Source organism: Bosea sp. F3-2 (assembly GCF_008253865.1).
Lineage (GTDB): Bacteria > Pseudomonadota > Alphaproteobacteria > Rhizobiales > Beijerinckiaceae > Allobosea.
Map to the genome: position 1 here is coordinate 284,588 of NZ_CP042332.1, position 56,431 is coordinate 341,018.

The window sequence follows — 56,431 nt, forward strand, 5'->3', positions numbered from 1 at the left end:
CGAGCAGATCGCGGAGCATCTCGTCGCCCTCAATCGCGGGGGGCTGACCATCTGCCTGATCGAGCACGACATGGGGCTGATCCGCCGGCTCTGTGCGCCGGTCATCGTGATGGCCGAAGGCCGGACGCTGACGCAAGGCAGCTTCGAGGAGGTTGCCTCCGACACGCGCGTGCAGGAAGCCTATCTCGGGAGGCGGCATTGAACGCGGCGGTCGGCGCGGTTCTTCAGGCTACAGGCATCGTTGCCGGCTATGGCGCGGCGGAGCAGATCCTGAAGGGCACGTCGCTTCATGTCGCGCCGGGCGAGATCGTCTCGATCATCGGCCCGAACGGAGCCGGCAAGTCGACGCTGCTGAAGACGCTTGCCGGTCTCGTCCCGGCGCGGGAAGGCGAGATCCATCTCGGCGGGCGCGACGTGACGCGGGCCGACGCGCTTGGCCGTTCGCGCGCCGGCATCGGCTTCGTGCCGCAGGAGCGCAATGTCTTCGGCGCCATGACGGTCTCCGACAATCTCGAAATCAGCGGCTTTCAGAATCCAGGCGAGGTCGGGCGGCGCAGCGAGGAGATGTATGCGCGCTATCCGATGCTGGCGGAGAAGCGCAAGGCGCTGGCGCGCACGCTCTCAGGCGGTCAGCGGCAGATCCTGGCCATGGCGATGGGGCTGATGAACGTGCCCTCGCTGCTGCTACTCGACGAGCCGACGGCCGGGCTATCGCCGAAGGCGGCCGACGAGCTGTTCGAAGCGATCGTCGCGCTCAATCGCGGCGGCCTTCCGATCCTGATGGTCGAGCAGCATGCGCTGGAAGCCCTCGAGATCTCCACGCGCGGCTATGTGCTCGTCTCCGGTCGCAACAGCCGTGAGGGAGCAGGGCCAGCGCTCGCCAGCGACCCGGATATCCGCAAGCTCTTTCTCGGCGGATAGACCGCCTGACACGACGATCAATAACGACAATGCAGGGGATCACCATGACGCCATTCAGCATCGATCGCCGCCGCCTTCTTGCCGGCAGCGCCGCGGTTGCGGGCATTTCCGTGCTTCCGAGCCGCGCCCGCGCGCAGGCCGGCCCGATCCGGATCGGCACCTTGACGCCGCTCACCGGCTCGGGCGGTCCGTACGGTCCCGTTATGGTCAAGGCCGTGAAAGCCGTGGTCGACGAGGTGAACGCGGCGGGAGGCGTGCTTGGCCGCAAGGTCGAGCTGATCTCGGAAGACGACCAGACCAATCCGGAAGCCGGCGTGCGCGCCGCGCGCAAGCTGATTGATGTCGACAAGGTTTCGGCGATCCTCGGCACCTGGGCCTCTTCGGTCACCACCGCGGTGGCGCCGCTCTGTTGGGAATCGAAGACCTTCCTCGCCACCGTCTCGGGTGCCGACGCCATCACCCAGCTTCCCCATCAGGGCTATCTGATCCGCACCCAGCCGAACACGACGCTGCAGGGCAAGAAGTTCGGCGAGTTCTGCGTGGCCGAGAAGGCGAAGCGCGTCTTCTTCCTCTCGCCGCAGACGCCCTTCGCCAAGAGCCAGTTCGACAACATCACGGCAGCGGTGAAGGCGGCCGGCGGCGAGACCGGCTCGCTGATCTATGACGACAAGAAGCCGTCCTACCGCACCGAGATCGATGAGGCGCTGCGCTTCAAGCCCGACGCGATCATCTTCGGTGGCTATACGCCGGACACCGCGGTGATGTTGAAGGATGTCTATCGGGCGGGCTTCAACGGGCTGAAGGTCGCCTTCGCCTATTCGGTCAACCAGAAGCTGATCGAGAGCGTGCCGGCCGAAGTGGTGGACAAGACCTTCACGATCGCGCCGTCGCCGGCCGAGGGCTCGAAGGCCTATGAAAAGCTGGTGAAGCTGATCGGCGTCGCTTCGCCCGATCCCTACACCACACAGATCTACGACCAGATCAGCCTCGTGCTGATGGCCATCGCCTTCGCCGGCGACAGCTCGGGTGCGGCGATCAAGGAAACGGTCCGAAAGGTCAGCCAGGCGCAGGGCGGCGTGAAGGTCGACAATGCCATCGACGGGCTGAAGGCCATCGCTGCCAAGCAGCCGGTCGATTACGACGGCGCGAGCGGCCCCTGCGACATCGACGCGATCGGCGACATCATCGACTCGAAGTTCCGCTACGAGCAGGTGCAGGGCGGCAAGCTCGTCCTGGTGAAGATCGCGTGACCCTGCTCCTGCAGGCGCTGCTCAACGGAGTGATGACCGGGGCGCTGATCGCCGTCCCAGCCATCGGCTTCTCGGCCATCTTCGCTGTGCTGCGCTATCCGAACTTCGCCATCGCCGCCTATGCGACGATCGGCGCCTTCGCCGCCTGGTGGGCGAATGCCCAGCTCGGCCTGCCGATTGTGGCGGCACTCGTCGTCGCTTTTGCGGTGACGGGTGTGGTCGGCGTCGCGGCGGAGGAGACGGCGCTGAAGCGCCTGCGCGGCAACGGGGCGCTGATCGTCGCCATCGCCTCGATCGCGCTTAATCTCGTGCTGGAAAACATCGTCCGCTTCGTCTTTGGCAACGAGATGCGCGGCTACGACCTGCCGATCGCACGGGACCTGCGCTTCGGCGAGCTGCGCATCGGCCCGCAGCAGCTGCAGAGCCTGCTGCTGTCCGTCATCATCATGGCCGCGATGTTTCTGTTCCTGCGCTACACCCGCTTCGGCAAGGCGATGCGCGCAGTGGCCGACAACCCCGATCTCGCGAGGCTCAAAGGCATCGACCCGGCGCGGATCGCCATCGTCACGCTGTTCCTGGGCGCCGGGCTGACCGGCGTCGGCGGCGTGCTGATCGGGCTCGACACCTCGATCGACCCGCTCACCGGCTACCGCGTCCTGCTCTCGGTCTTCGCCGCGGCGGTCCTGGGCGGTCTCGGGTCCATTCCCGGCGCGGTCGTCGGCGCATTGATGCTCGGCATCGCCGAGGAACTCGCGCTGCTGGCGGTGCCTGCGACCTATCGCACGGCGATCGGCTTCGTCGCGATCCTGCTGATGCTGACCTTCCGGCCGCGCGGCATCCTCGGTGAGAGGGCTGCCTGATGCTGTCCTATGTCATCTTCACGCTGACGCTCTGCGCCATCTACGGCCTGCTGGGCTTAAGTCTCAACCTGATCTGGGGCGGGGCCGGGCTGGTCAATCTCGGCCTTGCCGGCTTCTTCGCGCTCGGCGCCTATGCTTCGGCCCTGGCGACGGGGGCGGGAGCGCCCGTTCTGATCGGATGGGGCGCGGCGCTCGTCGTCGGCGCGGCTGTCGGGCTTCTCGTGACCTTCGCGACGCTGCGGTTGCGCGACGATTACCTCGCCATCGTGACCCTGGGATTTGCCGAAGTGATCCGGCTGGTCGCGCTCAACGAACGCTGGCTCACAAAGGGCTCGGACGGCATTTCCGGCATTCGCGCACCGCTCAAGGCCGAACTCGGCACGCAGAATTTCGCGCTGTTCTATCTCGGGCTCGTCACCTTGGTGCTCCTGGTCGTCTGGGCGCTGCTGCGGCGGCTCGATCTTTCGCCCTATGGGCGCGCCTTGAAGGCGATCCGCGAGGACCAGCAGCTCGCCGCCTTCGCGGGCAAGCCGGTGCTGCGCTTCAAGCTGCAGGCCTTCGCGCTCTCGGCCGCGATCGCGGCGCTGGCCGGCGCGCTCTACGCCCATTTCCAGTCCTACATCTCGCCGGATCACTTCCAGCCGCTGATCACGATCTACATTTTCCTCGCGGTGACGGCGGGTGGCGTCGGCCGGCCGAGCGGGGCGGTGCTTGGCGCCTATGCCGTCGTGATCTTCCTGGAGGCGACGCGCTTCATGACGGAGTGGGTGCCCGGTCTGCAGCCGGTTCAGCTTGCCGCCATGCGCGAGATGCTGATCGGGCTGGCGCTCATCCTAGTGCTGCATCTGAAGCCGCAGGGCATCCTGCCCGAGAAAGTCCCCAAGGCGCCGGCCCCGTCCAGCGCTGCCTGAATCCGGAGAGTGCCCATGTCCGACGATCTCGCCACGCTGACGGCGCTCATCGAGAAGCCCGGTCAACCCGAGACGCTGTTCAAGGCCTTCGAGGAGGCGACGCAGCGCCTCATCGGCCATCAGCTCTTCACGCTGCTCTATGTCGATGGGCAGGAGGTTGCGCGGATCTACTCCAACCGCCCGGGCGAATACCCGCTCTCCGGCCGCAAGACGATGGGGCCGACGCCCTGGGGAAAACATGTGCTCGAAGAGCGCAAGCCCTATCTCGGCAAAGACAAGGCCGGGATCCGATGGGCCTTCTTCGATCATGAGCTGATCGAAAGCATGGGGCTCGGCTCTGTCATCAACATTCCGGCGATCTATGACGGCAAGGTGGTCGGCACCATCAACCTGCTCGCGCCCGAGCACCATTACCGCGAGGAGCATGTCGCCCCGGTCGCGCGGCTGGCGCCGGTGCTGGTGCCTGCCTTCCTCGCCGCTCGCGCCGCCGCTGGCGCGGCCTGATCCCGCTTCGTTGCCTCAAAGCCCATTCGCCCGAAGGAACAGCCCCATGGCCGCAACCCTCTTCACCAATGCCCGTATCGTCGACGGCACTGCACCCGAGCCGGCTGAGCCGGTCAGCGTCCTCGTCGAGGGCGGAACGATCCGCGAGGTCGGCAAGGCGGTGACGTCCGCCAAGGCGAAGACCGTCGATCTCAAGGGCCGCACCCTGATGCCGGGGCTGATCGACGCGCATGTGCATGTCGTCGCCGGCATCGCCGATCTGGGCGCCAATGCGCGCCTGCCGGCCTCGCTCGTGACCGCGCGCTCTTTCGTGATCATGCGCGAGATGCTGCTGCGCGGTTTTACAACGGTTCGCGATGTCGGTGGCGCCGATTTCGGCCTGAAGCAGGCGACGGAGGAGGGGCACTTCCCGACGCCGCGCCTTGTCATCTCCGGCAAGGCGCTGAGTCAGACCGGCGGGCACGCCGATTTTCGCGGCCGCTATGACGACCGGCCGAGCGTGACCGAACGCCATCGCCTGGGTGCGCTCGGGCGCATCTGCGACGGCGTGCCCGATGTTCGCCGTGCGGCGCGCGAGGAGCTGAAGGGCGGCGCCGACTTCATCAAGATCATGGCCAATGGCGGCTGCGCCTCGCCCACCGATCCGATCCATTTCCTCGGCTATTCGGTCAGCGAACTCGAAGCCATCGTCGAAGAGGCCCGGATGGCGGGAACTTATGTCTCCGCCCATGTCTATACCGACGAGGCGATCCGCCGCTGCGTCGAGGCCGGCGTGCACTCGCTGGAGCACTGCAACCTGATCCAGCCCGAGACGGCCAAGCTTGCAGCAACGAAGGGCGCCGTCGCGGTGCCGACGCTTGTGACCTATGACAAGCTGGTCTCCGACGGGCCGAAGCTCGGCTTCCCGTCGGATTCGGTCGCGAAGGTTGACGTCGTGCGCTCGGCCGGCATGGACTCGCTCTGCATCATGCAGGAAGCGGGTCTCGCCATGGCCTATGGCAGCGACCTGCTTGGCGAGATGCATCGCTACCAGTCGGAGGAGTTCGTCATTCGCGGCCGAGCCTTGCCGGCACAGGAGGTGATCGCGTCCGCGACCTTCATTGCGGCCAGGCTTCTGAAGCTCGAAGGCAAGATCGGGACGGTGGCGCCGGGCGCTCATGCCGACCTCGTCGTCGTCGATGGCGATCCGCTGCAGGACCTCTCGCTCCTCACGCGTCAGGGGCGGCACATGCCGCTGATCATGAAGGGCGGCGATTTCATCAAGCGGACGAGCCTGAACTGAGTGGGGTCGACGGCCGGCGTGATTGGAGGCGGAAATGACGGCGCTGCATTTCAAGAACTTCGCCCTGCTCGAACCGGAATTCGGCGAGCTGCGGCGCGGCTACGAGCTCCTTGTCGAGGGCGACACGATCCGCGAACTGTCCGACAAGCCGATCAAATCCGCGAAGGCCGACGTGATCGATTGCGGCGGGCGTACGCTGATGCCCGGCCTCATCGACAGCCACGTCCATGTCTTTCTCTCCGAGGTCTATATCCGCAGCATGGAAAGCATGCCGTTGACGCTGATGACGGCGCGCGCCGTCCGGCTGATGAAGGGCATGCTCGATCGCGGCTTTACCAGCGTGCGCGACACTGGCGGCGCCGATTGGGGCATCAAGGAAGCGGTCGAGAAGGGCGATGTCGCCGGTCCGCGACTCTTCATAGCGGGCGCGGCGATCGGCCCGACCGGCGGCCATAGCGACCCGCGTCGGCGCACCGATTTCGGCGGGCGCTGCCATTGCTGCAACGCCATGGCCTATACGATGAACGTGTCGGACGGCGTGTCGTCCGTGCGCAAATCGGCCCGCGAGCAGATGCGGCTCGGCGCCGACCACATCAAGATCATGATGTCGGGTGGTGTCGCCAGCCCCTACGACCCGCTGGATTCGATGCAGTTCAGCGTCGATGAGGTGAAGGCGGCGGTGGAGGAGGCCGAGGCCTTCGGCCGCTATGTCTGCGCCCATGCCTATACGCCGGAAGCGATCACGCGGGCGGCGGAATGCGGCGTACGCGCGATCGAGCACGGCAATCTGATCGACGACGCCTCGGCGAAGCTGATGGCGCAGAACGGCATGTTCCTGACTGCCAACCTCGTCGCCTATTACGCGATGAAGGAGCGCGCCGCCGAATTCGGCATGACCGGCGACATGCTGGCCAAGAACGACCTCGTCATCGATGGAGGCCTGCGCTCGCTGGAGATCTGCAAGCGTGCCGGCGTGCCGGTCGCCTTCGGCTCGGACCTGCTCGGTCAGCTCCAGGTCGAACAGTCACGCGAGTTCCTGCTGCGGCAGGAAGTGCTCTCGCCAATCGAGATCATCCGCTCGGCGACGACGGTCGGCGCCCAAATCCTGCGCATGGAGGGCAAGCTCGGCACGTTGAAGGCCGGCGCTTATGCCGACTTCATCCTCGTCGACGGCGACCCGCTCAAGGATTTCAGCCTGTTTCAGGAGCAGGGGAGGCACCTGGCCGCGATCGTCAAGGGTGGGATCTTTTACAAGAACACGCTGCACTGAGCGACGGCCTGCTTGCCTCCCTCTTGGTCACGATGTGGATAAGAAACCGGCTTGACTGTTTGTAACTTGTTGCCCAGCTTCGCAGCTTGAGAGACGTATCAGGGGTACCGTTAGTGGTGAAGGCGATCGGGCGGGGCGAAAACGGCCGGCACTGCGGAACCGCCCGGTGACGGGAAGCGGCTCGCTGAAGTTGGGTCGCTATGCGCTCAACGGCGCGGCCGCGCTCGCGCTCGGCTTCATCCTGCTGCCGCTCATCTTCGTCACCTGGCTCGCCTTCTTCAGGCAGGAGATCCCCTCCTTTCCGCCGGAGGGATATTCGCTACAGTGGTTCGCGGCCGCAGCGAACAACAAGCCCTTCATCGACGGCTTCATCCTCAGCCTCGAGGTCGCGGTCGCTTCAACGCTGTTCGGGCTCGCGCTCGGCGTGCCGGCGAGCCTCGCCCTCGTTCGGCATCGCATTCCGCTCGGGCCGGGCGTCTCAACCTTGCTGCTGCTGCCGCTGGTGATGCCGGGCATCGTGCTCGGCACCGCGACCTATGTCTTTCAGATCGAGGTCGAGATCGCGACTGAGATCCCGGTCATGGGCTCGCTTGGGGGGCTGATTGCGGCGCATACGCTCGTCGTCGTCCCCTGGGTGGTCCGGCTGGTAACGGCAAGCCTCGCAGGCTTCGATCGCTCGATCGAGGAGGCGGCACAAAATCTGGGCGCCGGACCGTTCACGACCTTCTGGCGCGTGACGCTGCCGAGCATCCGGCCAGGCCTCGTCGCAGCCGCGCTGTTCGGCTTCGTCACCTCTTTCGGCAATCTCGAGATGAGCCTTTTCCTGGTCGGGCCAGGTCGCACGACGCTGCCGATCGCGATCCTGCAATATCTCGAATGGAAGATCGATCCGACCGTGGCGGCGGCCTCGCTGATCCAGATCGTCCTGATCGGCGCGGCGATGCTCGTGACCGACCGTTATGTCAAACTGAGCCGGGTGGTGTGAACGGATGGCAGATCTTCTGTAATGGCACGCCTCTCGATCTCGCATCTCAAGAAGCGCTATGGCGACCTGACGGTCGTCGACAACGTCAACATCGCCGTGGCCGACGGCGAATTCCTCGTCCTGCTCGGACCGTCAGGCTGCGGCAAGACCACGACCTTGCGCATGGTCGCGGGCTTCATTCCGCCGAGCGCCGGGCAGATCACCATCGGCGAGCGCGACGTCACGCATCTTCCACCCTGGAAGCGGCATTGCGGCCTCGTCTTCCAGAGCTACGCGCTCTTTCCGCATATGAGCGTGGCGCAGAACGTCGCCTTCGGGCTGGAGATGCACAAGGTGCCGGCGGCCGAACGCGGCCCGCGTGTCGCGGAGGCGTTGCGGCTGGTTCAGCTCGGCGGCTTCGACGAGCGCTATCCGCGCCAGCTTTCCGGCGGCCAGCAGCAGCGCGTGGCGCTGGCGCGCGCGCTCGCCATGGAGCCGCAGGTCCTGCTGCTCGACGAGCCGCTATCCAATCTCGATGCGAAGCTGCGGCTGGAAGTGCGCGTCGAGATCCGCGAATTGCAGCGCAAGCTCGGCCTCACCACGATCATGGTGACGCATGACCAGGAGGAGGCGCTGACCATGGCCGATCGCCTCGTGGTGATGGACCGCGGCAAGGTCCGCCAGATCGGCACGCAGCGCGAGCTCTACGAGAAGCCGGCCGACCGCTTCGTCGCAGGCTTCATTGGCCGCAGCGCCTTTCTCGACGGCGAGGTGACGGCGCCGGGCCGCTTCCGCACGGCAGGCGGGCGCGAGATCGCCTGCGCCGCTGCAGGCGCTAGCGGGCCGGCCACGCTTGCGCTGAGGCCCGAGCGCATTGCGATCGGCAGCGAGGCGGACGGGTTGCCTAACCGCTTCGCGACGCAGATCGTGCATGCCTCCTATCTCGGCGCGCAGCTCGACGTTCAGGTCGCGCTCGACGGGCAGGAGCGCATGCTGCTGCAGATTCCGAACCGACCGGGCCTGTCCGAGCCGCGACCTGGCGAAACGATCACGATAGGCTGGGCCGAAGATGCCGGGCTCGTTTATCCGCGCGAGGCATGAGCTTCGTTCGGGGTTCAAAAAGAAGGGGATAGGACCATGACCGCATTCGACAGGCGCGAACTTCTGAAGGGCGCCGGCGTTGTCGCGCTCGCTGCCGCGGCCGGCACGCCAGCTCTGGCTCAATCGGGCGGACGCGTCGTCGTCGGCACCTGGGGCGGCGACTATGCCCGGCTGCTGACCAAGAACATCGAGGATCCCATCCTCAAGGCCAAGGGCATCGAGGTCGTGCAGGACCAGGCGAGCGATGCGCCGCGCCGTGCCAAGATGGTCGCGGAAAAGCGGTTGCCGCGCGGCACGGTCGACATCCAGGGCTTTTCGGCCGCCAACATGTTCGAGATGAGCGAGGCGGGGGTCGTCGAGCCGATCGACTACGCCAAGTTGCCCAACGCCAAGAACCTGCTGCCGACGATGAAGTATCCCTATGGCGTCGGCCAGATCTATTCGGGCAATGTCGTCATCTACAATCCCAAGCTGATCTCGCCTGCGCCGACCGGCTTCAAGGATTGGCTCGACCCGAAATGGGGTTCGAAGATCGGCTTCATCGACATCCAGTACCAGTCGATCTTCATCGCGGCCTCGCTTGCCGCGACCGGCGGCAAGGACATGAACGACCTCGACAAGGCCAAGGAGGTCTTGATGGCCGTGAAGAAGGCGGGCGGGCGCGTCTATCCGACCAACGAGGCCTTCGCCCAGGCGATGAAGAACGAGGAGGTCGGCATCAGCGCGATCTGGAAGGCGCGCGTGGTGCAGTGGCAGAATGCCGGCATCCCCTGCGAGGCGGTTTCGCCGGTCGAGGGTATCCCGATCTATGTCTCCGGCTTCGTCATCGCCAAGAACGCGCCGAACAAGGAGAACGCCTACGCTTATATGGACGCCATGCTCGCCAGGCCGCCGCAGGAGGCCTTTGCCGTCGACATGGGCTATAACGGCACGGTCTCCGGGCTCACCATCGATCCGGCTCTGCAGAAGCGCATCGGCTTTACGCCCGAGGAGGAGAAGCGCCTGCGGGACCTCGACTACGCCTTTCTCGCCAAGAACGACTCGGCAATGAAGGAGTGGTGGGACAAGGTCTTCAAGGCCTGACATGTCTCGCCCGCTCTACCATCGCGGCCGCCTGATGCGGGTTTCTGCGCTTTCGGTGCTCACGGACCGATGTCCGCTCCGCTCCGGTTCTCGAAACCCGCGCCATTCGGCTCGCACCGGCGAGCGCTCGAGACATGGCAGCCGCGCGCTGCGGGGGCGAAGCCGATGACCTCCGCCCCCGAAGCCGTCGCCGGCGCCCGCAAGAACCTCGCAGGCCTGCTCGTCCTGCCGGCGACGCTTTTCGTGGCCGTCGCGCTGATCGGCCCGCTCACGATCCTGTTCCGCTATTCGCTCAACAAATTCGTGCCCGGCCAGTTCATGGTCGATGCGCTGGTGGTCGAGAACTACGTCAAGTTCTTCACCGACGCCTACTACCTCAACGTGTTGGCCCGCACCGTGCGCGTCGCGGTGATCTGTACGCTCGCCTGCCTGGTGATGGGATTTCCGCTGGCCTATGTGCTGGCCCGTACCCAAAGCCGCTTCAAGAACCTCATGGTCATTGCCGTGGTGCTGCCGCTCTTCGTCGGCAATGCGGTGCGCGCCGCCGGCTGGATGACCGCTTTCGGCAGCCGCGGCGCGCTCAACGCCCCGCTGATGGGGATGGGCCTGATCGACCAGCCGCTGGAGATCATGTTCACCGAGACGGCGGTACTGATCGGCATCGTGGCGGTCAACTTGCCTTTCATGGTGCTGTCGCTGCAGAGCGTGATCGAGGGTATTCCGCGCAATGTCGAAGAAGCGGCATTCAGCCTCGGCGCGGGCCCCGGCGCGATGTTTCGCCGGGTGCTCTGGCCCTTGGCACTGCCGGGTGTGCTGGCCGGCACGATCCTGACCTTCATCCTTGCGATGAACGCCTATGCCACGCCAGTCCTGCTCGGCGGCCCGAAGTTCCAGATGATGGGCCCGCTCGTCTACGGGCAGTTCGCCCAACAGAACAACTGGCCCTTCGGTGGGGCGATCTCCTTCATCCTGATGACGGCGACGATCCTGCTGACCGCGCTGGCGCATCTGATCGTCCAGGGTCGTTATCGCGCAAACAGGCCCTTGGCATGAGCTTCAGTGCGTGCCTCTACGCATGATTTGTTGCCGGCAAAAGGCCAGTCACGAACCGCTTCAGCTCCAAGGCCATTCCGGCCAAGGGCGGGCGGGGCTCGAACAATTCGCAGTACGTTAATCCCGAGGTGGACGCGCTCCTCGAGCAGGGTACCCGCACGTTCGATCCGGAGGCCCGCCGACCGATCTATCACAAGGTGCAGGAGCTCGTCCGGCGGGATCTGCCCTTCCTGCCGATCTACCAGAGCGAGACCGGATACGGCCGCAAGAAGAAGATCCAGGGCTTTGTGGCCAACTCCAATACGCGCACCGAAACCTGGGATGCGGCGCACTGGTACTGGGCCAGCTGAGGCGAATGTCCGCCGCTCGCTGATAAAGGCGAGCGGCGGCCCCTGACGACAATCAAACTGCGGAGGGCGCGATGCGCGGGTTCTTGCTCCATCGCTTGTTCCAGAGCGCCGTGCTGCTCGTGATCGTGTCGCTGATCGGCTTCGCAACCCTCAGCCTCATGCCGGGCGGTCCGACCGCGCAGTACGGCCTGGATCCTGGGATGACCCAGGAGGACCTGGCTCGCCTCAAGCAGCAATTGGGGCTCGATCGGCCGTTATGGATCCAATATTTTGACTGGGCATGGCGCCTTCTGCAGGGCGACTGGGGTCGCTCCTTTCGGGACGGTACGGCGGTCCTTTCGGTTATCGGGCGCCATCTGTTCGCGACGCTCCTTCTCATGGGTACGTCGACGGTGATCGCGATCGCGCTTGGGACCTGGATCGGCATCCGGGGCGCAACGCATCGCTACTCGTACTTCGACTACGTTGCGACGATCGGCGCGATGATTGCCCTATCTATCCCAACCTTCTGGTTCGGTCTCGTCGGCATTTACCTATTCACCTTGAAGCTCGGCTGGTTGCCAGCGGGCAACATGTACACGATCGGTGGCGGCTCGGTCCTGGACTATGCCCATCACCTCATCCTGCCGAGCGTGGTGCTGTCGCTTGTGCATGTCGCGATCTGGAGCCGTTACATGCGAACGGCGACGCTCGACGCTATCAGCCAGGACTACGTGAAGACCGCGCGCGCAAAGGGCGCGAGCGAGCGGCGCGTGCTCATGAAGCATGTCGTCGGAAATGCTCTCCTGCCGATGATCGCATTGGCGGGTGTCCAGCTGCCCAGCATCCTGACCGGCGCGCTCGTGACCGAAACCGTCTTCACCTGGCCCGGCATGGGCCGGCTATTCCTGGATAGCCTGAACTACAGCGACTATCCCGTCGTGATGGGCCTTCTGATCTTCTCGGCGATCATCGTCATTTTAGGAAATCTCATAGCCGACATCGTGATCGCCCTCGTCGATCCCCGAATCCGGTTGGCTTGAGCGGGCCGCGCTACTATTCGAGGAGCACCGACAATGAACACCCTCGCTCTGCGCCAGGGCCCGAGCCGTTGGTGGCATAACCGAGCCGTCCGGCGGTTTACGAGGCATCCGCTGGCCCTCGTCGGGTTTGCGATGATCACCGCTCTGACCCTGGCATGCATCGTGGGGCCCTGGCTCCTGCCCTATGACATCCTTCAGATCGACCTTCGGGCTCGCTTTGCGCCGCCTTTGTCCGGACAGCATATCCTCGGCACAGATCCGCTCGGGCGGGATCTAGCAGTCCGGCTCTTCGTGGCCGGGCGGGGTCTCGCCGCTCGTCGGGTTCTCGGCCATGATCCTGTCGGTCGTCGCCGGAACGGTCGTCGGCGTGATCGCCGGATACCGCGGCGGATGGCTCGGCGCGGCGCTGATGCGAACCGTCGACGGCTTTCTGGCCTTTCCGTCCATTTTCCTGTTGCTGGCGCTCTCGGCCGCCCTTCAGCCCAGCCCGCTGATGATCGTGGTTATCATCGCGGTCACCAAGTGGATGGAGGTGGCACGCATCGTGGAGGCCGAAGTCCGTTCGCTGCGCGAGCGCGAGTTCGTCCTAGCCGGACGCATGCTCGGGCTCAGCTCCGCACACATCATGTTCCGGGAGATCCTTCCGAACGCCATCGGCCCCATTACGGTTGCGGCGTCGCTTACCGTTGCGCGGGCCATCCTGCTGGAAGCCTATATCAGTTTCCTTGGCTACGGCATCCAGCCTCCGCTGCCGAGCTGGGGCAACATGCTGAACGGTGCCCAGCAATACCTGGCCAGCGCTCCCTGGATGGCGATCATACCCGGTGCGGCGATCACCATCGCGGTGACCAGCTTCAATTTCATCGGGGATGGCTTGCGCGATGCGCTCGACGTGAAGGGCGAGCACGATTGACGCCGGTCCGAGGCGTTCGATCAACTCGGGGCGTCGCCGGGTCGCGATCAGGATTGCGGCGGCCTCGCAGCAGGATCAATGTCGGAGGTGCCAACATGTCCTGTGCGAGACTGACATCGCAGGCAATGATCCGGCGTTCCGGATTGGGGAAGGTTCCGGATCGCCGGAACCCGGCGCGAGACCAATGCGCCTCAGCGCACCGTATCATCCTTCCGAGCGGCTTCCGCCTCGAACGCCGCGAGGAGATATTGACCGATATGGAGGTCCTGCAGAGCGATGCCGGAACTGTCGAAGACGGTGATGTCGTCGCGGTTGACCCGGCCTTCACAGCGCCCTTCCAGAAGGGCCCCGATTGCGTTCACGGTCAGCGCGCCGCGCTCGATCGCTGCGCGGACGTGTTGGAATTCGCCGATCTCGACGGCCTGAGACGGCAGGTCGCAAAACAGCTTGGCGCGGCGGAATAGTTCGGGCGGCAGCTCCTGTTTCCCGGAGGCATCCGACCCCATGCTGGCGACATGCGTTCCAGGCCGAACCCAGTCCGCTTCGAACAGCGCGGCGCGCGATGGGGTGGCGGTAACGATCACATCCGCCTGGCGGCACGCCTCCTCGGCCTCGGATAGGCGGACGGTGAGCGGGAGTCCGTAAGCACCAAGCCGTGCGGCAAAGCTCTCGGCCCCGGCCACGTTGCGTGCCACGACATGAACCTGTCTCAGCGGAAGCACGCGGGCCAGCGCGCAGCATTCGAAGAAGGCCTGGTTCCCGGCGCCGAAGATCGCCAGTGCCTCGCTGTCGGGGCGCGCCAGCGCCTTTGCCGCCACCGCGTCGGCGGCTGCAGTACGGTAGGCGTTCACCGAGGAGGCCTCGATCACGGCGCCAAACCGTCCGGTCTCCTGGTCGATCATGATGATTGTCGAGTTGTGACGCGGCATGCCCTTTGCGGGGTTGCCCGGCCAGAATGAGCCGACCTTCAGGCCTGCGAGTTCTGCGGTCGAGCCCGATTTCAGAGAAAACGTATTCCGGGGCTCCGACGCATGGGCAATCACGGCTGGAAAAACGCGTGCATCCTGCGAGGCTGCCGCGATCAGGGCCCGACGCACGGGCTCGAACGCTGCTTCATGGGAGATGAGCCGCGCGGTTTGCATTTCCGAAACGAAGGTGATCACGGGCGTCTCCGCTCCTGGGCGTCCACACAGACAGACCGGTTCTAGCTGTAGAAGCCGAGGACGGCCTTCGTCTCGAGATATTCCTCCATGCCCTCGCGCCCGTATTCCCGGCCGTTGCCCGAGCGCTTATAGCCGCCGAAGGGGGCGTTCGGATCCCAGTCCGGCGAGTTGAGATGAACCTGTCCGGCCCGGATCCGCGAGGCGACGTCACGCACCTTTTCCATGTCGGTTCCCTGCACATGGGCGCCGAGGCCGTAGACGGTGTCGTTCGCTATCTCGATCGCCTCCTCGAGCGTGTCGTAGGGGAGGATCGCCAGCACCGGCCCGAAGATCTCCTCTCGCGCGATCATCATGTCGCGGCGCACTTCGGAGAAGATCGTCGGACGCGCGTAGAAGCCTGAGCGAAGGCCCTCGGGTCGACCCGGGCCGCCGATCACAAGCTTGGCCCCTTCACCGATGCCTGTCTCGATCATCATTTGGACGCGGTCGAACTGGGCGCGGTTGGCAATGGGCCCGTGCGTCGTCGCCTCGAGCAGGGGATCGCCGACCACGAATTCGCCGGCTGCGGCCGCGGCCAGCGCTTCGACTTCGTCGAGGCGGGCACGGGGTACCAGCATGCGTGTGGGGGCACTGCAAGATTGGCCCAGATTGCGCATCGCCGCCGCGACGCCCAGCGGCACGCACCGGGCGAGATCGGCATCGGGCAGCACGATATTCGGCGACTTGCCCCCGAGCTCCTGCGCGACGCGTTTGACCGTCGACGCGGCGGCCTGCGCCACGAGGACGCCCGCCCGCGTCGAGCCCGTGATCGAGACCATGTCGACCTCGGGATGCGAGGCCAGCGCCTCGCCGACCACCGGCCCCGTCCCGTTGACGAGGTTGAACACGCCAGGGGGGCAGCCGGCCTGGTCCAGAACTTCGGCAAAGAGTAGCGCACTCAAGGGCGACAGCTCGCTGGGTTTCAGAACGACCGTGCAGCCTGCGGCCAGCGCCGGGCCGACCTTGGCGGTGATTTGGTAGAGCGGCCAGTTCCAGGGTGTGATCAGAGAGCAGACCCCGATCGCCTCGCGCAGGATCGCGGTCTTGCCGCGCTGCGAGATGAAGGGAAAATCCGCCAGGTTGTCACGCGCCACGCGCAGGTGCTCGGCGGCGAGCGGGACCTGGGCCCGACGTGCATAGGTGATGGCCGCGCCCATTTCGGTGGTAAGCGCCTGCGCGATCAGCTCCGATCGTTCCAGCACGAGCGCATGGACGCGGCCGAGAAGCGCGGCACGTTCCGCAGGCGGTGTGCGGAACCAGCCGGGGAAGGCGCGCCGGGCTGCGGAAACCGCACGCTCGACATCTTCCGCACTGCCGAGCGGGATCTCGGCGATCACGGTTTCGGTCGCGGGGTTGACGAGCGAGGCCCGATCGCGGCCACCCGGCCCGCACCAGGCGCCGTCGATGTAGAAGCGGCCGAGGCGACCGCTCTTGTTGAGGTGCCGCACGGCATCGGTCATTGGAAACGGTCCTTGATCCGGTAGTAGGCGCCGACGAGTGGCAGGAACCAGGGCTTGCCGAAATGACCTGGAATGGCGGGCCAGGCGAAGTCCTTCCACGGGTTCAGTTCGGTGCGTCCGTCGATCACCTCGGCCATGATCGTGCCCATGAGGGTCGACATCTGCGTGCCGTGCCCGCTGTAGCCCATCGAATAGTAGATACCGTTCCGCTCGCCGGCGCGCGGCAGGCGGTCGCGCGTCATGTCGACCATGCCGCCCCAGCAATAGTCGATGCGCGCATCACGCAGCTCTGGAAAGACATCGTTCAGCGCCATGCGCAGGATCGCGCCGCTCTTTTCGTCGGAAGCCGGATTGGATACGGCGAAGCGAGCGCGGCCGCCGAACAGCAGGCGGTTGTCGGGGGTGGTCCGGAAATAGTTGACGAGGTTCTTGGTGTCGACCGCGTTGCGGCGACGCGGCGTCAGCTTGTCGAGAAGGTCGACCGGCAACGGCTCCGTCACGATCAGGAACGCCCCGACTGGCACGATTCGACGACGAACCCAACCCAGCGGCCCGGTCTGCGAGATGCCGCTGGCCAGAAGCACCTGGCGGGCGGTGACGCTGCCGCTCTGCGTCTCGACCATGTGGCCCCCGCCGGGGTCTGGCTTCAGCCCGGTCATCGGCGTTCGCTCGTGGATCGCGACGCCGCGCCGCGCGGCGGCCTCCCCCAGGCCGCGCACGAAGCGGCCGATATGGAGGGTGGCGCTCTTGCGATAGATCAGGCCGCCATAGTAGCGTTCGGATCCGATCTCCGAGGAGAGGTTTGCGCGGCTCACCATCTCGGTATCGGGGTCGACATGTGCGGCGAGAAGGGCCTGGGCCCGCGCAAGCTTGTCGTAGTGCTCCGGTTTGGCCGCGAGCTTGATCTTGCCGACGCGGGCAAAGTTGCAGTCTATGCTTTCCTCGGCGATGAGGCGCTCAACCGTGTCCACCCCTGCATCAAAGGCGCGGTAGAGTCTGTCGGCCGTTTCGCGGCCCAGCTTTTCCGACATCATCCCATAATCCTGGGCGAAGCCGTTGTTGCACATGCCACCATTGCGGCCCGAGGCGGCATGGCCGATCGTCTCGGCCTCCAGCAGGATCACCCGCGCCCCCTTTCTGGCGAGTGCGAGGGCAGCCGAAGTGCCGGTCAGGCCGCCGCCGATCACGGCTATGTCGTATGTGCCCCGAACCGGCCCCTTGTGGCCGCCGGAGAAGGGGCTCGACGTGTCCAACCAGTAGGATGTCAGCTTCATCGGGGCTCTCGGGGCTCGCGGAGTAGAAAGTCGATGGTGTCGATGGGCTGCAGCGCCTACCAGCCGCGAATGCGCGGCCACTCGGCCGCGATCGCCCTCTCCATTCCGGAGACCACGTGATAGCGCTCGTGCTGGGCACCGGTGGCGCAGGCGTGGTTGGGCAGGATGCGGACCTTGGCGCCGACTGGCAGGTCCGGCAGCGCCTCCGAAGAGCCGGAGCGGATCGCCAGCGTGCCGTGTTCCTGGCTGGCATGGGCGACGATCAGATCGGGATACAGCCTGCCTTCGAGATCGCAGACGAGCCCGTAGCCTTGATCGACGCGCTGAGCCGCCGTGCCGCGGTCGCGCGACAGGGCCATCCAGCCGGCATCGACCATGATCCAGCCCTTCTCAGGCCGCTTCCCGATCACCGTGGCGAGCACGGACAGCGCGAGGTCGTCGGTGGTGCAGACGCCGACACCGTGCATCACGAGGTCGAAGAACATGTAGACGCCGGCGCGCATTTCTGTGACACCATCGAGCGCCTTCGCGAAATGGGCGGTCGGCGTCGAACCCACGCTGACCACGGGGCACTCGTGCCCGGCCGCTCGCAGCCGCTGCGCGGCTTCCACCGCGATCGCCCGCTCCGTCTCGGCCGCTGCCTCAAGGGCTTCGGGTGTGTTCAACGCGTAGGATTCGCCGGCATGGGTCAGAACGCCCGCAAGGGCGACCCCGGCCGAATCCAGTGCCGCGGCGACGTCCAGAAGCATTAGATCGGTGACCAGCAGTCCCCCGCGATGGCCGTCGCAATCGATCTCGATGAAGGCAGCCGGAGTCACGCCGGCCGCCCGGCCGGCCTCCCCCAGGATCGCGGCCTGCTCCCGCGTGTCGAGCAGCACCTTAATGTCGATGCCAGCCTTGCGCAGGCGCATGGCTCGTTCGGCCGCGTGTGGCGAGATGCCGACGGCATAGGTCATGTCGCGATAGCCGTGCCCTGCGAAATACTCCGCTTCCGCCAGGGTAGAGACGGTGATCGGGCCGGGGCCGTTCGGAAAGCCGCGGCGTGCGACGTCGATCGACTTGGCCGTCTTCATATGCGGGCGCAGCGTGACGCCGCGTTCCGACATGCGCGCCGCGAGGCGAGCGAGATTCCGGTCGAGCCGGGCGGCGTCGAGAACGAGCGCCGGTGTCTGCAGGGTATCCAGGGTTGCGGCGCCGGATCGCAGCATTCCGAGGCTCCTAATTGAACGACTGGTTGGACAGGGCGAAGACGCGCGCAGGCCCGGTCGGGGGTAGCGTGCCGCGAACCATGGTGAGCGCATCGCTGACCGGCGAGAGGCCGATCTCAGCGAGCCAAGGCGAGAGCTCTGCGGTTGCGGCCGTATCGATACGAACGAAGCACCCTTCGAGGCGCGTAAGCGCCGCCTCGATGAGAAGGCGCGCCTCGGACACGGTTTCCGCGACCACGGGGCCGACGACGTATCCGCGGCCAAAGAGGCGAGTGATCGCGTAACCCACGATCTCGCCATCGTGGAGAAGAACTTGCGCCGCGCCGGTTTCGACAAGCAGGCGGAGAAGGGGGCGCCGCTCGAAACCCGTGGCCTGACGATCGAGGCGAATGATGGTCTCGAAATCGGACGGCTGCATCGCCCGGACGATGTCGGCCGGCGGCGCCTCGTGGCGGCCCTTGGGAATCCCCTGGTGCTGATGGATGATGCCGACGGGCTGGAAGCTGCGCCGCTCGTACAGCGGCCGGCCCTCCGTCGTGGAATTCAGCAGAATGGTCCGCGCACCGGCAGCATCGAGGAGCGCGTCCACCAACCGCGCACCGAATCCGTGCCCCTGGGCCTTGCCGGATACGATGATCATACCGACCGTTGCGTAAGCGTCGCCATTGGGGAACCAAGCCGCGGTCCCAATAACCTCGTCACCGCGCGCCATGACGAAGCCCCGGCCGGCCTTCATGGCAAAGGCCCAGTCCTCCAGCCGGTATGGCCAGGACATTTCCTGCGAGAGCTTCAGTGCCCCTTCGAGATGCTCCGACGAGAAAGCTGTCAGGGCCACGCCGTCCGTCTCATTCCGCGGACCCTGGATGATTGTGGATTCCATGATGGATTCAGGCTTCTCGATCACGTTTCCGGTCGGTTCGGTGTCGCCAGCGCACTCGTCCTCTCGGGCGAACCAGATATGCCTTTGATATTGCGCTACCGCTGCCAGAAGGTGGTCCGAGGCGCGCCGCAGTTTCCGCTGCAGACTGGGGCGTTTTCCGCATCTTCATCTGAAGCCTCCCGATTTACGGCAGGAACGCCGAACGTCTTTCTCTACCTTTGGCCCACTTCCAACGGAGGCGGCCAATGGTGGAGGAGATACTGGCGCGGCTGGTCGCCTTTCCGTCCGTCGCTGGCACGTCTAGCGGCCCGATCGTCGGCTGGATCGCCGATCATGAACCGATTTTGCTTGTGTCTCGCGATTTCCGGGGCGCAGCGTCTGATCCCAGTGGATAACCGTGGCAGCAGGATAGCTGCTGTTTCCACATCCAGTCAGCTCGGCAACATTCAGCGATAGTTGGTGCTGTGTGCGGATTTGAGCAATGGCCAGGCGCAAGATTCTCAAAGCTCAGGATCGACGGGAGCTTTTCGACATTCCGGCTGATGAGGACAGCCTGATCCGACACTATTCATTATCACTCGGTCAGCGATCCGGACGCGTTGGCTGCATATGCCAAGCTGAGCGGACCAGCTATCCTTGCAGCAGGCAGTCGAATTCTTGCGCGCGGAATGCCGAGCAACCTTTATGAGGAAGGCTTGCACCAGCGAACGGTTGTGATCGAATTCGTGATCAAGAATCAGATTTTGCCCAAAGCTTCATGAGGTCTTCTTTGAAGCGGCGGGCCGCCGCCGATAAATGGCCCCCGCGTCGCTCCAGCAATCCTAGCGTACGTGAAATGATTGGCTCTTCGATACGAAGCGCGACAAGATCAGGATGTCTCGTCAAAGGGAGTGCCAGTTTTGGCAATACAGTTGCTCCTAAGCCTGCCAGCGGCCTATCGTCACCGGCGATGCTCGCCCGCGGCACAGGGCTGCTTGCCTTTAGCCGGCTTTTCGGGGCGCGGAACCTCGGCGATGTCGGCGAGGATCGGGCAGTCCGGGCGATCATCGCCATGGCAGGTCTGCGCCAAATGCCTGATCGTGTCGGCCATCGTCTGAAGCTCGACGATCTTGGCCTCCAGTCCCTTGAGGTGCTCGAGCGCGAGGGTGGCGAGAGCGTCGAGCCCGTTCTTGAGGCGCGCATACGCCGGTCTTGCTGCGACTCCGTACAGCAGCGGCGGGATCGAGCGCGAGCAAGGGATCGGAAAAGCTGGCAATCGACGGCTCAGAACCGTGATGGTCGAGCTCGCCTGGCTCTGGCAGCGCTATCAGCCTGGTACAGCGCAAGTGGCCTGGTTCCGCGATCGCGTCGGCTCAACCGGCCGGCGTGTCCGCAAAGTGATGGTGGTCGCCCTCGCGCGCAAACTCCTGATCGCCCTGTGGAGGTTTGTCATTGACGGTATCGTGCCCGAGGGCGCGATCATGAAGCCCTCGGCGTAGACCATCTCCGAGATCGGGCTGCACTGCTACGGCATTGCGGCCCGGTGATCCGAGGGAACGTCGCCGTTGTTCGGCGTGGCGCCTGGCGCCGTCTTCACAGAGTGGTGCCGTTCCTTTGGAGCTCTCCCGTCCCGTATGCGGGACAGTGGTCGGGATCGCCATCCCGCCGGATGTGAGGTTTGCAGGCAGGTCCTGCCGCGAGAGAGCTCACCTCGGTTCATGATCGGAAAAAACCGTTGACCGGAGAATCATCATGTGAGGCCGGACATATGACCGCACCGTCCCGACCGGTTCAGACCTCCATAAACACCTTGCCTGTCGGGCCGTTCCACATATGCGTCAGAGCCAAAGTTGGACGCCGTTTGACACTATGAAGCCGCCAACGTCATGCTGACCCGCTACAAGGGCGCGCTGAAGTTGAGGGACTGGGCGCTCGCCATCGCCAGGCGCTCGGCGATGCGCAAGGCGCGGATTGCACTCGCCCGCCGCCTCGCCATCATCATGCACGCCATGCTGCGGCACGGCACCGAATTCCGGCCAGCCTAAGCCACGACAGACGGACGAGACAGGAGGCCGCAACGAGCTCCCGAGCGGGAGCGACGCCCGAGGGAGGGAGCAGGTGATGGCGCCGATACTGTAGCATGCTGCCGACCAGATCGGCCGACTGCGGTTTCAACCAAGCCACCTTGCACCCAGCTAACCCCATCAAGTGCCGATGAACACGCAGAGAACGCAGGCACCCAACGGCATCGACCGCTCACCATCCAGCAGCCAGACCTTGACCCGTTAGAGAACACAATCGGCGCATGCGGGATGATCCCTGTGCTCGACGCGGAGCCCAGCAGCTCGCCACAAGCGCAATCGCTGCCGATCGGTCAGGTTTCCTTGAAGCCGTAGTCCGAGATGCCCTGCTCGTTGCCATAGTATTTGTAGGGTAGGAATTTGCCGGACATGCCGATCTTGACGCGATCGCCCTTGGGATTGGCCTCGCGCTCAAAGGTGATATTGAAGTCAATCGCCGACATGATGCCGTCGCCGAACTCCTCCTCGATCAGCGCCTTCCAGGCCGGGCCGTTGACCATCACCATCTCGTAGAAGCGGTAGATCAGAGGGTCGGTCGGCGGCATGGGTGTGCCGGTGCCGCGATAGGGCACCTCGTTAAGCATGCGCTCTTCCATCTCGGTCAGGCCAAAGAGTTCGCGCGCCGCCTTGGCCAACGGCTTCGGCAGCTTCATCTGGCCGAGCAGAGCACCGATGATCAGCACCTCCGACATCCCGCCGATCTCGGAGGTGATGTGCTTCCAGCTCCAGCCCTTCTCGCGCTTGATGTCGAGGATCTTCTCGGTGAGTTCTTCGCGCTTCATCAGTTTCGTCCTCCTTGGTGCCGCGCCTCGTGCGCGGCTTGCGACGGGATGGGAGTGGGTTAGGCCGCCGCGCGGCCGGCATCAGGGCCGTGGCCGCCCGCGGTCGGCCGCACCACCGGTGGACGCCGGCGGTCGTAACCTGAGGGAATCGCGTCCTTGAACGACTTCGAGCGCGTGACCAGGAAATCGATCAGATGGTTGCGGACGGCGTAGTAGTCCGGGTGGTGGTGCACCTCCGTGCGCACGCGTTCGCGCGGTAGCGGGTTTTCGACGATCTCCGCGATCATCGCCTGCGGGCCGTTCGTCATCAGCACGATACGGTCGGCGAGATAGATCGCCTCGTCGACGTCATGCGTGATCATGAAGCCTGTCTGGCCGGTCTCCAGGCAGATGCGGCGCACTTCGTCCTGGAGCGTGCCGCGCGTCAGCGCGTCGAGCGCCGAGAAGGGCTCATCCATCAGCATGATCTTGGGCTCGATAGACAACGCCCGCGCGATGCCGACGCGCTGTTTCATGCCTCCGGAGAGCTCGGACGGCTTCTTGTGCTCCGCCCCCTTGAGCCCGACCTTCTCGATGAAGGCCATGGCATGCGAGGTGACCTGCGTCCGGGACCAGTGCTTGTTCCGGGCAGCAACCGCATAGGCGACATTGCCGAGCACACTGCACCAGGGCAGCAACGCATGGCTCTGGAAGATTACGGCCCGGTCGAGCGAAGGCCCTTCGATGGCGCTGCCGTCGACGATCGCGGCGCCCTCATCTGGCGCGTCGAGGCCGTTGAGGATGTTGAGCACAGTCGTCTTGCCGCAGCCTGAATGGCCGACGATGCAGACGAATTCGCCCTTCCGCATCGAAAACCAGAGGTCCTCGAACACGGCGGTGATGCCGCCGCCGGGCTTCGGAAAGCGCCGCGCGATCCCCTCGATGGAGATGAACTTCTCGGTCATGGCTCAATCCGGATAGATCACAGCGCGCTGCAAGCGGGCGAGCGTTTGGTCGAGGATCATGCCCATCACGCCGATCACGGTGATCGCGACGATCACATTGGTGATCGAGAGGTTGTTCCACTCGTTCCAGACGAAGTAGCCGATACCTGTGCCGCCCACGAGCATCTCGGCCGCAACGATGACGAGCCAGGCGATGCCGATCGAGATACGCATGCCGGTCAGGATCGTCGGTGCCGCGGCCGGCAGGATGATGGTCAGCGCCCGCTTCATCGGTCCGACCTCGAGCGTGCGCGCGACGTTGATCCACTCCTTGCGCACGGTGGAGACGCCGAAGGCGGTATTCAGCAGCATCGGCCAGACTGAGCAGATGAAGATCACGAAGATCGCCGAGACGCCCGAATCCTTGATCGTGTAGAGCGCGAGCGGCATCCAGGCTAAAGGCGAGATCGGCTTGAGAACCTGAATGAAGGGATCGAGCGCTTTGGAGATCAGCGGCGAGAGTCCGACCAGGAAGCCGAGCGGCACGGCTACCAGCACCGCCAGCGCATAACCGAGCAGGACTCGGCCGAGCGAATAGGCGAGCTGGATGCCGAGGCCCTTGTCGTTCGGCCCCTTGTCGTAGAACGGATCGGAAAGATGCTTCCATAGCGTCGCGCCGACATCGAGCGGGCTGGGCATTGCCGATTTGCCCTGCGTCACCTGCTGGCCCATCAGCTTAGCGTATTCGGGATCGATATTTCCGGCTGGTCCTGCGCCGCCCGACTGTACGGCCAGATGCCAGCCGAGAAGAAAGACGATGAAGATCGCCACGGAGAGAACGAGCGCCCTCACATTCAGAGAAGCCGTCATAGGCCAAGCTCCGTAAGCCCGGGATGGTCGTCCGGCCGCGGAGCGAGCGGCCAGTGAAACAACCGTTCAGCTTCGGCGATCCTCACATCGTTGATCGAGGCCTCGCGGCGCTCCATGCGTCCGTCGGCGGCGAACTGCCACTGCTCGTTGCCGTGCGAGCGGAACCAGTTGCCGCTGTCGTCAGGCCATTCATAGGCGAAGCGAACCGCAATCCGGTTCTCGTGAAAGGACCAGACCTCCTTGATCAGTCGGTAGTCGAGTTCCCGCGCCCATTTCCGTTCGAGAAAGGCGACGATCGCCTCCCGGCCGGCGAAAAACTCCGCCCGGTTGCGCCATCGGCTCGTCGGCGTATAAGCCGCCGCGACCCGTTGCGGATCACGGCTGTTCCAGGCGCCCTCGGCGGCCCGCGCCTTCTGCGCCGCGCTGGCGAACGTGAAGGGCGGCAGCGGCAGGCGCGGTGCTTCGGAAACTGCGGCGCTCATGGCATCAGCTCCGCTTGATCGCGAAATTCTTGACGTAGTCCGCCGGCTTTGACGAATCGAAGCTCTTGCCCATCACGACGATGGTCTTGGAGCCGGGTGTCGGCGGCGCCAGGCCCGCCTCCTTCATCAGTTTGGCGGTGTCGGTCTCCAGGAAGACCTGCTTGGCGATACCCGCATAGTCGACATCGCCCTTGATCTGCCCCCAGCGCTTCATCTGGGTCAGGATCCACACGGCGAAGCCATCCCACGGGAAGGGGTCGAAATCGACGCGCTTAGGATCGCGCTGGACGCTGCCGAGACCGTCCGCATAGGTGCCGGTCAGGATCTGTTCGAGCACCGTCACCGGCTGGTTGATGTAGTTCGCCGGCGCGATGGCCTCGGCGATCTGCTTGCGGTTGTCAGGATTCGAAGCAAAGGCAGTGGCGTCGATGATGCCCTTGAGCAACGCCGCATAGCTGTTCGGGGTCTGCGTGACGAACTCCTTGGAGGCGGCGAAGGCACAGCAGGGATGCCCGTCCCAGATTTGCTTCGACAGGATGTGGATGAAGCCGACGCCATCAAAGACCGCTCGCTGGTTCATCGGGTCGGGGCCGAGGAAGCCGTCGATGTTGTCAGCGCGCAGATTGGCGACCATCTCCGGGGGCGGCACGGCGCGAATCTGGACGTCCGTGTCCGGGTCGATGCCATGCTCGGCCAGATAATAGCGCAGCAGGTAGTTGTGCATCGAGTAGTCGAAGGGCACGGCGAACTTGAAGCCCTTCCAGCTCTTCGGATCGCGCTTGTCCTTGTGCTTCACCGAGAGCGTGATCGCCTGGCCGTTGATGTTCTCGATCGCCGGGATGGTGTATGGCGTCGCCGTTGAGCCGACACCCATCGTGATCGCCAGCGGCATCGGCGAGAGCATATGCGCGGCGTCGTATTCCTTGTTCAGCGTCTTGTCGCGGATGACAGCCCAGCCAGCCGTTTTGATGACTTCGACGTTGAGCCCGTGCTTGGAATAGAAACCCATCGGATGGGCCATGATGATCGGCGTGGCGCAGGTGATCGGGATGAAGCCGACCTTGAGATCTTTCTTCTCCGGCACAGCCTGCGCGAAGGCCTCGGTGGCGGCCGCGATCGGAAGCAGGCTGGAAATCGCTGCCATCGCAGTCGAGGCGCCGACCTGCTGGAGGAAGAGGCGGCGCAGTGCGTCGCGCGGGAACAGCGCGCGCATCACAGCGTTCTCGACGACGCGGCCATAGCGCGTCTCTTCGGACTCGGCGCGGTGCGCTTGCTCATGCGCGTCCTGGCTTTCATGCCGGCCGCAGGTGCAGCCGCGGACGATGCGCCGGGTGGCGTCGAAGGCGTTCTTGAACAGCGACATGCGTGTCTCCTCGGCAACCGCGGAAGGCATATGTTAACCGAGCAAGGAGCGGGCCAAGCCGAACTGAGTTTCAGAACACAGTAAAATCAGTGTCTTACGCGAATCGAACGGAATGACGAACTATCGTAAAAAACGATATTCCGTGACTGAATTGACGAATGATCGTAATCTGCTCTCATGGAGCGTTCCTTCGCCGAGCTGTCCTTCGAGAACGCCGTCGACCCGGCGCTGGCCGTCGAGGCCGGAAGCGGTCGAATCCTTGCTGTCAACGATTCCGCCCGCCGCCTGTTTGCCGCCGGCGCCGATCTCGAGGGTGGTCTGGTGGTGGAGCTGTTTCCGGGGCAGGTTCCGGCTCTGACCGTCTTCACCGAAGCCGTCCTGCACAAGGGGCGCTACGCCACGCGCGCACTGACTCCCCGACGTGTGGATGGCGGTGCCGAGGCATTGGAATGCCTCGGCACGGTGATCGCAGGAGCGTCGGTTCCCACGGTCTTGTTGTCCTTCTCCGATCTCGACGCGCGTCGCCAGCGCGATCTCGACGCCGATGCAGAGGATCATATGCGCGGCGGCATCGCCGAATGGCGGCGAACGGAAAGGCTCTTTCAGGAGATCGAGCGAGGCAGTCAGCTCATCCTGCGTGCGGCGGGAGAAGGCATATTCGGCGTCAATGACGAAGGCCGGACAACCTTCGTCAACCCGGCTGCCGAGTCCATGCTCGGCTGGGAGCCCGGCGCGCTCGTCGGTCGCGACATGCACGCTTGCGTGCATCACCATCGGGCGGATGGCAGCCACTACCCGCATCAGGAATGCCCGATCTACGCCGCTTTCCGCGACGGCTCCGTCCACCATGTCGAAAACGAGATGTTCTTCCGCAAGGACGGCACTGGCTTCTGGGTCGAATACACCTCGACGCCCATTCGCGATCGCGGCCGGCTGGCGGGCGCCGTCATCATCTTCCGGGACGTCACCGCCCGCCACGAGGCCGACGAGAAGCTGCGCGCCGCGCTCGCCGAGGTCGACAGCTTGCGCGAGCGTCTCCAGAATGAGAATGCCTATCTGCAGGAGGAAATCCGTAGCGAGCGGAGCCATCGCGGCATCATCGGCAGCTCGGCGGCGATCCAGGGCATTCTGAGGCAGGTGGAGTTGGTCGCGCGCACCGACGCGGCCGTCCTGATCACAGGCGAATCCGGCACCGGCAAAGAACTGATCGCCAGCGCGATCCACGAGGCGAGCGAGCGCGGCGCCCGCCCGCTCATCCGCGTCAACTGCGCCGCCGTGCCGCGCGACCTGTTCGAGAGCGAGTTCTTCGGCCATGTCAAAGGCGCCTTCACTGGCGCACTGCGCGACCGCCTGGGCCGATTCGAACTCGCCGATGGCGGCACACTCTTCCTCGACGAGGTTGGCGAAATCCCGCTCGAACTGCAGGGCAAGCTGCTGCGCGTTCTGCAGGAGGGGGAATTGCAGCGCATCGGCGAGGAGCGGACCCACCATGTCGACGTGCGGGTCGTCGCCGCAACCAACCGCGACCTGCGCCGCGAGGTGCGCGAAGGCCGTTTCCGCGAAGACTTGTTCTACCGGCTCGCCGTCTTCCCGATCGTCTCAGTGCCACTGCGCGATCGGCTGGACGATGTTCCTGCCCTGGCGCTGCATTTCTTGGCGATGGCGGAGCGCCGGCTACGCACGAGCGGGCTGAAACTTTCGAAGAGCAACGTCATGCGGCTCTGCGCCTACGACTGGCCCGGCAATGTTCGTGAACTCCAGAACGTCATTGAGCGCGCGGCCATTCTGGCTCGTGACGGACGCCTCGCAATCGACCTGCCGGGATTGCCGCAGCCCGCTCCGAAGGATACCTCGCATCTTGTTCCGACCGGCGTGCTGCTCACTGAAACGGATCGGCGTGAGCGCGATCGAGCCGCGCTGATAGCCGCGCTGGAGGCTGCAAGCGGTCGAGTCAGCGGGCCCGGAGGCGCAGCCGAACTCCTCGGGCTCAGGCCGACGACGCTGGCCTCTCGTTTGAAGAAGCTCGCAATCGACCCGCGCGGCTACAGGTAGCGCCTGCCGCGGAAATTGCAGCATCATCTGTGGAGACCGCATGGCCTCACACTGGGATGCGCGAGAGCCTCCCTGACTGAAACACCGAAGCCGTCTCAAATCATCTGACGACGGACACTATTCAGCGTACCTGCGAAAACGTCGGCTTCCTGGCAGCCAGTGAATGTCAGGAATTGGCGGATATCGTTGAAAAAGTCGGCCTGCGAGCGAGGCGATCACGGGGTGCGATTTGCCGGCGAGCGCTTTCGCCCTTCACGCGGGCCTGACCGACGGTCTCAACCATTTTATTCGCGAAGCCGGTCCTGAGAATGCTCCGGCTCTGCTTCTGCCGCACGGTTATCCGTGCTCTTCCTTTCAGTTTCGGCGCCTGATGCCAGCCCTGGCCGATCGCTGGCGCACCATCGCCTTCGATTGGCCGGGCTTCGGCTACAGTGACACACCGGATCCGGCAAGGTTCGGATATGATTTCGACGCCTATGCCGAAGTGCTCGCAGATGTGACGGAGTCGCTTGGCCTGGAGCGCTATGCAGTCTGGCTTCACGACTACGGATCGCAGATCGGTCTCCGGCACGCCCTCGCGCATCCTGAGAGGATCGCGGCGCTCATCATCCAGAACGGCGACATTTACGAAGACGTTCTTGGTCCGAAATGCGAGACAATCAAAGCCTGGTGGGCTGACAAATCTGACGAGAAGCAGGAAGGCTGACATCGCGTCGGCGGCTTTCCGCCGTTCCTCGGCCGAGAGGGGCCCCAAAGTGATGGGGATGTACCCGCCATTGTAGAGGATCCGATCGAGGAACTGATCGCGTTCTCGTTCGAGATCCGCGGATTCCAGCGAGGGGTAGAAGGACCTTCAGGTTTTCACCGGAACGCTTGGCAGCCTTCCGGCAGTCGGGAGCACGGATAAGAGGCTACGGAACCTGACGCCGATCGAGATCATCGAGCGAAGACACCTTTGCGCCCGCCAACAGCGGTCACTGGCCCCATGTCGCGGCAAAAGCCTTCGAGCGGCGCCTCGATCGTCGCCTGCGCCTCCCGACTTCCGTCATAGCTGGCACGCTGTGCCAAGCTCGCCCGTCGGCAGATTGTGCACAATCAGTCCAAGCCATCGTCCGGACTTGGTTCATGCCACTGACAGCGCTAGATCGAAGGGTCTGGGGCGGGTTCCGTACATGCCTGCGGTACCGGGTGGCACACGGCGTATCGCGCTTGCGAGCCAGGCGCTCAGCTGAAATTTCCCGCTCGTCCGAATCCGCCCACCAACAAAGGCGGCCCTGCCGAAAAAGCCTGCAGAACGGCAGATACTGCCGCTGGAATGCGGGAGAGTCCGCCCCGCGATAAAGACCGTATCCAAATATAAAGAGGGGACACATGAAGACCATCGCATCTGCATTGCTCGCATTCGCGGTTTCGATGACCGTGATGCCGGTTCAGGCGCAAACGACGACGCTCGCAACGGTCAAGAGCCGCGGGGCTTTGATCTGCGGTGTCAGCCCGGGTCTAGCCGGCTTTGGCATTCCGGACGCTCAAGGCGAGTGGGCCGGCCTCGATGTCGATCTTTGCCGCGCTATTTCGGCCGCGATCTTCAACGATCCGAAAAAGGTCAAGTTTACGCCGCTCTCATCGAAGGACCGTTTCACCGCGCTCCAGAGCGGCGAAGTCGACCTGCTGTCCCGTACCTCAACTTGGACAATGGCGCGAGACACCACGCTCGGCCTGACCTTCGCCGGCGTGAACTACTATGACGGCCAGGCCTTCCTTGTGCAGAAGAAGCTCGGGGTCGACTCTGCGCTGAAGCTGGACGGTGCCTCGATCTGCCTGCAGCAGGGCACGACGACGGAACTCAACGTCGCCGACCATTTCCGCAAGCACAAGATCAAGTATGAACCGGTGACCTTCGACAAGGGCGATGAAGCCATCAAGGCCTTCGAATCCGGGCGCTGCGACGCGCTGACCGACGATGCCTCTGCATTATACGCCCTGAAGCTGAAGCTGGTGAACCCCAGCGACGCGATCGTCCTGCCGGAGCTGATCTCGAAGGAGCCGCTCGGCCCGGTCGTGCGTAGCAGTGATCTACAGTGGTTCAATCTGGTTAAGTGGGTTCATGCTGCCATGCTCGATGCGGAAGAGCTCGGTGTGACAACGGCGAATGTCGACGAGATGCTGAAATCGCCCAACCCCGAAATCCGCCGCCTGCTCGGTGTCGAGGGCAAATTCGGCGAGGGGATAGGATTGACCAACGACTGGGTCTACCGGATCGTCAAGTTCGTTGGCAATTACGGCGAAGCCTTCGATCGCAATGTCGGCAAGGACTCCGTTCTCAAGATTTCCCGTGGCAAAAATGCGTTGTGGATCGAGGGAGGCCTACAATACGCGCCTCCGATCCGTTGATCTGGCTTTGTAACGCCTGGCTGTGAATCAGCTCTGAAGCAGGACCCAGGGCGATACGCGTGCCATCTTAGTGATTTAATTCGTCAACTTAATTCGTCAACTTGGAAGATGGCTGGGTCCCGGTCGGCGCCGATCGGGCCCCAGCAGGAACAGAAACCTCATGCCGGTGGTCTGAGGTAGGGGCCTGCTTCGATGCTGTTTGAACCGCCCCGGTTTCGCCGGAGGCCGTTTGGTTTGAGTCAGGCTGCGATGGCTGGCTCGTCCAGCATCGCGTAGTAGCGTTCTTCGGCTTCGGCGGGCGGGATGTTGCCGATGGGCTCCGGCAGCCGGCGATTGTTGAACCAGTCGACCCAGCTCAGGGTCGCGAACTCCACGGCTTCGAAGGATCGCCACGGCCCGCGCCGGTGGATGAGCTCGGCCTTGTAGAGGCCGTTGATCGTCTCGGCCTTGGCGTTATGGGATGGACGCCTCCCGCTCCGCGCCCTTGATTAGGGGCTTTTGATGAGCAGGAGGCCGGGACATGCGGATGCTGGCAATCGACTTGGCGAAGCAGTCATTTCACGTGCATGGGATCAGCGCAGACGGCGAGATCATCTCGCGGCGCGTCGGCCGTCAGGGCTTGCCGTCGCTGATTGTGAAGCTCGCTCCGGCGGTTATCGCCATGGAGGCATGCGCGACAGCCCATTATTGGGGGCGCCTGTTCATGGCTGCCGGACACGAGGTGCGGCTGATCAATCCCCATTTCGTCAAGCCCTTCGTGCGCGGATCGAAGAACGACGCGGTGGATGCCGAGGCGATTTTTGATGCGGCATCGCGGCCGACGATGCGTTTCGTGCCAGTCAAAACCGAGGAGCAACAAGATCTGCAGTCGCGGCACCGCGTCAGGGACCGTCTCGTGGTGCAACGGACCAGCTTGATCAACCACCTGCGTGGTCTGCTGGCCGAATACGGCCTGATCTATCCGAAAGGTGCGGCGCTTCTTCTTTCACGCGTCCGCGGCGGGCTCGCCGAAGCCCGCGTCTCCGCCATGGCGCGGGAAACCTTCGAAGCGCTTCTTGACGAGTTGGAGAGCCTGGAAGGCCGTATCGAGCGGCTAGACGATAGATTGATCGCCATCTGCCGAGAGGACGAGACTTGCCGCCGCCTGATGACGCTACCAGGTGTGGGCCCGATTGTTGCGACGGCACTCGCCGCCAGCATCGGCGATCCTCGACAGTTCCAGTCTGGAAGAGAGATGGCGGCCTGGATCGGCCTGGTTCCGCGCCAATATTCGACCGGCGGCAAATCCCGTCTGGGCGGGTCGGGCGACGCGCGAACCACTATCTGCGTCGACAACTCGTGCATGGCGCAAGAGCGGTCGCGTTGAGGTTGAAGACCAAGACAGATCCGCGATCACGCTGGTTCCAGGCGGTGATTGATCGCCGCGGCTTCAACAAGGGGATCGTGGCCATGGCGAACAAGACTGTTCGGATCGCCTGGGCGATGTTGACGCGGCAGGAGGACTACGCCCGCGCCTGATGTGGGTATGAAGGTCGTCGCGCAAGCGATGATGCGTGCGAGATGAAGGATGATGGCAACTCGGCAAGGACCGCGTTCTCGACCCTGACCTACGACATGGCCTTCGAGGCCGATAGCGTTATGAGGGAGAGAGCAGCGGAGCCCATCATGGCCCGGGGCGGGATCGCTCCAGCGACAGGCCGGATAGATTTACGCACCCAATGCCGGGTTCAACGTCAGAAATCATCTTGCTGCGGGAGGCGTCCATAGATTGTCGTAGCTGTCGCCCACACTGCCGAACGGAGGGCTCGATACCGGCCTCGGCGAGGCGCTCGGTGTATCGAATGCTGACGTATTGAGAACCTCTGTCGGAATGATGCACGAGGCCACCCCGGTGCACAGGTCGGCGCTCGTGCAGGGCCTGCTCCAACGCGTCGAGCACGAAGCTGGCATGGGCCGTCCGGCTCACCCGCCAGCCGACGATCCGCCGAGCATAGGCATCGATCACGAAGGCGACATAGACGAAGCCTGACCAGGTCGAGACGTAGGTGAAGTCCGAGACCCAGAGCCGGTTCGGCGCCGGTGCATGGAAGACCCGGTTGACATGGTCCAGCGGGCACGGTGCGGCCTTGTCCTGGATGGTCGTGCGGATCGGCTTGCCGCGAATGACACCTTGCAGGCCAAGGTCCGACATCAGGCGTTCGACCGTGCAGCGGGCAACGTCGAGCCCCTCGCGCAACATCTGCCGCCAGACCTTGCGCGCGCCATAGACCTCGAAGTTCTCACCGAACACACGCTCGATCTGCGGCTTCAGCTCCAGGTCCCGCTTCGCCCGAGCCGACAGCTTCCCCGGATCGATCCGTTTGGCGACATGCTCATGGTAGGTTGACGGGGCGATCGGGAGCACCTTGCAGATCGGCTCGACCCCATAGGCCCTGCGGTGATCGTCGATGAAGGCGATCATGACCGGTGTCGGCGGTCGAGCTCCGCCTGGGCAAAATACGCCGACGCCTTGCGCAGGATCTCGTTCGCCTGCCGCAGTTCTCGGTTCTCGCGTTCGAGAGCCTTGAGCTGGGCCGCCATGTCCGTCGTCAGCCCAGGCTTGCGGCCGCTGTCGACCTCGGCCTTCTTCACCCACTCGTTCAGCGTCTGCGCCGTGCAGCCGATTTTGCTCGCGATCGACGTGATCGCCGCCCAGCGCGACGGATGCTCGGCTTCGTGATCCAGCACCATCCGCACCACGCGCGCACGCACCTCAGGCGAGAACTTGTTCGTCGTCTTGCTCGTCATGGCCCCATCCTCTCAGGAGTTGGGGCCTCCGGCAAAGCCGGGACGGTTCACCTGATGGCAGGGTTTGGGTAGCGTTCAAGTGTGCTAGACTGCCGCCGCGCGAGACAGCAGCCAGGGTGCGGCACTACCGACAAGAGGCAATCATGTCCGGGCTGGATCCGTCACATGTCATGCAAGTCGGGATGGGGTTCTTTGCGTCGAAGACACTGCTTTCAGCCGTCGAGCTGGAACTCTTCACCAAGCTCGCTAGCCAGCCGATGACGGGAAAGGAGATCGCCGCGGCATTGCAACTCAGTCCACGCGCCATACCGGACCTCCCCGACGCATTAGTGGCTCTCAAGTTTCTCCAACGTGAAGGCGACGGTCCGGATGCGCGCTACTCGAATACGCCGGAGAGCGCCCTTTTCCTGGATCGAAATAGCCCTGACTACATCGGCGGCATCCTCGAGATGGCGAACGCTCGCCTGTATCGATTCTGGGCGGACCTCACCGAGGCTCTCAAGACCGGAATGCCACAAAACGAAACCAAGCACTCCGGCGAGCCAATGTTCACGAAGCTCTACGCGGACCCGGCACGCCTTGAGCAGTTCATGAACGCGATGTCGGGAATCTCGGCCGGAAACTTCAAAGAGTTTGCTCGGACATTCGACTTCTCCACGTTCAAGACCCTTTGCGATGTCGGTGGTGCGACCGGGCAGCTTTCCTGCATGGTCGCCGCAGCGCATCCGCACATGCGTTGCACCAGCTTCGATCTCCTCGAAGTCGTGCCGTTAGCCACACGCAAAATACAGCAGGCGGGCCTGACCGACCGGGTAACGGCTGTCGGTGGCGACTTCTTCACCGATCCATTGCCCAAGGCGGACGTCATCACCATGGGGATGATCCTGCACGACTGGAACCTTGATAAGAAGAAGATGCTCATTCGGAAGGCCTATGATGCCTTGCCCCCAGGCGGTGCATTTGTGGTTATCGAGGCGCTCATCGACGATGCAAGACGAGAGAATGCATTCGGTCTGATGATGTCTCTCAACATGCTGATCGAATTTGGCGACGCCTTCGATTATTCGGGATCCGACTTTGCGGGCTGGTGTCGTGAGGTTGGATTCCGGGATTTCAAGATCATCCCGCTGACGGGTCCGTCGAGCGCTGCGGTCGCCTACAAGTAGCTCGATTGCGATTTGAGTTCGCCGCCCTGGCCCTTGATATTGGCCAAGCGATTGCCCGTGGCCGTTTGCCGATCGCCTCGATAAACGAGCTGGATGGCCGCTCTCGGCGCGACGGCGACGAACCGTTACCACGCCGACGACTTCAGCTTTCGGCCTTGACCCGTAATCAACCGAACCAATTGGAAAGTCCGCAAAAGGGGCGGCGATGCCGGCCCCGGAGCTGATCGATCCCGAATGTCCGTGTGTGGACGCCCCTTCGGATGCAAGAGGTTTTTGTCGAGGCGATTGGCGCTCAGGTTCAGGTGCGTCCGTGTGTCCGGCCTACTGGTGCGGCCGTTCACGGGACCGCTGGCCTGTATGGAGATCGCGGGTCGGGTCCACACCGCTTCCGCGCGCTCGAGGCGCTGGGACATATTCCCTGGTTTTCCCGACCCCGTCTTCTGACCGTTGCGCCATACCTCTCTTCGGACCTTCCTGCCTCCCTGACCGCCTCTGACCGCCTCGGCTTCTATGCCGCAGCAGTCGGAGCTCTGTAGGATCCGCCGTGCGCCATGAGCGCCCAGACGATCCTGGCAATCTTGTTGGCCAATGCCACCGTCACCAGCATGCGTGGCTTGCGTGCCAGCATGCCGTCGAGCCCCGGACTGGCTCGCGATCTGTCGCGGGCCGCGACCTTGACCGCCGAGCTTGCGCCCAGGATCAGGAGTCTGCGCAGGCTGCGTTCGCCCATCATTGTGGTCCTGCCCAGACGCTCCTTACCACCACTGGAATGCTGCTTGGGGGTAAGCCCCAACCACGCGGCGAAGTCTCTGCCCCGTCGAAAGGTGTGCGCTGCTGGCGCCAATGCCACCAAGGCTGTGGCCGCGATTGGTCCGATGCCAGGGATCGTCATCAACTGCTTTGCGACAGGATCGGCTTTCGACCGGGCCGCGATCTTTCGACCGGGCCGCGATCTTTCGATCGAGCTCTGCGATGTTTGATTGGAGCATCTGCAAGCTTGTGGCGATCATTGCCAGGACCGGCCGAGCCTCGGCCGGCATGTCACTCGCAGGATCGTCAATCAGGTCGATGAGCTTGCTCACATGGCCGGGTCCCTGGGCCACGATGAAGCCGAACTCGGCAAGGTGGCCGCGCAGCGCGTTGATCAGCTGAGTTCTCTGGCGCACCAGAAGGTCGCGCGTGCGGAAGATCACCGCCGCCCCCTGCGCCTGCGCGCTCTTGGGCGTGACGAACCGCATCGTCGGCCGCTGCGCCGCCTCGCAGATCGCCTGCGCGTCGGCCATGTCATTCTTCTGCCGGTGGACGAAGGGCTTCACGTATGCTGGCGGGATGAGCCGGGTCTCGTGCCCTAGTGTGGAGATCTCCCGAGCCCAATAATGAGCACTGGCGCAGGCTTCCATCGCAACCAGGCAGCGTGGCAGGGCGGAGAAGAAGGATAGCACCTGATTCCGCCGGAGCCTCTTGCGGAATATGACCGAGCCGGTCGCGTCAGCCCCATGCGCCGGGAAAACAGCCTTCGCCAGATCGAGGCCAATGGTGGTAACTTCACTCACGGACGCCTCCTTTGCAGTGGTGCGCTCAAACACCACCACTTTGGCACTTCGATGCCGTCAGGGGGCGTCCACCCCATCGCTTCCAGGCGACGAGGCAGAGTCGGCTACTGGCACATTTCGCCCGGACGAACGACTGACGTTTGTGGCCCGTTGCGGACTCCCGGAGCGTCCGCTTGCTGGCAGGCCAGCTCGGCGCGATGCGTGGGCAGCCGCGTTTGGTGCAAGCCGAGCATCTTTCAGACTGAAACAGTCTCTGGAGACCAATTGTAGCGATCGCAGCGATGGATGCTCCGAGCGAGGTCCCGGCAACGAGCTCAGGCGCCAAAATCAACCAGAACGGTCTTGTGGCGCAGATTCTGCTCGACAGCTTGCCGGCCGAGATCCTTGCCGATCCCGGAACTCTTGAAGCCGCCTGTCGGCAGGATGAAATCGAGCGTGCGGCTGTAGCGGTTGATCCAGACCGTCCCGGCCTTGATCGCTCGCATCGCACGCAGGGCGCGGCCGAGATCGCGGGTATAGACGCCGGCCGCCAGCCCGTACTCGGGATGGTCCGCCAGGGCGAAGCCCTCTTCCTCGCTCTCGAAGCTCTGGATCGTCAGAACCGGGCCAAATACCTCCTTGCGCACCGCTGCCGTCTCGCCATTGACCTGCATCAGCATCGTCGGCTGGTAGAAGGCTCCGCGGTGCCCCTCCAGGCGCCCCCCGCCGAAGATGCAGGCTGCGCCCTGCTCCAGGCTCGCCGCAATGATCCGCTCGATGCTCTGCGCCTGCTGCTCCGAGATGATTGGCGAGAAGGAGGTCGTCTCCAGCCAGGTCGGTCCTGGGGCGATGTCGGAAAGAAGCGTCTGCAGCAGCGTCGCCAGTTGCTCCGCCACAGCCCGCTGGACGATCAAGCGCGAGCCCGCGACGCAGGCCTGTCCGGCATTGGCGAGCAGCGAGCCGGCAATACAGGCCGCGGCCTTTTCGAGGTCCGCGTCGGCAAACACGAGCTGGGGGCTCTTGCCGCCCAGCTCGAGGGTGACAGGTTTGAGGCCGCTCTCGGCGGCGGCCTTCATCACGGCGATACCGGTGCGCGTCGAGCCGGTGAAGGAAAGCTTGGCGATGCCGGGATGGCGGCAGAGCGCTTCGCCGGTGCTGCCGGTGCCGTGGACAACGTTGAGGATGCCGGGCGGGATGCCGGCCTTTACCGCGAGCTGCGCCAGCAGCACGGTCGAAAACGGTGTCAGCTCGGAGGGTTTCAGGACGATGGCGTTTCCGGCGGCCAGCGCGGGGCCGGCCTTCCACGATGCCATGCTGAGCGGCACGTTCCAGGGCGTGATGGCGCCGACGACACCATAAGGTTCCGATACGATCAGGCCGAGATTGTCGCTGCGCGTCGCGGCGACATCGCCGCCGAGCTTATCGGCCCATTCGGCGAAGAAGCGGATGCCCTCGGCGACGCTCGCGACATCGCCGCTCACGGCCTGTGCGATCGGTCTGGTCGAGCCCAGGGCTTCGAGCCGGCCGAGCTCCGTGCCGCGTTCCTCGATCAGGTCGGCCCAGCGCCGCATCGCGCGCGCCCGTTCGCGCGGCGGCTGGCTCGCCCAACCACTGGTCGCCGCAGCTTCAGCCGCATTTCTCACCGCCCGGTCGACGAGATCGCCATCCGCGATCGGCACCTCGGCATACTCGACCAGATCGGACGGGCGCGCGACCGGAAGGCGGGCACCGGTACCTTCGACGACGCGCCCATCGATGAAGTGCCGGCAGGCGACATGATGCCGTCTCGTCGTCGATTGTGATCGAGGAGTCGCGGTGGCGCGGCGATGCGCAGGAGGCAAGCAGCGGCCTTCGGTGCAGGTAGCTCCCCCGATGCCGCGACGCTTGCCCGTTCTCACCCGGACGGCAGCCGCCCGGGTGCGAGGGTCTCAGCGGACCGCGAGCGCGTCGGTCAGCTCTTCGAGGTTGGTGGTGTAGCTGAGCGACTTGCGGGTCGCGACGACGACGCTCCTGATCATGCAGTGGGTGCGGCCGGAGGGCAGCGGGCGGCCTTCATTGATCAGAGCTTCGTCCGCGTTGATCCAGATCCAGGCCTGGGCAAGTTCCTCCTGCGTGGCCCCGGTCTTGGCGATCTCGGCGATCAGCACGGGATCGACCGGGCCGAGGATGGCTGCGATTTCGTCTGGGCTCATGCCGTTCTCCATTACTGGCACTCGCTCTCGGACCGCCCGCTCAGGGGAGGAAGCGAGCCGATCCACTCCTCGGAGCGTTCCGAATGGAGCCGGCGGCTCCAACAGGATGCCGCCGGCCCCGGAAAGGCCTCAGGCCTTGATCGCGATACGTTTGATCTGCGACTGGGCCTTCTCGCTCTTCGGCAAGGTCACGCTCAGGACGCCGTTCCTGAAACGCGCCTCGATCCTGTCTTCCTGGACCTCCGCGCCGAGAGGGATTCGGCGTTCGAAGCGACCATAAAGGCGTTCCGAGAACTGCCGCTCGCTGTCGTTTGTTTCGGAGCGCTTCTCGCCCCTCAGCGTCAGAACGCCGTCCTGGAGCAGGACCTCGACGTCCTTTTCTTCGAGCCCCGGGATCTCGGCCGTCACCTTGATCGCGGCGTCGGTCTCCGAGATCTCGACATTTGGCCAGCCGGCGCCGAAGGACGAGAGGACGCCGGAGGTCGGCAGGCGGCTCTCGAAGGTCCGGAAAACGTCGTCGAAGAGACGGTTCATTTCCCGATGCAAGGACATGAAGGGACTGCGGTCCTCGTCCCGGAACACGGATGGGAGCATACCGCCAGTGTGGCGGCCCCAGGGAATCAGATCACGAACACTCATGACTGCCTCCTTCATACTGATCGGATATAGGTCAGCCTGCGACGCTTAGGCGGCGCGCTCTGCGGCTTCGTCGCGCCCGCCTTTGGTATCGGAAGCCTCAACCCCGCTCGCGATCGCAATCCGTCGCGGCTTCTTCTCCTCGGGGATTTCGCGCTTCATCGCGATCGTCAGCAGGCCGTTCTCCAGCTCCGCTTGCGTCACCTTCACATAGTCGGCGAGCTCGAAGCGCCGCTGGAACGGGCGGGCGGCGATGCCGTGATGCAAGTAATCGCCCCGATTGCTATCGGCCTTCTGGCCCGACACGATGAGCAGGTTCTGTTCCTGGGCAACGGTCAGATCGTTCTGCGAGAAGCCCGCGACCGCCATCGCGATGCGGTATTCGTCCTTGCTGGCCTTGATGATGTCGTAGGGCGGCCAGTTGTCGCTGTCTTCGGCCCGATTGGCTTCGATGGCGTTCAACAACCGTTCGAAACCGATGCTGGACCGGAACAGCGGGCTAAAGTCGAGAGTGGTACTCATAGCCACATCCTCCTTGGAGCAACATGGGTACAAGCGTTCGTCTCGACGCCGGGTCTGCTCCCGGCGCGACCATGCCGGCTCCGACTGGCAGCCGGCAAAAACGATCTAGGATGAGGCCGAACGGTTTCAAGCCTTTAGCGCCATCCCTGATCGAAATCTCGTCCAGGACGCTCTGACGGTCCCCTCACGGCGGGCTTGCTTGGTCACCGCATAGATCGGCAGATCCTCTCGGGCGGTCGCGAGTTTGCTGTCGAGTATCGATACGGCGAAGGGCTTGACCTGACGAGAACGCCTACCAAAATTACAGCGGCCGCCGACAGCGACAGCTTGCTCGAGGCGGCGATCAACCAAACCGGATCCATGTTGCTTCCAGGAGGATATGGCTATGGCAACGTTGGCAATCGCTCCCCGCTCAGGGAGGACTGCATGATGAAATCCGACGACTTCGAAAGGCCGGTCGTGATTCTGACCGGGCTTGGGCATCCGGCAGCGATCGCGTCGGCCATGGAAGCCTACATGTTCCTGGCCGACTGGCCTGTGAGCAGGCGCGATCCCGTGCATGGCTTCGCCCTGAAGACCTGCCTGGCGGCGATCCGCGGCGAAATCGAGCCGGATACGGCACGCGGCTTGTTCGCGTCGTGGGCCGAGAAGCACAATCTTCTCGCGCCCGACGTCGCGGCGTTCATCGGCAGCCGAAAGGAAGGCTCGCGGGGCCACGCCTGACGCAGAAGGGCCCGGCACCGCCCGAAGCGGGCCGGGCCACCTTAGAAGTCGTGGACAGCGTTATGAAGCGATCGCAATTGTCCCCGGCGGCTCGGCCGACGGCAGCGCGTCCTTACGGCCTCGCTGCGGCGTCGGGGCTAATGGCGGGTACGGCGATGGCCGCGGTCCTGACCCTTGCTGCGAAGGCTGAAGTACAACGCCCCGTCGGTCCTCTCAACGCGACCAGTTACTGCTGCCGTCGTCAGCGCGGAAAACATCTTAGCCTCGGTGCGCACGCGTGTCGGCCGCCTTTCGTGCCGCAGCCTTACGTCCGGCCGTTCCCTTGGTCTGCGCAGCCTTCCGCGCGGCGGCCGAGCGCTCCTCAGGGGTGCGGCGTGACGCTGCCCGCTTTGCTTGCTTCGAAAGCGCATCGTGCGATGCGGTGTTTTTCGGTTCATGTTCGAGAACGTCGGACACCGCCTTCGACACCTTCGGGCGGCGCTTGGGCTTACGCTCGCCCTGGCCGACCGCGTAGGCATATTCGGCGCTCTTGCGGGTGCTTTCCTTGACCTTGCCCTTCTTGGGCGGCGGCAGGTCGACGCCCGCTCGCCTGGCCTCGGAAAGGCCGATAGCGATGGCCTGTTTGGTCGAACGCGCACCGTGCTCGCCGCGGCGGATCTCCTCGATTTCCTTTCGCACGAATTCACCGGCCTGCGTGCTCGCGGATTTGCCTTCACGTTTGTCGTTGCGGGCCTTCTCGATGGTTTTCTTGTCCGGCATCGTCTTCTCCCTTGCTGAATGGACTGCCGCGGGTAGCGAGGTGCTACCTTCAATCAAGGCAACGCTTCGACCGCTTGGAGGATCCGCATCGAGGAGATTACGAAGATCTACGGAGCCTCCGGCCGCCACGACAGTGCTGAGAGCGTCGAAAGACTAAGTGCGACGAATGCGATCGCGGTGTTGGCTGCGTGGGAGAATTCCCATTGGCGGCGTAGGGCTTCCCAGTTCGCCGGGACCGTCGTCCAGTTCTCCGTCGTTTGATTGGCGGGCAGCGTCCAGAGGACGAAAATCACGAGCATGAGCGCAAAGCATAGTGCGGCGCAGGCTGCGAGCCATGAGGAGCCACTCTGCGAGCGCACCAGGAACGCCAGCAGAGAGTTCAGGAGAAGAGCAGAAGGCCAGAGCCATCCGAGAATGGCCCATCCCCGATAAATGCCCTGGACCGTGAAGTAGTCGGCCTGAGACAGTCCGATCTTGTTGGGGAGGACGGCGAGATGGGCTCCTGCCGGGATCAGTGTGAGTGCGGTCACAATAACAGCGAGAAACTGAATGGTTCTGATCGCCATTATCCGTCTCCCTTTCCGAAGGTCTCGGTGGCCTAGACGCCGAAGGGGAAGGTCTCGACGAGTTCCCCGACGTCCCATTCGGACGAGCGTTCCAGCGGCTCAACCGCGCGCGTCTCGTCGAAATGCAAGAGGACGTCGAACTGGGCGGCTAGATTGGCATGGAAGTAGTGGCGGGCCCGCTCCGTCTCCGGCCGGTAGATCACGCCGATCGCCCGTTCCAGGAGCTGTGGCGGCAAAGCTTTGCCATCATGGCGCAAGTCGAGCTGGAAGCGACCGGCAGAGATAGCATGCAACAGGGCTTCGAAGCTGCTCGGCAAGGCTGGCCGGACGGTTTTGCGCTCCGAGATACCGCCCATTCCGAGGCGGCCGTGACGGTTCCGCGATAGGTCGTGAAGCCGACGAGGAAGGCTTCATGCTCATGGGCCTCGCGAACGAGCTGTCCGAGATTGATCTCGCCGATCCGACTTCTTTCCGTCGCCCGGGCATCGCCGAGATGGGAGTTGTGCGCCCACACCACGATCTTCGGGGCTCGGGCGCCTCTGCCGAGATGGGCGGCGAGCGCTTCGAAGGTCTCGGCCATGTGCCGATCGCGCAGGTTCCAGGTGGATTCCGGAGCCAGGAACATCGCGCGGTAATAGGCCTCGGCATTCTTGACGAGGCGCGCGTTCTGCTGGGCCGCGAAGAGATCGTCTTCGTCCGCGCCCTCCTGGGGTTGCGCTCCGACGGCGCGCCGCTTCAGCATCTCGACCAGTTGCGCGACCACGGCATCCTGCCAGGACTTCTCGACCTCGTTGCCCGCGATGAACCCGTAGGATTGCGGATCCGGCCCGAAATGATCGAAACAAGCATAGCGCTGGCGTGCGGTCTCTGCCGCGGTCGGGTCGACCTTGTCGAGATAGCGCAGCACGGCCTTCATCGACCCGTGCAGAGCATAAAGATCGAGCCCATAGAACCCGGCCCTGGTCTCGTTTCCGACGAGAACCTCATTGTGCCGGCGCAGCCATTCGATGAAGTCGACGACGACCTTGTTCCGCCACATCCAGGTCGGGAAGCGCCGAAAATCCGAGAGAGCCTCCCCGGCGTCGAGGTCTTCGCTCGTTATCTGGGCGTAGCGGTTGACCCGGTAGGCATCGGGCCAGTCCGCCTCGACGGCGACGGCGGTGAAGCCCTTCTCCTCGATCAGGCGGTGAGTGATCCGAGCCCGCTCTTCGTAGAATTCGTGAGTGCCGTGCGAAGCCTCGCCGAGCAGCACGAAACGGGCCTCGCCGATAAGGTCGAGAAGCCCATCATAGTCACTCACCCCGCCGGAAAGCCGAACGATGTGCTTCCGCAGCTTGGCGGTGGTGGCATCATCGGCGAAGTCCCCGTCCGGGGAGCCGGTTGCACGCGTTGACCTCGCGAGCAGCCCACGGACCTCATCATCGCTCGTCTGGGAGAAATCCTCGTACCAGCGCCCGAGACCGATCAGAGGTTCGGGCGTCGTCGCGCAGATCACCTCGTCCGCATCGGCCTGCATCGCCTCGCAAATGTCGGGACTGCCCACCGGAACGGCGGCGATGATGCGGGACGGATTGCCCTTCCGCAGCGCCCTGATAGCAGCCAGCATGGTCGATCCGGTCGCCAGTCCGTCATCCACGAGGATAACGGTTCGTGCGTTCACCCGGAGCGGCGGACGTCCACCACGATAGAGGCGTTCGCGGCGCAGGAGCTCCTTTTCCTCCTTCGCAGTCACGCCGTCGATGACATGAGGTGGAAGCCCGAGGCCATTGACCACCTCGTGGTTCAGGACGCGGACGTCACCGGTCGCGATCGCTCCCATGGCAAATTCCTCGTACCCGGGAACGCCGAGCTTGCGCACGATGAAGACGTCGAGAGGCACCCCCAGGCTCCGCGCCACTTCGAAGCCGACGGGAACGCCCCCGCGCGGCAGGCCCAGCACGATCACATCGTCGCGCTCTAAGTAGTGAGCGAGCTTAGCGGCAAGCTCCCGCCCGGCTTCGCGTCGATCCGAGAAGACTCTGCGCATGACCCCGGTTCCGACTAAGCCCGGTCCTTGAGGGCGCTCGCTCCTTCCTGCTTGGCACAATGGGCACAGCAATAGATGACGTCGTCCTGCTCGACTCCGTGGCCAATGACGCGGCAGCCGCAATGCGGGCACGTCGGCGCGAGTTTCTGAACGGCGCATTCGAAACTATCGAATGTGTAGGTTTGTCCGTCCGAGATGATCTGGAAGGACTTATCGTAGTCATTTCCGCATTGTTCGCATCGGGCCATGGCATCGCCCTCCTTTGAGGTCGAACCAGTGACGGAATGCGAAGTTCCGGATCGCGATGCTTCTATATGGACGAGGCGAGCAATCTGCCGACGAATGAGGCGCTGCTGTCGCTGAAGGATGTGAGGCGATCTAACGCGCGCGGCTCGCTCACGAGAAAGCCGGTGGCCAGAGCGCGACGATTCCGACGGGGACCGACAGGCCATTTTCCCCCGGCCCCAGGATCTTGGCGGCGGAGGTCCATTTGCTCGACGTTCTGTCACTGCCCTGTGGGCAGCCTGTCGATGAGCTTGTCGCTGGCCGCCGCGAGATCGAATACGCCTTCGGCCCGCGCATAGTCCACCCGGACCAGGCCGGCGGCGGCGCGCGCCTGCTCGAATGTCTCCGCGACGACGAGCGCAACCGCCTGATGGTAATGCTCGATGGCGGGGCCTCCGAGCAGGGTCGCGGTGTTCCGGCCGCCCTTGCTGAGCTTGCCGGCCTTCTCCGCCGTGACGATCGCGAGCACGCCGGGCGCAGCCTGCGCTTTCGCAAGGTCGATCGAGACGAGCCGCCCCTTCGGGATCGCCGCGCCCACGACATAGCCATAGGCCTGGTTCGGCACGACATCGTGGCGTTCATAAGCGTAGGGCGCCGTGCCCGTGGTCTTGAGCGGGCCGTCGATCCGGCTGGTGGGCTGGCCGATCACCTTGAGTTGGTCGATCGGGTTGGTGGTCGCTGGGATATCGAACCTCATGGCTCATCCTCGCGCTTCTGAGAGAACGGCACCGAGGGTGCGCTCGATCAGCGGCAGCTTGAATGCGTTCTGCTGGGTCGGGTTGGCGCCGGCGCGGCCTCTGCCGCCTCGACGCGCCATGGCTTGTGCGCCACGCCGCCGAGCGCCACGCGCCCGCTTCCGTCCGGCTGGACGATCGCACCGACCGAAACCAGTGCAAAGGCGTAGGAGGCGCGATCGCGGACCTTCCAATAGATCTGCTTGCCGCCGACCGGTTTCGGCAACGTCACCGCCGTGATCAGTTCTCCGGGCAGGAGGGTGGTCTCGATCTGGGGCGTGTCGCCGGGCAGTCGGTAGAACTCGGCGATGGAAATGCGCCGTGCTGCGCCATCCGGGCGCAGGGTCTCCACCGTCGCGTCGAGCGCGCGCATGGCCACGGCCATGTCGCTCGGATGCGTGGCGATGCAGGCATCGCTGGTGCCAAGAATGGCGTGATTGCGCGTGAATCCGCCGATAGCCGAACAGCCGCTGCCGGGCTGGCGTTTGTTGCACGGCTGGTTGGTGTCGTAGAAATAGGGACAGCGCGTGCGCTGGAGGAGGTTGCCCGCAGTCGTTGCCCTGTTGCGCAATTGGCCCGAGGCGCCGGCAAGCAGAGCGCGCGAGAGCAGCGGATAGTCGCGCCGCACGCGCTCATCCGCGGCGAGATCGGTATTGCGCACCAGGGCGCCGATCCGCAGGGCGCCGTCGGGCGTGGCTTCGATCTTGTCGAAGGCGAGCCCGTTCACATCGATCAGATGGGTGGGCGCCTCGATCTCGAGCTTCATCGCCCCGGATCCGGGTGGCGGCGGCAACCGCTTCGGCCGGCGAAGTTGCGCGTTCGTAGGTGAAGGACTTCATGCCTTCCTCCTCGCCACCTCGCTGATGGCGTCGATGATGTTGGGATAGGCGGCGCAGCGGCAGATGTTGCCGCTCATGCGCTCGCGGAGCTCCATGGCCGTCAGTTCCGGCCGCGCCATCAGATCCGCGCTGACATGGCTAGGAATGCCGGCCTTGATCTCGTCGAGCACGGCGACCGCCGAGCAGATCTGGCCCGGCGTGCAATAGCCGCATTGATAGCCATCGTGCTTCACGAAGGCGGCCTGCATCGGATGGAGGTTCTCGGGCGTGCCCAGCCCCTCGATCGTGGTGACGCTATCGCTCTCGTGCATCACCGCCAGCGTCAGGCAGGAGTTGATCCGGCGGCCCGCGACGATCACCGTGCAGGCGCCGCACTGGCCGTGATCGCACCCCTTCTTGGTTCCGGTGAGATGAAGATGCTCTCGGAGTGCGTCGAGCAAGGTGGTACGAACATCAAGCCTGAGTTTGCGTGTCTCGCCGTTCACGACCATCGACACATCGGACATGGAGGGCTGGTCAGGCATCGTCGACCTCCCGGAAGGCGCGATAGGCTGGGCGTGAGCTAGCGATGGAACCCCACGCGCCGCGGAAGCACCCCAGCAAGGAGCACGTCCCGTCGCCTGATCTCGTGATCGCTATGGATTTGCATGTGACGTTCCAATCCCTGGCGCGACGCCGCGGTGTTTGGACTTCGGCTAAGAACAAAGCCATCGAATGATGGTTCCGCCGCCGCCAATCATGAGGCCGCGCGTGCGGCCTCTTCATTTGACGGTCATTCGCCAGCTCGGTTGCTTTGGTTGGAGACCGTCAACGTGGCCGCAACAACCGAAGCGCGACCGCCGCGGCCAACAGCGTGACGCCAGCACTGGCGCTAAAGACGGCATTCAAGCCTTCTAGATCGGCAATCCAGCCCGACGCCGGACTTCCCACCGCCATCGCGATATCGAGAAAGACCGTATCAATACCCATGATCAGTCCCCGGGTCTCGGGAGAGTTGTTCCGAACGGCCTCTACGCCGAACCCGGGATAGACCAGCGAGTATCCGAACCCGGCCAACGCGGCGCCTGCGGAGGCGAGCATGCCGTTGCGCGCAAGCCCTATGTGCAGCAATCCCGCCGCCTGCACTACGACTAACAGCAGCGCGATTCTGGCTCCCCCGAATTTGTCCGGCAGGTGACCGCAGAGCAGGCGGGCCGCGATCAAGGCGACGCCGAACGCGGTGAAGGCCAGCCAGACGGGCTGCCAGCCGTGATCGCTGTAGAGAGGCGAGCAGAAGGCCAAGATCGCCCCGTAGCCGACGCTGCTGAGCGCGGCACACCGATACCTGGGAGCCAGACGGCGCTGAGTGTACTTGCGAGACGCCTTGGCTCGCCGAAGTCGCGGATGGGCAGCGGATGCTCGCAGCAAGCCCAGGAATACGATGAGAGGTAGGAGCGTTGTCGCGATACCGATCGCCGCGACGGAGAGGGTGGGCGCGATGAATCGCTATCCTGAGCTCTCTTCCACGACGGCAAAGGCATTCCGGACCGCATAAAGCTCGGCCACAAATGCTGAGACGAGGCGGGAGTTCACGCCACCAGGTGGCTTCAATAGCAGGGCGCGGAAATGCACTGCTGGCTCGAAGGGGCGAATGACAATTCCCTTTATCATCTTGTCGGCGATGATGAAGGGGTTGACCAGTCCGATGCCCAGGCCTTGCGCTGCCAGGATGGCGATGGTCACGCCGTATGGCGTTTCGACCAAAATGCGGGGCTGGACACCGTGTTCCGCGAAGATCCTGTCCATGGCGAGCCGCACGGTGTCCTCCGGGGCGAGCGCCAGGAAGCCCTCGTCGTTCAGGTCTGTCGGCGTGATCACGCCCCGGCTCGCCAGCGGATGTCCCTGCGGCATAACGCAGACGGCGCGAGGCGTGGTGAACACGCTGTGCAGGACACCGTTGGTGTCGATCTCGTCCGCGGCCAGGCCGATGTCGAAGCTGCCCGACGCCACCAAATCGCGCACGACGTTGGAGGTGCGGACCTGATAGCTGATCCGCACCTGCGGGTGCTTGCGCGAGAACGCGGTGATCGCGCGCGGGACCAGGCCATGTCCAAGCGCCGAGAGGCTGGCGACCCTGATGGTCCCGGCGCCGACTTCCTTGATCTGGGCGGCGCGCAGCTTGAGGCGATCGAGGCCGACCAGATTGGCCTTCACCTCGGCGTGGAAGAGCAGCGCTTCCCGGGTCGGCACCAGGCGACCCCGAATCCGGTCGAAGAGGATGAAACCGAGCTCGGCTTCGAGCTTGGCGAGCGAGCGGCTGATCGCCGGCTGGGATGTGTCGAGCAAGGCGGCCGCGGCCCCGGCCCCGCCGCTGGTCATGATCGCGTGGAAGACGTCGATGTCGCGCAGGTTCATGCGAAAGCCATATCAAAATCGGATCGAGTCTATCGACACGGTCATAGATGGCAATGTGTTACCGGGCTAGCGTCGGCCCATGACGAAATCCGACGATACCTCCCACATCCATCCGCCTGCGCGTTCGCAGCGGCCGTTCCAGGCGGTTGCAATGCCGGTCGAGCGCGCTTCGACGATCATTTTCGACGATCTCGAGGCGTTCGAGAAACGGGCGGAGCGCGTCTATGACGGCTTCAGCTATGGGCTGTACGGAACGCCGACGAGCCGGCTCCTCGAAGACCACATCGCCCAGCTCGAAGGTGGGGCAAGGGCGCTCGTCGTGCCGTCGGGCATGGCGGCGATGACGCTGGCGACGATGGCGGTGTGTCGGAGCGGCGACCGTGTCCTGATGCCCGAGACGCTCTATGGCCCGGCGCGGGACATGATCCTGCGTTTCCTCGGGCCGCTCGGCATCGCGGCGCAATCCTACGACCCGCAGCTCGATGCCGGGATCGCGGAGCTTCTCGACGAGCGGACGCGGCTGGTCTGGGTGGAGTCGCCGGGTTCCGCGACCTTCGAGGTCCAGGACGTGCCGGCGATCATCGCGGCGGCCCACGCGGTGGGCGCACTGGTAGCCGCCGACAACACCTGGGCTTCGCACCTCCTATTCAAGCCGCTGGCCCACGACGTCGACATCAGCATGCAGGCATTGTCGAAACATGCTGGCGGCCATGGCGACCTGCTGATGGGCTCGCTCGCCGTGCGGGACGAAGGCCTGTTCCGGCGCCTGAAGGATACGGCGCGCTTCCTCGGCTACGGCGTTTCGCCCGAGGATTGCGCGCTGTGCGAGCGCGGCCTGATGACCATGCCGGTCCGCATGCGCCATGCCGCGGCGAGCGCGGCCGAGATCGTGAGCTGGCTGTCGCAGCGCCCGGAGGTCGTCCGGGTCCTGCACCCGGCCGTGCCGGAACATCCCGGGCATGCGGTGTGGAAACGGGATTTCGCGGGCGCGGCCGCGGTGTTCTCAATCGTGCTCAGGCCCGAACTCGGGCCGCTGCAGCGCGAGGCCCTCCAGAGGATGCGCTTGTTCAAGCTCGGTGCGAGCTGGGGCGGCGTCCATTCGCTGATCGCGGTCAACGATCCGCGGAAAGGCCGGACCAGCCTCGACTGGCTGCCACCGGGGCCGGTCTGGCGGTTGTCGATCGGCTTGGAAGCACTCGATGACCTGATCGGCGATCTGGAACAGGCTTTTGTCCCGTTTGCCGAATTCGCGATGGCGTCGAAGGCGGTGGGCCGTACGGCAGCTGAATAACCACAGCAAACTCTAAAAACAGGGGAATGGAGATAGCCATGACAAGATTGAAAGTGCTGCTCGGCGCAGCTCTTGCCGCCACTGGTCTAACGGCGAGTATCAGTGATGCCAGCGCGCAGAGCGTCGTGAACAAGATCAAGCAGCGCGGCTATGTGAGCTGCGGTGCAAGCCAGGGCGTCCCCGGTCTCTCCCGACCCGACGAGAACGGATACTACCGCGGCTTCGATTCCGACATCTGCCGGACCTTCGCGGCCGCCATCCTCGGCGACAAGGACAAGATCCGCTTCGTGCCGCTCAATGCCGGCCAGCGCTTCCCGGCGCTGCAGACCGGCGAGATCGACGTCCTGTCGCGGACCTCGACCATTACTCTTTCGCGCGACACGGTGGTCCGCTTCGTCTGGATCACGCTCTACGATACTGACGGCCTGCTCGTCCGCAAGGCCGACAAGATCACCGATCCCAAGCAGCTCGCCGGAAAGACGGTCTGCCTGCAAGGCGGCGGCAGCCTGACCGAGAAGGCGATCGAGGAGACCGAGGAAGAGCACGGGATCACGATGAAGAAGGTCTACTTCGATTCGACGATCCAGGCGCGCGACGCCTTCTTCGGGGGCCGTTGCGACACCTATGTGACCGATGGCACGGCCGCCGCCGGCCAACGCGCCTCGGTCGCCAAGAACCCGGACGACTACGACATCATCAAGGTGGGCCATGCAGCCGAGCCGAACGGCGTCGCGGTCGCGCGCGGGGACGATCAGCTCTTCGACATCACGCGCTGGACGATCAATGCCCTGCTCTGGGCCGAACTCCACGGCATTACCGCCAAGAACATCGACGAAAAGCTGAAGACGGCGACGAGCGACGTCAAACGGGTCCTGGGGCAGGAGCCGGGCTTCGGCAAGCCGCTCGGGCTCGACGACAAATGGGTTTACAACGTCGTCAAGCAGATGGGGAACTACGCCGAGATCTGGGACAACAATCTCGGGAAGAGCAGCCCGCTCAAGGTCGATCGCGGCATGAACGGGCTCTGGAAGGATGGCGGCCTGAACTACCCCTACCCCTGGGACTAGCCGTTGCCGGGGGAGCGTGACGAACGCTCCTCCGTTCGATGTCCAAGCCGGAAAGGGGAGAGCGGCATGCTCAGCGATGCCAGGACGAGATCGATCGTCATTCAATGCCTATTGGTGGCGGCCGTCATTGGTGCTGCGACCCTGCTCGTCACCACGACCTTCACGAACCTGCAGACGCGCGGCATCCCGATCGGGTTCGACTTCCTGATGATGCCGTCTCGCATCGTGATCTCCGAGGCGATCCTCTCCTACAAGTCGCGTGATCCGTATTACTGGGCCATCGTCGTTGGCCTGGCGAATACGGTGTTCATCTCGGCGCTCGTCATCGTCTTCTCATCGGTGCTGGGCTTGATCGTCGGCGTGACCCGCCTAAGCAGCAATCCGCTCGCCTCAGGCACGTGCCGCGTGTGGGTCGAGATCGCGCGCAACTCGCCACCGATCGTCTTGCTGATTTTCCTCTACTCGCTCTGGTGGAAGGTCCTTCCGTCGGTTGCCGACGCACTCAGTCCGCTTCCCGGCGTCTTCGCCTCGATGCGTGGCGTCATGGTCCCTAGCGTTCACATTAGCATGGCAACAGCAGGCGTGGTCCTGATCCTCGTTGCCGGGCTGCTCTTCCTCGCTGCTCGGCTCGCAGGTTCGCTGCGCAGCTTCCGGCCCGTCCTGAGCTGGGCCGCAGTTGCCGTGCTTTTGCTCGGCCTTTGGTTCGCCGATGCCAGTGTCTCGCTGGATTGGCCCGTCTTCGCCGGTTCGAATTTCCAGGGTGGGCTGGAGCTGACGCCGGAACTCAGCACGATCCTGATCGGCCTGACCATCTATACGACTGGCTTCATCGCCGAGATCGTGCGCGGCGGCGTGCTATCAGTTGGGCCGGGGCAATGGGATGCCGGTCGCTCTGTAGGTCTGTCCCGCAGCCAGATCTTGCGGCTGATCGTCATTCCGCAAATGCTGCGCGTGATCGTGCCGCCGCTCAACAGCCAGTACATCAACGTCGTCAAGAATTCGACGCTGGCGATCGCTGTCGGCTACCCGGATTTCCTTGCAGTGATGAACACCATCATCAGCAAGTCCAGCCATTCGATCGAAGGCGTCTTCATCATCCTGGGCGTCTACCTCGCCCTGAACTTGACCCTGTCGAGCGCGGCCAATTGGTACAACCGCCGCATCGCGATCGTGGAACGCTGATCCCGTGAAGACGATTTCGCTCCCTCTCTCCGAAGCTCCCGTGCCGGCGCAGGCCTGGTCCGCGCCGCTCCTGGCCTCGCTGCGCAGGACTGCCGGGCTCCTGTTCGGCTCGCCGCTGAATGCCACCCTGACGCTGGCTTTCGGCGCGATGCTCGCCGTCGCCCTGCCGCCAATGCTGCGCTGGCTGGTGCTCGACGCCGTCCTCTTCAATCCGGCCCCGGCCGCCTGTCGCGCCGCCTCCGGGGCCTGCTGGAGCTTCATCTACGCCAAATCGGGCCAGCTGCTGTTCGGCATCTACCCGGTCGAAGAGCGCTGGCGGCCCGCTCTGGTCTGCCTGCTGATCCTGGCCTTGCTCGGCTGGTCGGTCCGGCCGGCGAGCTGGACGCCGCGCCTGCTCGCCCTCTGGATTGCGGCGCTTGCGCTGATCGTCTGGCTGATGGGCGGCGGCCTCGGACTCGACGAGGTCCCGACCTCGGCCTGGGGCGGCCTGCCGGTGACGCTGATCCTCACCGTCGTCGCGATCGGCATCGCCTTCCCGGTTGGAATCCTGCTCGCACTCGGCCGCCGGTCGACGATGCCGGCTGTCCGGATCGCCGCGGTCATCGCGATCGAGTCCGTCCGCGGCCTGCCTCTGCTCTCGATTCTTTTCGTCGCCTCTATCATGCTGCCGCTCTTCCTTCCGGAGGCGCTGCTGCCCGATAAGTTCGTGCGCGCCCTCGTCGCCCTGACGATCTTCGCGGCGGCCTATCTCGCCGAAGTCATCCGCGGCGGGCTGCAGGCGATCCCGAAGGGCCAATACGAGGCTGCCGCGGCGCTCGGCCTGCCGTTCTGGCGCACGCAATACCTCGTCATCCTGCCGCAGGCGATCAGGGTGGTGATCCCAGCCCTGGCGAACACGATCATCGTGATGATCAAGAACACCAGTCTCGTGCTCGTGGTCGGGCTGTTCGATCTGATCAGTTCGGGCAAGGCCGCCCTGGCCGACCCAGCCTGGCCGTCGCCGGCCGCCGAGACCTTCTTGTTCATTGGCGCGATCTTCTTCGCACTGTCCTTTTCATTCGCCCGCTTTGCCGATTTCCTGGAGCGGCGCGGCCCCGCTGCTCGCTAGGAGACGTCACGATGACCATGGCAATGGCAGAAACCAAGATGACCGACTCCCGGCCTGCGGCTCTGAAGCAGACCTCGCTCAACACCGCCACCGCCGTCGAGATGATTGGCGTCAACAAGTGGTATGGCGAGTTCCACGTGCTGCGGGACGTGAACCTCAAGGTCTCGCGCGGCGAGAAGCTCGTCATCTGCGGCCCGTCCGGCTCGGGCAAGTCGACGATGATCCGCTGCATCAACCGGCTCGAGGAGCACCAGAAGGGCCAGATCGTCGTCGACGGGACGGAGCTCACCAACGACCTCAAGAAGATCGACGAGATCCGCCGCGACGTCGGCATGGTCTTCCAGCACTTCAACCTGTTCCCGCATCTGACGATTCTCGAGAATCTGACGCTCGCGCCGATCTGGGTGAGGAAGATGCCCAAGAAGGACGCCGAGGAGATCGCGATGCACTACCTCAAGCGCGTCAAGATCCCGGAGCAGGCGGCGAAGTACCCGGGCCAGCTCTCCGGCGGCCAGCAGCAGCGCGTGGCGATCGCCCGCTCATTGTGCATGAGCCCGAAGATCATGCTGTTCGACGAGCCGACCTCGGCGCTCGACCCCGAAATGGTCAAGGAGGTGCTCGACACCATGGTCTCGCTGGCGGAGGAGGGCATGACCATGCTCTGCGTCACCCACGAGATGGGCTTCGCCCGCCAGGTCGCCGACCGCGTCATCTTCATGGACGCCGGCCAGATCGTCGAGATGAACACCCCGAACGCGTTCTTCAAGAACCCGCAGCACGAGCGCACCAAGCTCTTCCTTAGCCAAATCCTGCACTAATTACGGGTAATGACAGCTAGAAGCCGAGACCGCGAGGAGACGCCCATCAGCCGTGAGCAGAGCGCCAAAGCAACCCGTCCGAGGGCGCTTGCGCTGCGGCATGGGGATGCCTAGTCGGATCGCGCCGACGCTGTGGACGACAGCTCGCCGTTGCGCTGGGTTGAGCGTGTCGAGGCAGGTGATCGGCGCGCGAGCCCCGTGCGGCGACCTCACACCGAAATGCCCCCGAGGAGGAACCGACCGCAGCTGGACGCGATCCGCACTGCCGTCGTCCCCGCTGGCACAACCGGCGGTCGATCGGTGCCGCCTCTTGACTTAAACCGCGATAGAGAAGTGGACACTCCTCATCGGCCGTGATCTGAGATCCTTTTCTCCTCGAGCCTGAGGGAGAGTCCTGAGCGTCGTTTCTGGCCTTAGGCCGCCTGTTTTTCCAGGCTGGGCGTTCCCCAATCGACACGGTACCTCTGTCAAGCGAGCCCGGAGCCTCCCGATTTTGCATCGGCTCGTTAGCCCGCCATCCAACCGCCGTCGACGAGGATGTTCTCGCCGGTCATGAAGCTGCACTCGTCGGAGGCCAGGAACAGAGCGGCCGACGCGACATCCGCTGGGCGGCCGAGGCGCGGCATCGGCGTGCGGGCGGTGGAGTAGTCCATCCAGCGCGGCTCGACGGCGCGCCCTGTCTTGCCGGTGAGGATTTTGCCGGGGGCGACGGCGTTGCAGACGATGCCGTGGCCTGCATAATCCACCGCGATCTGCCGCGTGATGTAGACCACGCCGGCCTTCGAGGTGCCGTAGGCGATGTCTTCCGGACAGGCGATCATGCCGTGCTGGGAGGAGATGTTGACGATGCGCCCGCGCAGCTCGTCCTGCGGTGGCTGCGTCAGCATGAGCCGGACGGCGGCGCGCGCCATCAGGAAGACGCCGGTCAGATTGACCGCCATCACGCGGTTCCATTCGGACAGGCTCGTCTCGGTCAGCGGCTTCCCGTTGCCGATGGCGGCATCGTTTACAAGGATGTCGAGCCGGCCGAAGCGAGCCCGTGCCTGCTCGACCGCCTGCTCAGCCTGCGCCTCGTCTGACACGTCGGTTGCGACGAAGGCGACGTCGTGGCCGCGCTTGGCCAACCATTCCTGGGTCGGCTCGCCGCCCTCGCGCACGGTCTCGGTGACGTCGGCGAGGAGCAGGCGGGCGCCCTCCTCGGCGAAGCGTGCGGCGATCGCCCGGCCGATGCCGGAGGATGCGCCGGTGATCAGCGCCGTCTTGCCGGAGAGGCGTCCCATGGTGGAAATCCCTTTTCAGAGCGGCAGGCCGTCCGCCCAGCCGAGATAATCGGTGGCCTGGGCAAAGAGATCGCTGCCGGGGCGGAAACCCGTATCGGCCTCGATGCGGCTGGTCGCCAGCGCGGCGCGATCCTGCGCAAGGTTGTAGCGGATGTCGGGCTGTTCGCCCTCGCGGGCCAGGCGCCAGTCGGCGGTCAGCCCGGCCCGGCCAAGGGCGGCGCACCATTCCGGCAGGTCGCTGATCCGGCCGGCGCCGAGATTGTAGAGCGCATGATTCAGCGCGCTGGTGCGCAGGAGCGCGGCGAGGCCGGCACCGACATCCCGCGAATAAAGCCAGTCCGCCCGCATCGGACGCGGAAGGACGACGGCCACTCCGATGCGGGCGGCCGCAAGGATCTGCCGATGAGGGCTCAGCGCGTCGCGCAGACCGGTCGCATATTCCCACGGCCCGAAGACCGGGCCGAGACGGACGACCCGGATGTCCAGTCCGTAGAGGGCGCCCAGACGCAGCGCCGTCTGCTCTGCGGCGAGCTTGGAGATGCCGTAGAGTGCTGTTGGCGCTGGCGCCGAGCCCGCTTCTTCGTAGAGGCCGGAGGCGGCGGGCGGCGCGAAGCCGTAGACCGCGACCGAACTGAGGACGACGACCCGCGTGAGGCCGGCCGCCGCGGCGCGCTCGACGGCATTGACCGTGCCACCGATGTTGACGTCGAGGATGGCGCGAGCTTCGCGCAGCTCCCGCTCCGGGCCTGGCGTGATCGCGGCGGCATGAACGAGGTGGGTGGCTCCGCTCGCGGCGAGTGCCGCATCCAGTTCGGCGGCCGAGCGGACATCGCCCGTGACGATGTGCAGGCGGTCGCAGGCGAGCCGTTGTGCCAGTGCGGCGGGCGGCGCTGCGGCGGAGAAGAGGCAGATCTCAGCGCTGTCCGCGAGCAGCCTTTCCGCCAGAGCTAGGCCGACGAAGCCGCTGCCGCCGGTGATCAGGACCTTCATGGCTGCTGCGCCGCTGCGCGACATTGTTGCATATCCTTCTCTCGCCCTCCGGCTTGCCTCAGCGCTGCATCTGCGCGCGCCGCTCGAGCACCGCGACCCAGCGCGCGAAGGGCCAGAGCAGCACGACATAGATCGCCGCAGCCGCCATCAGCGGTGTCGGGTTGTAGGTCTGCTCCTGGGCGACGCGGGCCGAGCGCAGCAGCTCGGGCAGCGCGACCAGGGCCGCGATCGAGGTCGTCTTCACGAGCTCGAGCGAGTTGCTGGCGAAGGGGGCGAGCGCCTTGCGCAGCGCCTGCGGCAGGATGATGAGAGCGATGATATGCCAGCCACGAAGGCCGAGCGCCCGGCCGGCCTCGCGCTGGCCCTTGGGTATCGTTTCGATGCCGGCCCGAAAGATCTCGCCGTAATAGCCGGAATTGTTGAGCGCGATCGCCAGGACCGCTGCGGCGAAGCCGCCGAGCTTGAGGCCGAGGAAGGGCAGCCCGTAGAAGATCAGCACGAGCAGCACCACGACCGGGAAGGCGCGCACGAAGTCGATATAGCCGATCAGCAGGATGTTCAGCGCCCGGTTGTGGAAGGAATAGGCGATGGCGAGCGCCAGTCCCCACAGGATCGAGAGCGGCAGGGCGACGATCGCCAGCAGGATGGTGAATTGCAGCCCCTGCAGCAGCAGCGGATAGACCTGCAGCAGCGAGTCTAGGTTGAGGAAGTTTTCGACGAAGAGCTCGAGCATCGCTTCTTCCTCAATGCCCCGGCCCGAACCGGTTCTCGACCGCCCGGCTCAGCGCGACGAGGGGGATGAACAGCGCCAGATAGAACAGCGCCGCCAGCGTCAGCGGCGAGGGATTGGCGACGATCGCCATAACGCTCTGAGCCTGGCCGAGCGTTTCCGGCAGGGCGACGGCGGTGCCGAGCGCGGTGCCCTTGCCGATGGCGATTGCCCGGTTAGTCAGCATCGGCAAAGCCAGTCGGACCGCCTGAGGGAGGATGACCAGTGCCATCACATGCCGTCGCGGCAGCCCGAGCGCGCGGGCGGCATCGCTCTGGCCCCGAGGCACCGCGAGCATCGCCGACCAGAAGATCTCCGCCGCGAAGGCCGAGAG

50 protein-coding genes, 11 pseudogenes and 1 other annotated feature (2 of these 62 cut by a window edge) are annotated in these 56,431 nt (G+C 64.6%); of the genes and pseudogenes, 29 read left to right on the plus strand and 32 right to left on the minus strand.

Annotation, left to right across the window (positions count from 1 at the left end; genetic code table 11):
• The 15 genes and pseudogenes from FQV39_RS31075 to FQV39_RS31145 form a co-directional block, all read left to right on the plus strand.
• Positions 1–202 carry the 3' portion of an ABC transporter ATP-binding protein gene (locus FQV39_RS31075; protein ID WP_149134325.1) on the plus strand. Its footprint begins 563 nt before the window's first position, so only the last 202 of its 765 coding nucleotides appear in the window; the start codon falls outside the window, past its left edge; it ends in the stop codon at positions 200–202.
• Complete coding sequence (locus FQV39_RS31080; RefSeq protein ID WP_149134326.1) at positions 199–921, plus strand: ABC transporter ATP-binding protein; 723 nt, start codon at positions 199–201, stop codon at positions 919–921. Before FQV39_RS31075 ends, FQV39_RS31080 begins: the two co-directional genes overlap by 4 nt.
• Positions 922–965: 44 nt before the next feature.
• Positions 966–2,171, plus strand: coding sequence for an ABC transporter substrate-binding protein (locus FQV39_RS31085; protein WP_149134327.1), 1,206 nt, complete (start codon positions 966–968; stop codon positions 2,169–2,171).
• Positions 2,168–3,031 (plus strand): branched-chain amino acid ABC transporter permease, encoded by an 864-nt coding sequence (locus tag FQV39_RS31090; protein WP_248313519.1) that lies wholly within the window; start codon positions 2,168–2,170, stop codon positions 3,029–3,031. Before FQV39_RS31085 ends, FQV39_RS31090 begins: the two co-directional genes overlap by 4 nt.
• Positions 3,031–3,942 (plus strand): branched-chain amino acid ABC transporter permease, encoded by a 912-nt coding sequence (locus FQV39_RS31095; RefSeq protein WP_149134328.1) that lies wholly within the window; start codon positions 3,031–3,033, stop codon positions 3,940–3,942. The genes FQV39_RS31090 and FQV39_RS31095 overlap by 1 nt, the downstream gene beginning before the upstream one ends.
• Positions 3,943–3,957: 15 nt before the next feature.
• Entirely contained in the window at positions 3,958–4,446 is a 489-nt protein-coding gene (locus tag FQV39_RS31100; RefSeq protein WP_149134329.1) for a GAF domain-containing protein, read from the plus strand.
• A gap of 46 nt (positions 4,447–4,492) precedes the next feature.
• Positions 4,493–5,728 carry a metal-dependent hydrolase family protein gene (locus tag FQV39_RS31105; protein ID WP_149134330.1) on the plus strand — a complete coding sequence of 412 codons (1,236 nt, stop codon included), beginning with the start codon at positions 4,493–4,495 and terminating at the stop codon, positions 5,726–5,728.
• A gap of 34 nt (positions 5,729–5,762) precedes the next feature.
• Entirely contained in the window at positions 5,763–6,998 is a 1,236-nt protein-coding gene (locus tag FQV39_RS31110) for a metal-dependent hydrolase family protein (protein ID WP_149134331.1), read from the plus strand.
• Positions 6,999–7,164: 166 nt separating this feature from the next.
• The gene (locus tag FQV39_RS31115) at positions 7,165–7,983 is read left to right on the plus strand and encodes an ABC transporter permease (protein ID WP_248313520.1); all 819 of its coding nucleotides are present in this window, start codon (positions 7,165–7,167) and stop codon (positions 7,981–7,983) included.
• A gap of 21 nt (positions 7,984–8,004) precedes the next feature.
• Positions 8,005–9,063: an ABC transporter ATP-binding protein gene (locus FQV39_RS31120; protein WP_149134332.1), complete on the plus strand. Its 1,059-nt coding sequence runs from the start codon at positions 8,005–8,007 to the stop codon at positions 9,061–9,063.
• Between the two features lie 36 nt (positions 9,064–9,099).
• Positions 9,100–10,146: an ABC transporter substrate-binding protein gene (locus FQV39_RS31125; RefSeq protein WP_149134333.1), complete on the plus strand. Its 1,047-nt coding sequence runs from the start codon at positions 9,100–9,102 to the stop codon at positions 10,144–10,146.
• A 165-nt stretch (positions 10,147–10,311) separates the two neighbouring features.
• On the plus strand, positions 10,312–11,199 hold the full coding sequence (locus tag FQV39_RS31130; RefSeq protein WP_149134334.1) for an ABC transporter permease: 888 nt from the start codon (positions 10,312–10,314) through the stop codon (positions 11,197–11,199).
• Positions 11,200–11,327: 128 nt separating this feature from the next.
• Positions 11,328–11,549: a hypothetical protein gene (locus FQV39_RS31135; RefSeq protein ID WP_248313521.1), complete on the plus strand. Its 222-nt coding sequence runs from the start codon at positions 11,328–11,330 to the stop codon at positions 11,547–11,549.
• 71 nt (positions 11,550–11,620) lie between these two features.
• Positions 11,621–12,571 carry an ABC transporter permease gene (locus FQV39_RS31140; protein ID WP_149134335.1) on the plus strand — a complete coding sequence of 317 codons (951 nt, stop codon included), beginning with the start codon at positions 11,621–11,623 and terminating at the stop codon, positions 12,569–12,571.
• 33 nt (positions 12,572–12,604) lie between these two features.
• A pseudogene (locus FQV39_RS31145) lies at positions 12,605–13,484 on the plus strand (ABC transporter permease).
• A gap of 191 nt (positions 13,485–13,675) precedes the next feature.
• Here the strand turns inward: FQV39_RS31145 and FQV39_RS31150 are convergent.
• Genes FQV39_RS31150 through FQV39_RS31170 form a run of 5 tightly spaced genes read right to left on the minus strand, consistent with a single transcriptional unit; the run spans position 13,676 to position 19,532 of the window.
• The gene (locus tag FQV39_RS31150) at positions 13,676–14,644 is read right to left on the minus strand and encodes an ornithine cyclodeaminase family protein (protein WP_149134480.1); all 969 of its coding nucleotides are present in this window, start codon (positions 14,642–14,644) and stop codon (positions 13,676–13,678) included.
• A 44-nt stretch (positions 14,645–14,688) separates the two neighbouring features.
• The gene (locus FQV39_RS31155) at positions 14,689–16,146 is read right to left on the minus strand and encodes an aldehyde dehydrogenase family protein (RefSeq protein ID WP_149134336.1); all 1,458 of its coding nucleotides are present in this window, start codon (positions 16,144–16,146) and stop codon (positions 14,689–14,691) included.
• A complete protein-coding gene (locus FQV39_RS31160; RefSeq protein ID WP_149134337.1) occupies positions 16,143–17,420 on the minus strand; it encodes an NAD(P)/FAD-dependent oxidoreductase in 1,278 nt (425 codons plus the stop codon). The genes FQV39_RS31155 and FQV39_RS31160 overlap by 4 nt, the downstream gene beginning before the upstream one ends.
• A 56-nt stretch (positions 17,421–17,476) precedes the next feature.
• Positions 17,477–18,628 carry an alanine racemase gene (locus tag FQV39_RS31165; protein ID WP_149134338.1) on the minus strand — a complete coding sequence of 384 codons (1,152 nt, stop codon included), beginning with the start codon at positions 18,626–18,628 and terminating at the stop codon, positions 17,477–17,479.
• 10 nt (positions 18,629–18,638) lie between these two features.
• Complete coding sequence (locus FQV39_RS31170) at positions 18,639–19,532, minus strand: GNAT family N-acetyltransferase (RefSeq protein WP_248313522.1); 894 nt, start codon at positions 19,530–19,532, stop codon at positions 18,639–18,641.
• 542 nt (positions 19,533–20,074) lie between these two features.
• Here FQV39_RS31170 and FQV39_RS31175 point away from each other — a divergent pair.
• A pseudogene (locus tag FQV39_RS31175) lies at positions 20,075–20,233 on the plus strand (DUF1330 domain-containing protein); the annotation flags it as partial.
• Positions 20,234–20,237: 4 nt separating this feature from the next.
• Here FQV39_RS31175 and FQV39_RS31180 read toward each other — a convergent pair.
• On the minus strand, positions 20,238–20,690 hold the full coding sequence (locus FQV39_RS31180; RefSeq protein WP_349238601.1) for a LysR substrate-binding domain-containing protein: 453 nt from the start codon (positions 20,688–20,690) through the stop codon (positions 20,238–20,240).
• On the opposite strand from FQV39_RS31180, the pseudogene FQV39_RS31185 reads away from it, so the two are divergent.
• Positions 20,687–20,986: pseudogene (locus tag FQV39_RS31185) on the plus strand (transposase); the annotation flags it as partial. The gene FQV39_RS31180 and the pseudogene FQV39_RS31185 sit on opposite strands and share 4 nt — an antisense overlap.
• Before the next feature lie 369 nt (positions 20,987–21,355).
• Positions 21,356–21,532, plus strand: a pseudogene (locus tag FQV39_RS31190) (IS110 family transposase); the annotation flags it as partial.
• A gap of 329 nt (positions 21,533–21,861) precedes the next feature.
• On the opposite strand, the gene cynS reads toward FQV39_RS31190, so the two are convergent.
• From cynS to FQV39_RS31215, 5 genes are read right to left on the minus strand one after another with little or no spacing between them, the layout of a single operon-like run.
• Positions 21,862–22,350: a cyanase gene (gene cynS, locus FQV39_RS31195; protein ID WP_149134340.1), complete on the minus strand. Its 489-nt coding sequence runs from the start codon at positions 22,348–22,350 to the stop codon at positions 21,862–21,864.
• 59 nt (positions 22,351–22,409) lie between these two features.
• Complete coding sequence (locus FQV39_RS31200) at positions 22,410–23,294, minus strand: ABC transporter ATP-binding protein (RefSeq protein WP_149134341.1); 885 nt, start codon at positions 23,292–23,294, stop codon at positions 22,410–22,412.
• A gap of 3 nt (positions 23,295–23,297) precedes the next feature.
• Positions 23,298–24,143, minus strand: a complete 846-nt coding sequence (ntrB, locus tag FQV39_RS31205) for a nitrate ABC transporter permease (protein ID WP_149134342.1) — start codon at positions 24,141–24,143, stop codon at positions 23,298–23,300.
• Positions 24,140–24,625 carry a nuclear transport factor 2 family protein gene (locus tag FQV39_RS31210; protein ID WP_149134343.1) on the minus strand — a complete coding sequence of 162 codons (486 nt, stop codon included), beginning with the start codon at positions 24,623–24,625 and terminating at the stop codon, positions 24,140–24,142. Before FQV39_RS31210 ends, ntrB begins: the two co-directional genes overlap by 4 nt.
• A 4-nt stretch (positions 24,626–24,629) precedes the next feature.
• The gene (locus FQV39_RS31215) at positions 24,630–25,988 is read right to left on the minus strand and encodes a CmpA/NrtA family ABC transporter substrate-binding protein (protein WP_149134344.1); all 1,359 of its coding nucleotides are present in this window, start codon (positions 25,986–25,988) and stop codon (positions 24,630–24,632) included.
• Between the two features lie 177 nt (positions 25,989–26,165).
• On the opposite strand from FQV39_RS31215, the gene FQV39_RS31220 reads away from it, so the two are divergent.
• The 3 genes and pseudogenes from FQV39_RS31220 (at position 26,166) to FQV39_RS31230 (ending at position 30,431) form a co-directional block, all read left to right on the plus strand.
• The gene (locus FQV39_RS31220) at positions 26,166–28,040 is read left to right on the plus strand and encodes a sigma 54-interacting transcriptional regulator (protein ID WP_149134345.1); all 1,875 of its coding nucleotides are present in this window, start codon (positions 26,166–26,168) and stop codon (positions 28,038–28,040) included.
• 229 nt (positions 28,041–28,269) lie between these two features.
• A pseudogene (locus FQV39_RS31225) lies at positions 28,270–28,734 on the plus strand (alpha/beta fold hydrolase); the annotation flags it as partial.
• Between the two features lie 677 nt (positions 28,735–29,411).
• Positions 29,412–30,431 carry an amino acid ABC transporter substrate-binding protein gene (locus FQV39_RS31230; protein WP_149134346.1) on the plus strand — a complete coding sequence of 340 codons (1,020 nt, stop codon included), beginning with the start codon at positions 29,412–29,414 and terminating at the stop codon, positions 30,429–30,431.
• 239 nt (positions 30,432–30,670) lie between these two features.
• Here the strand turns inward: FQV39_RS31230 and FQV39_RS31235 are convergent.
• Positions 30,671–30,886, minus strand: a pseudogene (locus FQV39_RS31235) (integrase core domain-containing protein); the annotation flags it as partial.
• Positions 30,887–30,951: 65 nt separating this feature from the next.
• On the opposite strand from FQV39_RS31235, the pseudogene FQV39_RS31240 reads away from it, so the two are divergent.
• Positions 30,952–31,949 (plus strand): annotated as a pseudogene (locus FQV39_RS31240) (IS110 family RNA-guided transposase).
• Between the two features lie 249 nt (positions 31,950–32,198).
• Here the strand turns inward: FQV39_RS31240 and FQV39_RS31245 are convergent.
• Positions 32,199–33,218: pseudogene (locus tag FQV39_RS31245) on the minus strand (IS3 family transposase); the annotation flags it as partial.
• Positions 32,818–32,934, minus strand: a sequence feature (AL1L pseudoknot). Its footprint overlaps the pseudogene before it by 117 nt.
• A 143-nt stretch (positions 33,219–33,361) precedes the next feature.
• Between FQV39_RS31245 and FQV39_RS31250 the strand changes: the two are divergent.
• Positions 33,362–34,384 carry a methyltransferase gene (locus FQV39_RS31250; RefSeq protein ID WP_149134347.1) on the plus strand — a complete coding sequence of 341 codons (1,023 nt, stop codon included), beginning with the start codon at positions 33,362–33,364 and terminating at the stop codon, positions 34,382–34,384.
• 508 nt (positions 34,385–34,892) lie between these two features.
• On the opposite strand, the gene FQV39_RS33970 is transcribed toward FQV39_RS31250, so the two are convergent.
• From FQV39_RS33970 to FQV39_RS31275, 6 genes are all read right to left on the minus strand, one after another.
• Positions 34,893–35,234, minus strand: coding sequence for a transposase (locus FQV39_RS33970; protein ID WP_248313561.1), 342 nt, complete (start codon positions 35,232–35,234; stop codon positions 34,893–34,895).
• A complete protein-coding gene (locus tag FQV39_RS31255; protein ID WP_248313523.1) occupies positions 35,140–35,937 on the minus strand; it encodes an IS110 family RNA-guided transposase in 798 nt (265 codons plus the stop codon). The genes FQV39_RS33970 and FQV39_RS31255 overlap by 95 nt, the downstream gene beginning before the upstream one ends.
• A gap of 314 nt (positions 35,938–36,251) precedes the next feature.
• The gene (locus FQV39_RS31260) at positions 36,252–37,673 is read right to left on the minus strand and encodes an aldehyde dehydrogenase family protein (protein WP_248313562.1); all 1,422 of its coding nucleotides are present in this window, start codon (positions 37,671–37,673) and stop codon (positions 36,252–36,254) included.
• Positions 37,674–37,844: 171 nt separating this feature from the next.
• Complete coding sequence (locus FQV39_RS31265) at positions 37,845–38,108, minus strand: hypothetical protein (protein ID WP_149134349.1); 264 nt, start codon at positions 38,106–38,108, stop codon at positions 37,845–37,847.
• A gap of 129 nt (positions 38,109–38,237) precedes the next feature.
• Positions 38,238–38,747, minus strand: coding sequence for an Hsp20/alpha crystallin family protein (locus FQV39_RS31270; protein WP_149134350.1), 510 nt, complete (start codon positions 38,745–38,747; stop codon positions 38,238–38,240).
• A gap of 45 nt (positions 38,748–38,792) precedes the next feature.
• The gene (locus FQV39_RS31275) at positions 38,793–39,266 is read right to left on the minus strand and encodes an Hsp20 family protein (protein ID WP_149134351.1); all 474 of its coding nucleotides are present in this window, start codon (positions 39,264–39,266) and stop codon (positions 38,793–38,795) included.
• 429 nt (positions 39,267–39,695) lie between these two features.
• On the opposite strand from FQV39_RS31275, the gene FQV39_RS31280 reads away from it, so the two are divergent.
• Positions 39,696–39,989 (plus strand): DUF982 domain-containing protein, encoded by a 294-nt coding sequence (locus FQV39_RS31280; RefSeq protein WP_149134483.1) that lies wholly within the window; start codon positions 39,696–39,698, stop codon positions 39,987–39,989.
• Between the two features lie 258 nt (positions 39,990–40,247).
• Here the strand turns inward: FQV39_RS31280 and FQV39_RS31285 are convergent, their stop codons facing one another.
• From FQV39_RS31285 to FQV39_RS31325, 9 genes and pseudogenes are all read right to left on the minus strand, one after another.
• Complete coding sequence (locus FQV39_RS31285) at positions 40,248–40,748, minus strand: DUF6496 domain-containing protein (protein WP_149134352.1); 501 nt, start codon at positions 40,746–40,748, stop codon at positions 40,248–40,250.
• Positions 40,749–40,855: 107 nt separating this feature from the next.
• On the minus strand, positions 40,856–41,314 hold the full coding sequence (locus tag FQV39_RS31290) for a DUF1772 domain-containing protein (protein ID WP_149134353.1): 459 nt from the start codon (positions 41,312–41,314) through the stop codon (positions 40,856–40,858).
• Positions 41,315–41,346: 32 nt separating this feature from the next.
• Positions 41,347–43,340, minus strand: a pseudogene (locus FQV39_RS31295) (erythromycin esterase family protein).
• A 14-nt stretch (positions 43,341–43,354) separates the two neighbouring features.
• The gene (locus FQV39_RS33975; RefSeq protein WP_149134354.1) at positions 43,355–43,588 is read right to left on the minus strand and encodes a hypothetical protein; all 234 of its coding nucleotides are present in this window, start codon (positions 43,586–43,588) and stop codon (positions 43,355–43,357) included.
• Between the two features lie 290 nt (positions 43,589–43,878).
• Positions 43,879–44,322, minus strand: a pseudogene (locus tag FQV39_RS31305) (xanthine dehydrogenase family protein molybdopterin-binding subunit); the annotation flags it as partial.
• 3 nt (positions 44,323–44,325) lie between these two features.
• A pseudogene (locus tag FQV39_RS31310) lies at positions 44,326–45,198 on the minus strand (FAD binding domain-containing protein).
• Positions 45,195–45,722: an aldehyde dehydrogenase iron-sulfur subunit PaoA gene (gene paoA, locus FQV39_RS31315; RefSeq protein ID WP_248313524.1), complete on the minus strand. Its 528-nt coding sequence runs from the start codon at positions 45,720–45,722 to the stop codon at positions 45,195–45,197. Before paoA ends, FQV39_RS31310 begins: the two are co-directional and overlap by 4 nt.
• A gap of 283 nt (positions 45,723–46,005) precedes the next feature.
• On the minus strand, positions 46,006–46,479 hold the full coding sequence (locus FQV39_RS31320) for an MFS transporter (protein WP_248313525.1): 474 nt from the start codon (positions 46,477–46,479) through the stop codon (positions 46,006–46,008).
• 204 nt (positions 46,480–46,683) lie between these two features.
• A complete protein-coding gene (locus tag FQV39_RS31325; RefSeq protein WP_149134356.1) occupies positions 46,684–47,592 on the minus strand; it encodes a LysR substrate-binding domain-containing protein in 909 nt (302 codons plus the stop codon).
• Between the two features lie 79 nt (positions 47,593–47,671).
• On the opposite strand from FQV39_RS31325, the gene FQV39_RS31330 reads away from it, so the two are divergent.
• The 5 genes from FQV39_RS31330 (at position 47,672) to FQV39_RS31350 (ending at position 53,058) form a co-directional block, all read left to right on the plus strand.
• Positions 47,672–48,883 (plus strand): trans-sulfuration enzyme family protein, encoded by a 1,212-nt coding sequence (locus FQV39_RS31330; protein WP_149134357.1) that lies wholly within the window; start codon positions 47,672–47,674, stop codon positions 48,881–48,883.
• A gap of 38 nt (positions 48,884–48,921) precedes the next feature.
• Positions 48,922–49,950 carry a transporter substrate-binding domain-containing protein gene (locus FQV39_RS31335; RefSeq protein WP_149134358.1) on the plus strand — a complete coding sequence of 343 codons (1,029 nt, stop codon included), beginning with the start codon at positions 48,922–48,924 and terminating at the stop codon, positions 49,948–49,950.
• A gap of 66 nt (positions 49,951–50,016) precedes the next feature.
• On the plus strand, positions 50,017–51,132 hold the full coding sequence (locus FQV39_RS31340) for an amino acid ABC transporter permease (RefSeq protein WP_149134359.1): 1,116 nt from the start codon (positions 50,017–50,019) through the stop codon (positions 51,130–51,132).
• Positions 51,133–51,136: 4 nt separating this feature from the next.
• Positions 51,137–52,240, plus strand: a complete 1,104-nt coding sequence (locus tag FQV39_RS31345; protein WP_149134360.1) for an amino acid ABC transporter permease — start codon at positions 51,137–51,139, stop codon at positions 52,238–52,240.
• A 101-nt stretch (positions 52,241–52,341) separates the two neighbouring features.
• Positions 52,342–53,058 carry an amino acid ABC transporter ATP-binding protein gene (locus FQV39_RS31350; RefSeq protein WP_187640393.1) on the plus strand — a complete coding sequence of 239 codons (717 nt, stop codon included), beginning with the start codon at positions 52,342–52,344 and terminating at the stop codon, positions 53,056–53,058.
• A gap of 506 nt (positions 53,059–53,564) precedes the next feature.
• Here FQV39_RS31350 and FQV39_RS31355 read toward each other — a convergent pair.
• The 4 genes in view from FQV39_RS31355 to FQV39_RS31370 are tightly spaced (at most 34 nt apart) and all read right to left on the minus strand, a layout consistent with a single transcriptional unit that may run on beyond the window.
• The gene (locus FQV39_RS31355) at positions 53,565–54,338 is read right to left on the minus strand and encodes an SDR family NAD(P)-dependent oxidoreductase (protein ID WP_149134361.1); all 774 of its coding nucleotides are present in this window, start codon (positions 54,336–54,338) and stop codon (positions 53,565–53,567) included.
• A gap of 15 nt (positions 54,339–54,353) precedes the next feature.
• A complete protein-coding gene (locus FQV39_RS31360) occupies positions 54,354–55,352 on the minus strand; it encodes an NAD-dependent epimerase/dehydratase family protein (RefSeq protein ID WP_187640359.1) in 999 nt (332 codons plus the stop codon).
• 34 nt (positions 55,353–55,386) lie between these two features.
• The gene (locus tag FQV39_RS31365) at positions 55,387–56,061 is read right to left on the minus strand and encodes an amino acid ABC transporter permease (protein ID WP_149134363.1); all 675 of its coding nucleotides are present in this window, start codon (positions 56,059–56,061) and stop codon (positions 55,387–55,389) included.
• Between the two features lie 10 nt (positions 56,062–56,071).
• Positions 56,072–56,431, minus strand: partial view of an amino acid ABC transporter permease gene (locus FQV39_RS31370; protein WP_149134364.1) — the 3' portion only. 312 nt of this gene lie beyond the right edge of the window; only the last 360 of its 672 coding nucleotides appear in the window; its start codon lies off the right edge, out of view; it ends in the stop codon at positions 56,072–56,074.

Excerpts from the sequence above, each read along its gene's own strand:
- FQV39_RS31085 (WP_149134327.1), top strand. The coding sequence starts at position 966 with ATGACGCCATTCAGCATCGATCGCCGCCGCCTTCTTGCCGGCAGCGCC.
- FQV39_RS31095 (WP_149134328.1), top strand. The coding sequence starts at position 3,031 with ATGCTGTCCTATGTCATCTTCACGCTGACGCTCTGCGCCATCTACGGC.
- FQV39_RS31100 (WP_149134329.1), top strand. The coding sequence starts at position 3,958 with ATGTCCGACGATCTCGCCACGCTGACGGCGCTCATCGAGAAGCCCGGT.
- FQV39_RS31105 (WP_149134330.1), top strand. The coding sequence starts at position 4,493 with ATGGCCGCAACCCTCTTCACCAATGCCCGTATCGTCGACGGCACTGCA.
- FQV39_RS31110 (WP_149134331.1), top strand. The coding sequence starts at position 5,763 with ATGACGGCGCTGCATTTCAAGAACTTCGCCCTGCTCGAACCGGAATTC.
- FQV39_RS31120 (WP_149134332.1), top strand. The coding sequence starts at position 8,005 with ATGGCACGCCTCTCGATCTCGCATCTCAAGAAGCGCTATGGCGACCTG.
- FQV39_RS31125 (WP_149134333.1), top strand. The coding sequence starts at position 9,100 with ATGACCGCATTCGACAGGCGCGAACTTCTGAAGGGCGCCGGCGTTGTC.
- FQV39_RS31130 (WP_149134334.1), top strand. The coding sequence starts at position 10,312 with ATGACCTCCGCCCCCGAAGCCGTCGCCGGCGCCCGCAAGAACCTCGCA.
- FQV39_RS31140 (WP_149134335.1), top strand. The coding sequence starts at position 11,621 with ATGCGCGGGTTCTTGCTCCATCGCTTGTTCCAGAGCGCCGTGCTGCTC.
- FQV39_RS31155 (WP_149134336.1), bottom strand. The coding sequence starts at position 16,146 with ATGACCGATGCCGTGCGGCACCTCAACAAGAGCGGTCGCCTCGGCCGC.
- FQV39_RS31160 (WP_149134337.1), bottom strand. The coding sequence starts at position 17,420 with ATGAAGCTGACATCCTACTGGTTGGACACGTCGAGCCCCTTCTCCGGC.
- FQV39_RS31165 (WP_149134338.1), bottom strand. The coding sequence starts at position 18,628 with ATGCTGCGATCCGGCGCCGCAACCCTGGATACCCTGCAGACACCGGCG.
- FQV39_RS31180 (WP_349238601.1), bottom strand. The coding sequence starts at position 20,690 with ATGCGCGCCTCAAGAACGGGCTCGACGCTCTCGCCACCCTCGCGCTCG.
- cynS (WP_149134340.1), bottom strand. The coding sequence starts at position 22,350 with ATGAAGCGCGAAGAACTCACCGAGAAGATCCTCGACATCAAGCGCGAG.
- FQV39_RS31200 (WP_149134341.1), bottom strand. The coding sequence starts at position 23,294 with ATGACCGAGAAGTTCATCTCCATCGAGGGGATCGCGCGGCGCTTTCCG.
- ntrB (WP_149134342.1), bottom strand. The coding sequence starts at position 24,143 with ATGACGGCTTCTCTGAATGTGAGGGCGCTCGTTCTCTCCGTGGCGATC.
- FQV39_RS31210 (WP_149134343.1), bottom strand. The coding sequence starts at position 24,625 with ATGAGCGCCGCAGTTTCCGAAGCACCGCGCCTGCCGCTGCCGCCCTTC.
- FQV39_RS31215 (WP_149134344.1), bottom strand. The coding sequence starts at position 25,988 with ATGTCGCTGTTCAAGAACGCCTTCGACGCCACCCGGCGCATCGTCCGC.
- FQV39_RS31220 (WP_149134345.1), top strand. The coding sequence starts at position 26,166 with ATGGAGCGTTCCTTCGCCGAGCTGTCCTTCGAGAACGCCGTCGACCCG.
- FQV39_RS31230 (WP_149134346.1), top strand. The coding sequence starts at position 29,412 with ATGAAGACCATCGCATCTGCATTGCTCGCATTCGCGGTTTCGATGACC.
- FQV39_RS31250 (WP_149134347.1), top strand. The coding sequence starts at position 33,362 with ATGTCCGGGCTGGATCCGTCACATGTCATGCAAGTCGGGATGGGGTTC.
- FQV39_RS31265 (WP_149134349.1), bottom strand. The coding sequence starts at position 38,108 with ATGAGCCCAGACGAAATCGCAGCCATCCTCGGCCCGGTCGATCCCGTG.
- FQV39_RS31270 (WP_149134350.1), bottom strand. The coding sequence starts at position 38,747 with ATGAGTGTTCGTGATCTGATTCCCTGGGGCCGCCACACTGGCGGTATG.
- FQV39_RS31275 (WP_149134351.1), bottom strand. The coding sequence starts at position 39,266 with ATGAGTACCACTCTCGACTTTAGCCCGCTGTTCCGGTCCAGCATCGGT.
- FQV39_RS31280 (WP_149134483.1), top strand. The coding sequence starts at position 39,696 with ATGAAATCCGACGACTTCGAAAGGCCGGTCGTGATTCTGACCGGGCTT.
- FQV39_RS31285 (WP_149134352.1), bottom strand. The coding sequence starts at position 40,748 with ATGCCGGACAAGAAAACCATCGAGAAGGCCCGCAACGACAAACGTGAA.
- FQV39_RS31290 (WP_149134353.1), bottom strand. The coding sequence starts at position 41,314 with ATGGCGATCAGAACCATTCAGTTTCTCGCTGTTATTGTGACCGCACTC.
- FQV39_RS33975 (WP_149134354.1), bottom strand. The coding sequence starts at position 43,588 with ATGGCCCGATGCGAACAATGCGGAAATGACTACGATAAGTCCTTCCAG.
- paoA (WP_248313524.1), bottom strand. The coding sequence starts at position 45,722 with ATGCCTGACCAGCCCTCCATGTCCGATGTGTCGATGGTCGTGAACGGC.
- FQV39_RS31325 (WP_149134356.1), bottom strand. The coding sequence starts at position 47,592 with ATGAACCTGCGCGACATCGACGTCTTCCACGCGATCATGACCAGCGGC.
- FQV39_RS31330 (WP_149134357.1), top strand. The coding sequence starts at position 47,672 with ATGACGAAATCCGACGATACCTCCCACATCCATCCGCCTGCGCGTTCG.
- FQV39_RS31335 (WP_149134358.1), top strand. The coding sequence starts at position 48,922 with ATGACAAGATTGAAAGTGCTGCTCGGCGCAGCTCTTGCCGCCACTGGT.
- FQV39_RS31340 (WP_149134359.1), top strand. The coding sequence starts at position 50,017 with ATGCTCAGCGATGCCAGGACGAGATCGATCGTCATTCAATGCCTATTG.
- FQV39_RS31350 (WP_187640393.1), top strand. The coding sequence starts at position 52,342 with ATGATTGGCGTCAACAAGTGGTATGGCGAGTTCCACGTGCTGCGGGAC.
- FQV39_RS31355 (WP_149134361.1), bottom strand. The coding sequence starts at position 54,338 with ATGGGACGCCTCTCCGGCAAGACGGCGCTGATCACCGGCGCATCCTCC.
- FQV39_RS31360 (WP_187640359.1), bottom strand. The coding sequence starts at position 55,352 with ATGTCGCGCAGCGGCGCAGCAGCCATGAAGGTCCTGATCACCGGCGGC.
- FQV39_RS31365 (WP_149134363.1), bottom strand. The coding sequence starts at position 56,061 with ATGCTCGAGCTCTTCGTCGAAAACTTCCTCAACCTAGACTCGCTGCTG.